Consider the following 55,124-nt stretch of genomic DNA (forward strand, 5'->3'; position numbering starts at 1 on the left):
GGCTCATCGTCGCATAAAATTGCACCATCCTACTCCACCCATAGGTAAACTGCAATTCCCAGCTGTTTAGACAAACCTAAAATTTCCCAGATGCCGGTCTTGCCTGACACCGGCCCACACTGCTGGCGCGTATGCACATTTATTGTGCTCAGACAACATTACAGCACCCGTACAGCGCAATTTTCTGTGAATGGGGTACATTGTTTCATTTGGTTTCATTAGAAACATTATTCGCAAGGGACGGAGCGTTCTTGAGCCGTGGGATTGCTGGCAGCATTGCGCATGGATGGCTAAGCGACAGGGGCTTGCCGCCACCCGCTCCTAGCCGTTAGACTTACGCTATCCCGCAAAAAAGGCGGGACACGGGTCGGAAGCCCGAGTTCACTTGGCGCAGCAGCCGCATCCTCTTCATGGGGTGGCGGCTTTTCAGTTTTCTCATGCTGCGCGCATGGCCCCTGTATGGTGGGCCGTGTGGGGACGCCTGTGAGGGCGTGCCGGTTCCAAGTGCCGGTCTTCCGACCTCACACGGTCTGCCACCCATTGCCGGAAGCGGTGGATGGCAGGTTTGCCTCGTTCACTTGGAGCCAATCATGGCTGACACCTTTTCCCCGAACACTGCGGCCCCGCCGCCGGGCATCTTTCCGCCCTTGACTGCACAGGTTTTACAGCAAACCCTGCACGCACTGCACACCTTGTTGGCAGAACCACCGCACAGCCGGGCTGGCTCTTGGTGCCAGCAGCGCCAGCGCGCTTTGCTATGGCGCAACCGCCAGCGCTTGCAACTGTTGGCCGGTTTCCGGGCCGATGGCAGCACCGATTTGCTGCATGAGGCGATGGGCCTAACCCAGCCCTAAGCGCAGCGCCCTTCTCGCGCTTTTTCTCTTTGCTTCCCGTTGTCTGACGGCTGCCCTGTGCAGCGGCCAGCGGGTGTGCGCTTGTGTGTTTTGTGTTTTCTCTGTTCGGAGAGGTCTTGCCATGACCGAGATGTTTTCTATCGCCCGTGCCAGCCTACGTATGGGCCGTGCCACTTGGCATATTGCGTTGCCCAGTGGGGCCAAGTTGGTGTTGCTGTGCATCATTAGCCACTTTAATGACGCCCAAGGTTTTGCTTTCCCGTCGCTGATGCGCTTGGCCCGTTTGTGTGGCTTGCACAAGCGCACGGTGCAAACGCATATCACGCTGCTCACGCAAAGGGGCGTGCTGCAAGTGGGCAAGGCCCCCGGCCTGTGCTGCCATGTGTACCGCATTAACGAGGCGGCTTTGGCAGCGCAGCCCAGCGCCACAGACGATGCCAGCGGTGCAGAAAATTTCCCCACCGAGGTGGTATTGGCTGCTCCCGCAGGTGGCGATTTTTCCGGCCCATGTGCAGAAATCACCACCCAGAACGGTAGCAACAGAATTCAACAGAAAAAGACAACGGAGCCACCGGCCCCACCTTGCCCTGCGCCACCACCACCACCTCCTCCTCCGAAGATGGAATCGGCTTCGCCTTTACCCTTGCCCTCTTCATCATCTTATTTATTTTTGCAATCCTTGCACAGCCCGCAAGACCAAGCCGCCTTGCAGGCTTGGCAACAGGTGCGCCGGGCCAAAGGCCGCCCCGCCTTGCCCAACGCGCTGCAATGCCAGCAATTGCTCAACCATGCGGCCACCGTGGGGCAGTCTGTCGGCTGGGTGGTGCAGGTGATGGCGCTCAACGATTGGGCCTCGTTTGATCCGGCGTGGCTGCATAACCAACGCCCTGCGCCACGGTTGCCCGCAGTAGCAACCCCGCCCCATGCAGTGGCACCACAGCAGCCCCCAACGCAACCTCAACCCCAGCGGCCAGAACCGCCCCCAGTCACCCCAGAAGAGGTAGCCCAAGCCAAAGCCCGCATGGCAGAGTTGTTAGCGCAATGGCGTGGCCCTGCTGCCACGGTGCCCGATACCGGCCCCATCGTCCCCTGCGGCATTGCGTGGGCCGACAACATCATTGCCAGCGCCGTGCGTGGTGAGACAGTGGGTTATGCGGCGCTGGACTTTGCCTGCTCGGTAGCCAAGGTGTCTAGGCATGCTGTGCGCGCCGCAGCGGCTGTGGCAGCGGCAAACCCTGACCAGCCATGATCTTTGACCCCTATTTTTCTGCTTCGGGCGCAGTGGTGGGCAGGGTAAAGGTAAATACCGTGCCACGGGGTTGGTTGTGGGCAAAAGCCAGCGCGCCGCCGTGCTGCTCCACCACGGTGCGGCACAGGCTCAGGCCCAAGCCCATGCCTTCGGGCCGAGTGGTGAAAAACGGCGTAAATAGGCGCTGGGCTGCTTCGTCACTCAGGCCCACGCCGATATCGGCCACGGCAAACGCTAACCAACGGCTGCCAGCGCGGTCAGGAGCGCGCTGTACCTGCACCAGCAGCACGCGGGCATCGATGTCAGGGGCGTCCATCGCCTGCATGGCGTTGCGCGTCAGGTTGAGCAGCACCTGCTCGACCATCGTGCAGTCACACCACAGGGGGGGCAGTTGGGGTTCTACCTCCACCTGTACCCGCACGCCCAATTTGCGCGCTTGCAACTGCATCAGCGGCAGTACGGCGTCGATCAGTGTTTTAGCAGCTACGCTTTCACGCGATTGGTCGCGGCGGCGCACAAAATCATGAACACTTTTGATGATGCGCCCGGCACGCTCGGCTTGTTGGGCAATGCGCTGCATGGCAACGCGAACGTCTTGCAGGTCGGTATTGGCTTGCGGCGGCAAGACTGCGCTCGCTTCGGTCTGGATGGCTTGTAGCAGGTTAAGTGAGCCATTAGCGTAGCTGGCAATGGCGGCCAGTGGCTGGTTGAGCTCGTGGCTCAGTAGCGAGGCCATCTCGCCCACGGTAGCCAGCCGGGCCGTGGCTTGCAGGCGCTCTTGCGAGGTGCGGGAGATTTCTTCTACGCGCTTTTGCTCACTGATGTCCAAAAAGGCACTCATCCAGCCGGTGTGCTTGCCCACGGCATTGATGAGGGGGGCCTCGATGATGAGCACCGGAAAGCGCCGGCCATCTTTGTGCATAAATACCGATTCCACGCCTTCGCGCGGCGGTATTTGGCCTGCCAAATGCTTGGCATAGCGCTGGCGGTATTCTTCCACCAGCTCCGGCGGCCAGTAGGGGGCAGACACACTTTGGCCCAGTAGCTCGTGGGCCTCAAAGCCGACCATCTGGCAAAAGGCCGGATTCACATAGGTGATGCGCCCTTGCAAGTCGCGGGCGCGCAAGCCGGTAATGAGCGAGTCTTCCATCGCCTTGCGAAAGGCCAGTGCATCGGCCAAATTGCTCTCGGCGCGCAAGCGGCGGCGGTTGTCGCGCACCAGCACCACCAGCACCGTGATCAGCGCAATCGACATGGCCGTGACCAGCGCTGTGAGCACGTTGGGAAAGACACTGGGCGGCGTGTGCCAACGATCCATACGTAGCACCAAGGTGTTGCCGGGCAAATCGAGCAACTGTTGTGCCGTAAAGGCGCGGCCACCCCGGCGTGCGGTGCCCACCATCGCCAACCGGGTGCCATCGGCCTCAGTAAAAGAGACCTCTTGGCGTCGGGCCAAAGAGTGGCCCATCAGTTCAGCCAGCACCGACTGCAAATGGTAGCTAGCCACCAGATAGCCCGCATCCTTGCCTCCAGCAACCAAGGGCAGGCACAACTCAATCACCTCGGCGCCTAGGCCCTGACCATACGGTAAAAAATAGCTGCTGGAGTAGACTGGCCCGTTTAAGCGCCGGGTCTTGGCACAGGCTAGGGCGGTATCGGAGTGGCTGTCTGCACGCTGGCTTGGCATAGCTTGCTGCGACAAAAAAGGTGATTCGACTTGACTGCGCAGCATCAGGTTGGGCGCACGCCACTCAATACGCACCAGCTCGCGGTGTTCGCGCAGCAACTGTTGCGCCTGCGCTTGCCATTGTCCAGTGGCAGCCACGCCAATTTGCAGCGCTTGCAGATTTTGCAAGTTACGCGCTAGGCCAGCGCGAATGTCGGTCACGGCATCGGCGGTATCGCGCTCTAGCTGGTTTTGCACCATGCTGGCCTCATAGCGTCCGGCCAGCCACACCAGCGTCACCAGCACAGCAGCCACCAAGGCCACCAGCAGGCTCCACAGCGACCAGCGCCGCCACGCACGCCGCCAGTACTGACGCCACCAAGCCCAGCTCAGGCGCTCTAAAGGTAAAGGGATGATACTCATGGCCCAGCCTCAGCAGCAGGTTTACTCTGGCGCGGTATGCGGCTGACCTGAGGGTCGGCCCAAGAGCCATCGATGCGAAACTCTTGCGTAGCCGCTGCCATCAAGGGGCCGCGCAAAAACACCTGCGCTAAAAAGCTGCCCAGCCCCACCACCGGGTTGATGGCCGTAGCCACCAATGAGGCGGTCATGGCGTTGATCTCAGGCACCACCACCACATGCAGGTTTTGGGTTTCGTGCTGGATGTTGGCGCTGCCCTCCATCAGCACGGCGGCATTGACGCCCTTCATTTGCAGGTTATTGCTGGTAGCCACTCCTTGCTCGATACGCACATCGCCCCGAACAAAATCAAAGGCAAAGCCATCGCTAAACACATCCCGAAAATCCAAATTCAAACGCCGGGGCAGCGATTGCAAACTGAGTACACTGAGCAGTTTGGCCAGCCCCGGCTCGGCTTTCAGGAACTGGCCGGTTTCTAGGTCTAGATGGATTTGCCCGGTCATGCTGGGGTAATCTGGCTGCGACGGTATGCCGCGCCAAGCCACTTGCCCAGCCATACGGCCTTGGCCCTGGCGCACCACATCGGCCATCCCTAAACGCGTGAGTAGTTGGCCTGCATCCCGAATATCCAACGTAAAGTTGAGCGCCGTGCGCCGCAATGGCCTAGGTATGTTGGGGGCTACCCCCAACAGCGCCCAGTTGCCGCTGGCGTTGAACGTGGCCTCTGGCATATCCAGTGCCAATTGTTGCAAGCGCCATTCGCTGGCGGCACCGTTGCCGCTGCGGTTGCTGGCCTGTACTTTTAAACGTCCAAGGTGGTGTTCGTGCAGCTCAAAGTTGTCCACCACGATGTCCAGTGCGGGCAGGTGGCCGGGTTGGGCATCCAACAATGATTCGACTTGGGCGGGGGTGCTTTGTGGCAGCTTGAGGCGCGCCAAGCGGGCAAACAAGCGGCCCTCGGCACCGGGACGGTATTGGGCATAGCCACTGAGCTGATCGGCCTCTAAATTGACTTGCCAAACCCCACCCTGCTGCGAGCCACCGGCCACCACGTTGTGCAGGGTGCGCCCCTGCACCGTCAGTTCGCGGGCGCGCAAGGCCAAGGTCTGGGGCAGGTAATCCAAGTCGGGGGCCACGCTGCTGGCACCCGCCGCCGCAGAGGCCCCCGGCATCGCGGCCCACGCCGCCTCCCACGCATCGGTATCGAGCTGGGGCAATTGCACATTAGCGGCCACGCCTTGAGCGGGCAGGGCGGGGGCTTCATCGGCGGGCAGACCCAAGGCAATGCTGCCACGCAACACCTTGGGCTGCGGCCCGCTGATGTCGCGCACATACTGCACCTGCCCCAGCGCCCCCCATTGCACGCTCAGTTGTTCATGCAGGGGGGCGTCAGGCACTGGAGGGGCGGCCAGCAGTTTGGTTTCTAGGCGCAAGGGCACGGTGCTCTCTGGTGGTTTGCCCAAGGGTGCGGGCAGGTGCAAAGCCATGCCTTGCAAGTTGCTTTCGATCAGAAACTGAGGAATATCTCGGTGCAGGGTCAGGGCCAAGGTGTAGGGGGCGGTGCCGCTGGCATGGTGGGCCAGTTGCGCCAGCAGCCCCAATTCTGGGGCCTGTTGCAGCCCAGCTGCCGAGACGCTGCCGTGGGCGTGCAGTTGTAGGGCCGATGGATCAACACTAGCGCCTGCCGGTGGCGGGCGCATGCCGCCTTCCAGCCGCACCTCGCCGCCCAGCGCTTGGGCCTGCACGTTGCGCAGGGCAAAGCTGTTTTCGGTAAATTCGACCGCACCACGGGCACGCGACAACAGGGGCGTACTGGGGGTGATGCGTACCTCGTTGCCCGCCAATACCACCCGGCCCTGCACCTTGGCTTGGTGCAGGGCGTCGATAGGTAGCCCCAGCTTGAGGTGCAGATTGGCAATGCCGCTACCACTGGCTTGGGCCAAGGCGTTGCCCATCAGCCCTTGTACTGGAGAGTCCCGCAAAAACCCCAGCAGCTCCGGCAACGGCCCTTTGGCTTGGGCGCTGACGGCCACCACGGTATGGCTCAGGTCGGGGATATGCGCCTGCACTTGGCTCAGGCGGGTTTGTTGCAAGCCCGCAAAACCACCGCTGGCCCCTTGCACCCGCATAGATGAGCGCTCAAACACCAGCTCACCGGCCAGCCCAGTCAGGGCGGGCCAAGGCAATTCACCCGCAGTTTGCAAATGGGCAGGCACATAGGCATAGGTCACGCCCTGCACCTGCGCTGCAATGCGAAACTCGCCCTGCCGGGGATCGTTAAAGGGCATGTCGTGCAAATCGCCCCGCACCCGAAAATCCACATGGTTGGACGATCCGGCCACCACGGCATCGCGCACATAGTGGCGCGCCTCTGCTGGAATCGCCAAGGGCAGGTAGCGGTGTACCCGCGTGCCATCGGCTCGGCTCAGATTGCCACTGAGATCGAGCACCCCCGGAAAGCGCGAACGGCTGCCAGAGCGGGCGGGATCGCTGGTGCGCCAACTAGCGCGCAATGTGCCTTGGGCATCGGCATTGGCAAAACGGGTGTTGTCCACCTGCACCGCCAGTTGCTCTTGGGCCACTTGCCAGCGCACCGTGCTACTGAGTTGCTGCAAGGGCAGCCAAGGGTCTTCAAACACACCGGGCAACACCAAAGCCCCATCGCTGATGAGCACGCTGGCCTTGCCCCCGGCTTGGGTCATTTCTACCTCGACGTTGGCCCCACGCAGGCCCAGTGGGGCGTCGGGTGCCAACCCTTGGCCGGGCAGCGCTGGCGCAGCCGCCAGCGCCAGCCCGCGCACTTGGCTACGCAAGTGGTAACTGTGCAAATCGTCGGGACTACCCTGCCAGCGCGCTTGCAGCACATCTACCAGCCCCTCAGGAGCATAGGTTTGCAACGCACTATGGGCAGAAGCAGGCAAGGGCAGGCGCGTGGCAATGCGTGCCAATGCGGCCAAGTCGAGCCGGTCGGCTTGCAACTCACCTTCAGCCAAACGGCCTTGGCCCGCATCGGTATAGCGCAGGCGCACATTGCCACCGGGCCAGTGCAAGCCATCGTCGGTAACGAACTGCAAATTTTGCGTGTGCAACTCTAGCTTACCGTTGAGTTGGCGGCCCCCCAAGCGCCCTTGCAACATGGGCAGCACCAAGGGCATTAACCCCGGCGCAGTGGTAGCTTGCACATCTGCCAGCGCTACATCGGCCACACCGCCCATGAGCTGGCCGCGCTCTATATCGAACCAAGCGCGCAAGGCTCCTTGGCCTTGGGTGACATCCATCCCTAAGTCAAGGTGATGGCGCAGGTGCGAGACGTCTACCCGCGCAAAATTGGCAAACAACTGGCCGCTCCACTGCCGCCAGCCTGCGCTGCGGCCCAGCAAAAAAGGCTGACGAAAGCGCCCAACGATGCTAAAGCGCTGGCCCCATTCTGGCGGGGGCGTGGCGTCTAGGCGCAGTTGGTGCCGCCAAGCACCATTGCGCAGCACCACGCTCACATCTTGCAAGGCCAGTGGCGGTGCGCCGCGCACTTCATCTGTCCAGTGCAGGCTGCCGCCCTGCACCACCACCTCGGGCTGAGAGAACAGCCAATCGGCCCCAGCGCTATCGGTGGTGCTGGTGTCGGGCAGGGCCAAGCCTGCCACCCACAGACGCCCATCGGCAGTCCGGCGTACCTGTAGCTGCGGCTGCTCGATATACAGTTGTTCAAACCCCAGCCGCCACAATGAGCGCGGCGACAGCGCCAGCACCACGCGTGGCAAGCGCAGCGCTGGGCGCTGCTGGGCGTCTAACACCACCACCTCGCGCAACTCAATGGATGGCACCAGCCAGCCCCGGCGGTCAGCGGCTACGGCACCAATCTGCACCGTGGTGCCCAGCATCTGGCTGGCCTGTTCTTGCAGCGGCACACGGTAATCACTAATTCGCGGCACAATCCAACCGTGCAGCACGGCCCAAGCCAGCACCAGCAGCAGCACTGCCAGCAGACACAAACGCAGCACCCACCGCGCCCATCCGGCCATCCAGCGGATCAGGCGTGTAGAGGGCAAAGCGGGGTCATTCATGGTGGGTGGGGCAGAGGTGGCGGAATTATGGCCCGCAGCTACCGCCGGGCTGCACCGTAAGCCCATCCAACCCTGTGTCGTTTTACCTGCGGCGCTTGCCCGCTACCCTTTGCCATGCCACTGCACCTGACCGACAACGCCGACGCCAGCCCCGCCCAACACTCGCGTTTTTTCCAGCGCTTGCACCGCCGTTATGGTGCTCAACTAGCCACGTTGCCAGCGGGTGCCCCCGTGCGTGCCAGCATGGAGCAAACCTTGGCCGCCCTGCACGCCCAAGGCTGCGACACCGGCACCGCCTTGCGCACCCTGCGCCAGTTGGTCATGGAGCGCCTGATGCGCCTAGACTGCGAAGCCCAAGCGCCGTTACAGGTAGTGACCCAAGCCGTGACCGAGCTGGCCGAGGTGGCGCTAGACGCCGCCTGCCGCCAAGCGCGCCAAGAACTGGACGAGCGCCACGGTGCCCCCTGTGGCCCCGATGGGCAGCCGGTGCAGTTGTGGATTATTGGCATGGGCAAGCTAGGCGCACGCGAGCTCAACGTCTCCAGCGACATCGACCTGATCTACGTGTATGAGCACGATGGCGAGACCGCTGGCCGCCCCGATGGGCGCGGGCGCATCTCCAACCACGAATACTTTGGCCGCGCTGTCAAAATCATCTACAGCTTGGTAGGCGACACCACCGAGCACGGCATGGTGTTTCGCGTCGATTTGGCGCTGCGTCCGCATGGCAATTCTGGGCCACCGGCGGTATCGCTGGCAGCGCTGGAAGAATATTTGCAAATCCAAGGCCGCGAATGGGAGCGCTTTGCTTGGCTCAAAAGCCGGGTCGTAGCCCCGTTCGATTGCATTGGCACGCCGCAAGTGCAAGCCTTGCGCGCAGTGGTGCTGCCGTTTGTCTTTCGGCGCTACCTCGACTACAACGTGTTTGAGGCCCTGCGCAGCCTGCACCGCCAAATCCGTGACCATGCCGCCCGGCGCAGTGCGGGCCACCCTGGGCGCGCTAACGATGTCAAGCTTTCACGCGGGGGCATCCGCGAGATCGAATTTACCGTGCAACTGTTGCAAGTGGTGCGCGGGGGGCAGTTTCCAGAGCTGCGCCGCCGCCCCACACTCGACGCCTTGCAGCGCGTAGCGCAAGCGGGCCTGATGCCCCAAGAAACTGCCGATGCTTTGGCCCGCGCCTATATCTTCTTGCGCCGCGTCGAGCACCGCATCCAGTACCTCGACGACCAACAAACCCACATCCTGCCCACCCGTGACGACGATCTGGCCTGGATTGCCCAAACGATGGGTTACACCAGCTGCGCCAGCTTTTTGCATGAACTCGATGCCCACCGCGAGTTGGTGGCACAAGAGTTTGACACTTTGCTTGGCGGTGATACCAACAAAGCCTGCAACGGCAACTGCGCTGGCCCCCATGCGGGCACCACCGCACCAGAGCTAGAAACCCTGCTCGCAGAGCTGCCCCCGGCCTTGCGCGAGCGGGTAGCCGAGTGGCGCACCCATCCACGTATTGGGGCCCTGCGCGAAGAAGCCCGCGCCCGGCTGTTTCGCCTGGTGCAGCGCACAGCGCAATGGCTGCGCGATGGCCGTGCCAGCGACGAAGCCGCCGTGCGCCTCATCAACTGGTTTGAATCCCTGCTACGCCGCGAAAGCTATTTGGCACTGCTGCTAGAGCGCCCCTCCGTGCATGAGCAATTGCTGCACCTGCTAGGCGCAGCGCGCTGGCCCGCCCGCTACCTGTTGCAACACCCCGGCGTGATCGACGAGCTGGCCGGTAGTGCGCTGCTGCAAGAGCGCTTTGTGGCCGCCGACTTTGAGCGCGATTTGGCCCGGCGCTTGGCATCGCTGCGCTCGACCAAAGAAGACGACGACGAAACCCTGCTCAACCTGCTGCGCCGCGCCCACCATGCCGAAACCTTCCGCACGCTGGCCCGCGATGTAGGCGAACGCCTGACGGTAGAGCAAGTGGCCGACGACCTGAGCGCCTTGGCCGACAGCGTGCTGCGCGTGACAGCGCAATGGTGCTGGGAGCGCCTCAAAAACCGCCACCGCGAAGAACCCCAATTTGCCATCATTGGGTATGGCAAGCTCGGCGGCAAAGAGCTGGGCTACGGCAGCGACCTCGACATCGTTTTTGTCTTTGACGACGATGACGACCGCGCCTCCGAGGTCTATACCGCCTTGGTGCGCAAACTCATCAACTGGCTCACCGTCAAAACTGGCGAGGGCGACCTGTTCGAGATCGACACCGCGCTGCGCCCCAATGGCAACTCTGGCCTGCTGGTGACGAGCTTTCAGTCTTACGCCAACTACCAGCAGCAGCGCGGCAGCAACACCGCTTGGACTTGGGAGCACCAAGCCATGACCCGCGCCCGCTTTGTGCTGGGCAGCCAAGACCTGCACACCCGCTTTGATGCCGTGCGCGCCTCGGTGATTAGCGCGCCGCGCGATGCCACCGCACTGGCACAAGAAATCACCGCCATGCGCGACCGCGTGCTCGGTGCCCACCGGCCCCCGCCAGACCAGTTTGACATCAAATACAGCCCCGGCGGCATGGTAGATGCCGAGTTTGCCATGCAGTATTTGGTGCTGCTGCACTCTGGCGCGCACCCCCAACTGCTAGACAACGTGGGCAACATCGCCCTACTGCAACGGGCAGAAGACGCGGGCTTGCTGCCCGCTGGCGTCGGTCAAGCAGCCGCCAGCGCCTACCGCGAGTTGCGCCGGGTGCAGCACCGGGCGCGCTTGGATGAGGTGCCCACCCAAGTGACCTCACCCGCGCTGCACACCGAGCGCAGCGCCATTGAGGCACTGTGGCAAGCCGTGTTTGGGCACAGCGTAGGCTGCGCATAATGCACAAGCCATGAACCTGCTTACCCTGAACATCGACACCATCCCACTGGGCCAGCCCCTGAGCTTTGTTTTGCGCAGCGTCAGTGGGGCGGTGCTGGCGCAAAGGGGCTATGTCATCCGCAACCGCGCTGACCTAGAACTGCTGGTGCAGCGCGGCGTTAGTTTGTGCATAGACACAGCAGAGTCTGATGACAGCCACCGCGCCTACATGGGCCAGTTGCAGCGCATGTTGCTGTCAGAAAAGCCCCTGAGCGAAATCGCCAAAGCCCGCATGGAGATGGTGGCCCAAGAGGGCTCCCAAAACAACACCAACAACGGCCCCCCTAACTGGCCCGACCTGCAACACCGCGCCACGCAACTGCTGCGCTCGCCGCCCGCACACGAGTTTGGCGTGCGCTTTATGGACTTGCAGGCCGACCTATCACGCTACTGTGTCCTGAACCCAGACGCCACTTTGCTGGCGCTCATTCGCATCTCAGGGCAAGAAACGCGCATGTACAGCGCCACGCACAGCATGTTGGTAGCCTGCGTGTGCATGGTGGTGGCACGGGCCACGCTGCGCTGGGACGAAGAGCAAATTTTGCGCATCGGCTGCGCTGCCTTGAGCATGAATTGCGCCATGACCGAGCTGCAAGACCATCTGGCCTTGCAAAACACCCCCCTGAGTGCCGAACAAATCAGCGCCATCGAGAACCACCCGGAACGTAGCGAGATCCTGCTGCGCAGCTTGGGCATCCTCGACCCGATCTGGCTCGAAGCCGTGCGCCAGCACCACCACCGTACCCCAGGGCGCTTGGTGGACAAAAGCGAAGCGCAGCAAATGGCACGCCTGATCCAACGTGCCGATATTTTCTCGGCCCGTTTATCGCCGCGCGCCAATCGCGTCCCCATGCCAGTCACGGCGGCCATGCAGTCGTGCTACTACGACGAGGAGCATCAGGTCGATGAGGCAGGCGCAGCCATCGTTAAAACGCTGGGCCTGTATCCACCAGGCACTTTTGTGCATCTGGCTAGCAAAGAAGTGGGTATGGTGGTGCGCCGGGGCCTAACCGCTACCACGCCGCGCGTGGCCGTGGTGCTCAACCGCCAAGGCATGCCCACCGGCGAGCTGATCCCCCGCGATACCGCTGCGGCCAACTCCAAAATCACCGGCGTAGTGGCGCACAAAGATGTGCTGCGCATCCAAGTACCCCTAGAGCGGCTACTGGCCTTGGTGTAAGGGTGTGACGGGCAGCCCCGGCTAGAAAATTTTTTGGCAAGGCGCTGGAACTTTTCGGGGCCGCCCCCAATCTATGGAGCAACTCGTACTTTTACGGTTGCGAAGCCTTTCAGGCCCCGTCGGCTTGGCTGCAATCCCGGAGCGCACCTCCTCCCTCCCTCTCTTCTTCGTTCGGGGGCGCTTCGCAACCTTTTTCTTTTTCTTTTGCACTGGTAGCACGCGCCTTGGCGGCTGCACGCACGGCCCGCGCTGACACCTTGGCTACTGCGCAAGCGTAGTCCAGCGCCGCATAACTGACCACCGCACCACGCAAGGCATCGGCAATGATGGTGTCGGCCCACGCAATGCCGCAGGGAGCGATGGGGCCGGTATCGGGCACCGTGGCAGCCACAGGGCCACGCCATTGCACCAGCAGCTCTGCCATGCGGGCTTTGGCTTGGGCTACCTCCTCTGGGGTGACTGGGGGCGGTTCTGGCCGCTGGGGTGGCTGTAGGGACTGCGGCGGTGCAACAGCACTAGGTGGCGGCACTGCTACTGCGGGCAACCGTGGCGCGGGGCGTTGGTTATGGAGCCACACCGGATCAAACGAGGCCCAATCGTTGAGCGCCATCACCTGCACCACCCAGCCGACAGACTGCCCCACGGTGGCCGCATGGTTGAGCAATTGTTGGCATTGCAGCGCATTGGGCAAGGCGGGGCGGCCTTTGGCTCGGCGCACCTGCTGCCAAGCCTGCAAGGCAGCTTGGTCTTGTGGGCTGGGCAAGGATTGCAAAAATAAAGAAGATGATGAAGAGGGTAAGGCCGAGGGTGAAGCCGATTCCACCTTCGGAGGAGGAGGTGGTGGTGGCGCAGGGCAAGGTGGGGCCGGTGGCTCCGTTGTCTTTTCCTGTTGAATTCTGTTGCTACCGTTCTGGGTGGTGATTTCTGCACATGGGCCGGAAAAATCGCCACCTGCGGGAGCAGCCAATACCACCTCAAGAGGTAAGTTTTCTGCACCGTCTGCGGCGCTGGGCGCGGGGGCCAAGGCGGCTTCATTGATGCGGTACACGTTGCAGCATAGGCCGGGGGCTTTGCTTACCTCCAGCACGCCCCTTTGCATGAGCAGCGTGATGTGCGTTTGCACCGTTCGTTTGTGCAAGCCACACAAGCGCGCCAGCCGCGCCAGCGACGGGAAAGCACACCCGCGTGCATCGTTGTAGTGGTGGATGATGCACAGCAACACCAGCTTGGCCCCACTGGGCAAAGAAAGCAACCAAGCGGCACGGCCCATGCGCAGGCTGGCGCGGGCAATAGAAAACACTTCGGTCATGGCAAGACCTCTCCGAACAGAGAAAACACAAACACACAGGCACACACCCGCTGGCCGCTGCGCAGGGCAGCCGTCAGACAACGGGAAGCGAAAGAGGAAGGAAGGCGCGGGCGCTTAGGGCTGGGTCAGGCCCATCGCCCCATGCAGCAAATCAGCGCTGCCATCGGCGCGGAAACCGGCCAGCAATTGCAAGCGCTGGCGGTTGCGCCACAGCAGGGCGCGCTGGCGCTGCTGGCACCAAGAGCCAGCACGGCTGTGCGGAGGTTCAGCCAATAAGGTGTGCAATGCGTGCAGGGTGTGCTGCAAGACCTGTGCTGTCAAAGGCGAAGAGATACCCGGCGGCGGGGCCACAGTGTTCGGGGAAAAGGTGTCAGCCATGATTGGCTCCGTTTGGACAAGTGATGCAACCTGCCGCCCTTCCCCTGTCAAAAGGTTGGGTGGCAGACCATGTAGGGTTGACAGACCGGCAAACGGAACCGGCACGCCCTTGCAGGCGTCCCCACACGGCCCACCATGAAGGAGCCATGCACGCAGCATGAGAAAACTGAAAAGCCGCAATCCCATGAAAAGAGTGCGGCTGCTGCGCCGTTTGAAACCGAGCTGTCAAACCCGTGCCCCGCCTTTTTCGCGGGATGGCGTGAGTCTAACGGCTAGGAGCGGGTGGCGGCAAGCCCCCCGCTTTTCATCTATCCATCCATCCATGCGCAATGGTGCCAGCGGCCCCATCACTCAAGAACGCACTCCACCGCTGGTGCATGCTGTTTTTTATGCAACCAAATGAAACAATTTAGCCCATTGCGTTGTACGGGTGCTGTAATGCTACCTAAGCAGATAAAAATATCTACGCTATAGCCTGTTTGGACGGGCATTGAATATCTGTGTTGGGTAAGACTGCATCCGTAAAATTTAGTTTTTTCTAAACGGCTGACTATTGGCGTTTCCCTGTGGGTGGGATAGGATGGTGCAATTTTATCCAAATGCTAGCCTGCGTGGGGCCGTGATCTAATCCTAGTTAGGCTTCTCTGAAATGTCGCCCAGCAGAAGTCTATAAAAATCAATGGCGACAAAAAATGAAAAGGAGATTTTTATGCCTTACAAAAAGAGTGCATTATATGGCGGACAAGGAGGCTCGGATTTTTCCGATGACCTGACCCAGACAGCTAGGATTGTTTCGATTTCGATCAGACATGGCTCAAGGGTTGATTCGATTCAAACTACATGGCTTCTAACGGATGGAAGTCAATTAATAGGAAAACTCCATGGCGGAAGTGGAGGCAAAGAAGATGTAATTCAATTTGCAGCCGACGAGCATGTAGTCACGATACAGGGACGCAGTGGTAGCCGAGTCGATTCACTGACTATCACTACCAATAAAAAGTCTTATGGCCCATATGGAGGCGACGGAGGAGAGTCCTTTGGCCCCATTCCCGCCGAGAGGGCAGGCGGATTTTTTGGTCGATCCGGGTCGGAATTAGACGCAATTGGCGTTTTTATTCCAGCCGAGTAATTCGGGCAACGACTTTATCGTTTCCCGACATTTCACACAACATACTAGTCTAACTAGCTATTCGAGCGGACGCGGGCGACAAATCCACCCGCGCTGCTCGACGTTGGCGTTAGCACTTAGCCACTATAGTCTCAAAGTTATCAAAATATTGAAGCACTCATCACTTGGGGCGTAAAATTAATTTCTCTCTTCTTTTTAGATAAAAATATTTCGCTCTCAATAGAAGGCAATTAATGAAATATACGACAAGCAAAATATTGAGATTCTTGATTGCTTTTTTATCTATAATTATTTTACATAATCCGGTTTTTGCCAGAGGTGGTGGCGGTCATTCGGGCGGGAGCCACTCTGGCATTAATCAAACCGGCTCTAGAGGCGGCATATATCACTATTCTAGCACTGGCAGCGGAAATAAAGTATACGAAAGCCATAATTCAAGTTATGGATCAGGATATTCATATTCTGGATACGGAAAGCATAAGAATCAAAATTCTTATAATGGAAATTTGGCGCACGAAGCCGGTCATTTGGCCTACAAGACAGAGCGATCAAATGATATCAACATCAAATCAATGGATTCAACCAAAAATACAACCTGCGAATATAAATCAGTCATGACGGACGATGATTATCGTGCATGCGGATCAAATCCACCATCATATAAATGAAATTAAGTTTCATTAAAAAATCAATTACATCAAATATTTTGATATATAAAATCGGTCTACAAAATACATGGAAAATTAGATCATAGCGAAATTAATATAGGCATTGGCGCTAAATTTTCGCTCAAGCGGATAACTTGGATTTAGCGATTACCTTAATCCGTTAGGCCCCAGTGGGCAGTCATGCATCTCTCGCATCAATCTGCGATCCGGATCACTTTGTCTGAGAGAAAATTTTCGGACAATAACTATGTTCTTGAATGGACACCCGATGATCTCTCACCTTCGATTCTTAATCCCCGTTATGCTTGCCGGACTACTTGCCGCATGTGGCGGTTCAAGTACCTTCGAGCCAGTTGAATTGAGCACGAGTCGCATAGCAGCATTCTGGCCAACGACCAATATGCAAGAAACATATGTCATTCGAAGCGATGGCGAGTGGCTGGTTGCTTGGCAGAAGCATGAGCCGCCGACCTATCCAAAGACAGATCGTCCTCAGATTGATTTTTCCAAAAATATGGTGGTCGGTCTATCGTTAGGATCTGGCTCTAATGGCTGCTACAGACTTTCAATTCAGAGGGTCGTCGAGGAAGAGGAAGAAGTCCGAGTTGAGTACATTCATTCTATGGCACAGGCTGGCTCAATCTGTACTCAAGCGATTGTCGCGCTCACGGATTTTGTGGTTGTCAACAAGAGTGAAAAGAGGGTGACGTTTTCACAAATTGGGAGCTAATACTTCGAGCTAGAGAGAGAACACAATGAAGACGTTAGAAAACTTGGTGTGTGCGTATTTCACTGAGAACAGCCATAAGGACGTGGCGAAGTCTATAATTTAATTTTGGAGGTATGTAGATGAGCTTTCAACTTCTCCCCCTAAAGCCTGAGGACATTCAATCATTCAAGCAAGATATGCAGGAAGCATTTCAGAAGGGTGCTGCATCCGAGTTTGAAAATTTAGCAGTGCAGATATTGCCAGAGCATGATATTGATTCATCACTTAATGCAAAAGGTTCTGCTGCCTATAAAGCCACTGATGATGGAAAGATCGTCGGAGGTGTCATTGTTGTTATAAATGAGTCCACACAGCACAATCACTTAGATTTTCTTTACGTGAAGCACGGTATTCAATCTCGTGGCATCGGCAAAAAAATCTGGGAACACGTGGAGAAGCTGCACTCAGATACAAAGGTGTGGGAAACAGTGACACCATATTTTGAGAAGAGGAATCTTCACTTCTACATCAATCGCTGTGGTTTCGCCGCTGTAGAATTTTACAACCCCCACCACAAAGATCCAGAAATTCCTGAAGACATGATTGGCGGTGACTACTTCTTTCGCTTTACAAAAGTAATGAAGTGATAAAGCGGTAAAGAGGCCAGGGTCGAATTATTTTTTGCGTTAGCACTGAAAATTTTGGTGAAAATTTGGATCAGCTTCCAATTATTTACAAGAGAGGCTCTACGATAAATATATGCAGCGCCCCTTTAATTTAACGCTACGCTGTAAAAAACTACACAACTTGATGCGATCAACAAAAAAGCCCTGTAAACCAAACGCTTACAGGGCTTGCTTGCACATCAACAGAAGTAGTCTTTAGAACGGAATATCGTCGTCGCCAAAGTTATCGTTAAAGCCAGAACTGGGGCGCGCTGGTGGGGCCATAGGTGCTGGGGCCGGTGCAGGGCGAGCGGCAGGGGGGGCCATACGGGGGGCTGCTGCCGGTGCTGCACGGCGGGGGCTGTTGTCGTAAGCATCAGCGCCATAGCCATCATCAGCGGGCATACCAGCCCCGCCCATGCCTTGGCGGCTACCGAGCATTTGCATTTGGTCGGCGCGGATTTCGGTGCTGTACTTTTCTACACCCGACTGGTCTGTCCATTTGCGCGTGCGCAAAGAGCCTTCTACATACACTTGCGAACCCTTGCGCAGGTACTGGCCCACAATTTCAGCCAAACGGCCATTGAACACCACGCGGTGCCATTCGGTGTGCTCTTTGGCCTCGCCGGTTTGTTTGTCTTTCCACTTGTCGGTGGTGGCAATGGTCACGTTGGCCACTTGGTCGCCACTGGGAAAGGTACGCATTTCTGGGTCTTTGCCCAAGTTGCCGACGATGATGACTTTGTTGATGGATGCCATGCTACTTTGCCTTGAAAAAAGAGGATGCGCGGTGCGCTAAACGGTCAATTGTGCAGCATAAGAGCCAGCACCAAACCCGGTTTTACCCCCGCGCCACCGGACGCAAAGGCCAGCTCCACAGCAGCCAAAGTAGCGTCAAGACCGCCGTAGCCGCAAACAACCACACCGCGCCGCCCCCCTTGAGCAAAGCCCCGCCCAATGCGCCCCCAGCAAACAACCCTAGCGATTGCAGCGTGTTGTAAACCCCCAGCGCCGCACCACGCGTTTGCGCCGGTGCCATGCGCGACACCAAACTGGGCTGGCTGGCCTCCAGCGCATTAAAGCCACAAAAGAACACCAGTAGCAAAGCCCCCAGCGCCCACAACGAGGGCATTGGGGCACTGGCAGCAACCCACCCCAACCCTAGCTGCACCAGCAATATCAAGGCAATGGCCCCCAGCAGGGCGGCGCGCAAGTGCCCGCGCCGCTCCAGCGCAAACAAGCCACCCAAAAACAAAAAGGACACCAACACCGCAGGCAGATAGACCTGCCAATGCAGCGCCTTGTCCAACCCGGCCTGTACCAGCAAAGCGGGCACCGCTACCCACATCGCCATCTGCACGGTATGCAGGGCAAACACCCCCAAATTCAGCCGCAACAGATCAGGATGGCGCAACACATCGGCCAAACGGCCACGCGGCGCTTCTGTGTGCAATGCAGGCTCAGGCGGCACCCACCACAACACCACCGCCACACCCGCCAGCGCCAAAGCGCCCGTCAAGGCAAACAAACCGCCCAAACCTATCTGCGCCGCCAGCAAGGGGGCAGCCACCAGCGCCAGCGCAAACATCAGGGCGATACTGCCGCCAATCAGCGCCATGGCTTTGGTACGCACCACATCGCGGGTCTGGTCGGCGAGCAAAGCGGTGACGGCGGCAGATACCGCCCCCGCCCCTTGAAACGCCCGGCCGCACAACAAGCCCATCAGGCTATCGGCCCACGCCGCCAAAAAGCTACCCACGGCAAACACCAGCAGCCCCAGCACAATGATGCGCTTGCGGCCAAAACGATCCGATGCCATGCCCAGCGGCAATTGCAAGCAGGCTTGGGTCAAGCCGTACATGCCCATCGCCAGCCCAACCAGCGCCGGGTCATCGCCACCGGGGTAATGGCGCGCCTCAATGGCAAACACCGGCAGCACCAAAAACAGGCCCAACATGCGCAGGGCAAAAATCAGTGCCAGCGACACGCTGGAGCGCCGCTCCAACGCCGTCATTGGGGTAGGCACCGGCTTGCCCGAAGCCGGTGCAGAAGAAAAAGAAGAGGAAGGAGAAGAAGACACAATCGGTTCTCAGACGCGGGCAGCATACCCGGCACGACAGACAACAGCCGCCAAAGCAGCGATTGTGCGCGAAGCGCCGATAAAGCGCCGATAAAGCGCCACTGGCCTGTGGGCTATCCCTATCATGACTGCATTCCTTCTGCCTGCCGCCTCTACCGTGAATGCACCTTCCTCCCCCCCCTCCAACAGCCCTGCCCACTCCACCCAGCCCCCTGAAGAAGGCCGCCCACTGGCGGCAACTTTGGCCCGACACCACTGCATCAGCATTCGGGGGGCGCGCACGCACAACCTGAAAAATATCAACCTCGACATCCCACGCGAGCAACTGGTGGTGATTACCGGGCTGTCAGGTTCGGGCAAATCGAGTTTGGCCTTTGACACTCTCTACGCCGAAGGCCAGCGCCGTTATGTCGAAAGCCTGTCCACCTATGCGCGCCAGTTTTTGGGGCGGCTGGACAAACCCGATGTCGATTGGATTGAGGGCCTGTCCCCCGCCATCGCCATCGAGCAAAAAGCCACCAGCCACAACCCACGCTCCACGGTGGGCACAGTGACGGAAATCCACGACTACCTGCGCCTGCTCTATGCACGGGCAGGCACCCCCTACTGCCCCGAACATGGTCAGGCGCTGGCGGCACAAACCATCAGCCAGATGGTCGATGCCGTGCTTGCGTTGCCCGCAGACACCCGCTTGATGGTGCTGGCCCCAGTGGCCCGCCAGCGCAAAGGCGAGTTCACCGAACTGTTCAAAGAAATGCAGGCTCGTGGCTATGTCCGCTTTCGGGTGGATGGGCAGATTTACGCACACGAGCAACTGCCCCCCCTGAAAAAAACCGAGAAGCACGATGTCGATGTGGTGATCGACCGGCTCAAGGTGCGCCCGGAGGTGCAGCAGCGGCTGGCCGAGAGCTTGGAGGCTGCGCTGCGTGTGGCAGGGCCAGACGCAGGCGGGCGGGTGCTGGCACTGGAGATAGATACCGGCACCGAGCACCTGTTTAGCAGCCAGTTTGCCTGTCCGGTGTGCAGCTACGCCCTGCCCGCACTGGAGCCTCGGCTGTTCTCCTTCAATGCGCCGCTGGGGGCCTGCCCCAGTTGCGATGGCATCGGCCACCGTGATGTGTTTGATGTCGCACGGGTGGTGGCCTTTCCATCGCTCAGTTTAGCTAGCGGGGCTATCCATGGTTGGGATCGGCGCAACAGCACCGGCTTTGCCCTGCTAGAGAGTCTGGCCCAACATTACGGCTTTGATCTGGAAACACCGTTTACAGCCTTGCCAGACAAAGTTCAGCAAGTCATCCTGCATGGCTCCGGCCATGAAGCCATTGCCTTCCAATACTTTCTGGGCAGTGGAGCCAACAAAGGGCAAGCCATCATCAAACAACACCCGTTTGAAGGCATCCTGCCCAACATGGCCCGGCGCTGGCGCGATACCGACTCTGCCGCTGTGCGCGAAGAGCTGGCCCGCTGGCGCAGCACCCAACCCTGCCCTGATTGTTTGGGTGCCCGCCTACGCCGCGAGGCCCGGCACGTCAAAATAGGCCAAGGCCCCCAAGCCAGAGCCATCCAAGACATCAGCCACAGCACGCTGGCCGAAGCCCATGCGTGGTTCTCTGGCCTGCAACTGTCAGGCACCAAAGCTGAAATTGCCGCCCCGGTGGTGCGCGAGATTGTCACGCGGCTGCAATTTCTCAACGATGTCGGCCTGAACTACCTTAGCTTGGGCCGCAGTGCCGACAGCCTCAGCGGTGGCGAGGCCCAGCGCATCCGGCTGGCCTCGCAAATTGGCTCGGGCCTGACCGGCGTGATGTATGTGCTTGATGAACCCAGCATCGGCCTGCACCAGCGCGACAACGACCGCCTGATTGCCACCTTGCAGCACCTGCGCGACATCGGCAACAGCGTGATCGTGGTGGAACACGACCAAGACATGATGCGCGCCGCCGACCAGATCATCGACATGGGGCCGGGGGCCGGGGTGCATGGCGGCCAAGTCATGGCACAGGGCAGCTACGACCAAGTGCGCGCCAACCCCCAATCGCCCACTGGGCGCTATCTGGCCGGTACGCTATCCATCGCGGTGCCCGTGCGGCGCACACCGCCCAAGGCCACGCAGCAGTTGCGCCTGATCGGTGCCCAAGGCAACAACCTGCAACACGTCAGCGTGGATTTTCCGGTGGGCTTGTTCACTTGCGTCACGGGGGTTTCTGGCTCTGGCAAAAGCACCCTCGTCAATGACACCCTGCACAAAGCCATTGCTCGGCAGTTGTACCGCTCCCATGATGAGCCTGCCCCTTACGAGGCCATTGAAGGCATGGACTCCTTCGACAAGGTCATCAATGTCGATCAATCCCCCATAGGCCGCACACCGCGCAGCAACCCAGCCACCTATACCGGCCTATTCACCCCCATCCGCGAACTGATGGCCGAAACCCACACCGCCAAAGAGCGTGGCTATGGCCCCGGGCGCTTCTCCTTCAATGTGGCCGGAGGCCGCTGCGAAGCCTGTCAGGGCGATGGCGTGGTGAAGGTAGAAATGCACTTTCTGCCCGATGTCTATGTGCCCTGCGATGTCTGCCACGGCCAACGCTACAACCGCGAAACCCTAGAGGTGCAATGGAAGGGCCGCCATATTGCAGAAATTTTGGCCCTTACGGTAGAAGATGCACACGCCTTTTTTAAGGATGTGCCCAGCATTGCCCGCAAGCTGCAAACCTTGCTTGATGTAGGTTTGAGCTACATCCGCTTGGGCCAAAGCGCCACCACGCTCTCCGGCGGTGAAGCCCAGCGCGTCAAGCTGGCGCAAGAACTGAGCAAGCGCGACACGGGCCGCACCCTTTACATCCTAGATGAGCCGACCACCGGCCTGCACTTTGCCGACATCGCGCTACTGCTCAAGGTGTTGCACCAGTTGCGCGATGCGGGCAACACCATCGTGGTGATCGAGCACAACTTAGATGTCATCAAAACTGCCGACTGGCTGATCGACATGGGGCCAGAGGGCGGCGCGGGCGGCGGTACGGTGGTTGCTACTGGCACCCCTGAAGCCCTTGCGGCCCATCCTGACAGCCATACCGGACGCTACTTACGCCACTATTTGTAACTAAATGTAACATTTAGCCTGTGGATAACCCTGTGGAAAGTTTTTGAATAACTAGGTACTTATCCACAGGGCAAGGCACTTTTCAAAAGTTGTTCATTTTTCGTACACAACAAAACAGGGGTACTGTGCACAGGGTTATCCACTGGCTAAGTTGTTGATTTTTAACAAAAAAACCTAGTTATCCACAGAAAACAGCTTCCTTCTACTACTACTACTAAGTAAATATATAAAAAAGAAAGTAATAACAGGGGATAACTTTTGTCCGCAATGCAAGGGGTACAACCACTGCGCTGGTACGTTGTCAGCCTGTCGAAACAGCAAGCTTTTGTTATAGTTGCAGCCATGCGCCGATTTGCTACAGCTTGCGGGCGCTTTATAAATCCAGCTAAAGACAGACCGACACCCCCGCCCGGCCCCGTTTTTAGCTTTGGCCTTGTCGGGTTTTCTTATGTCGTTCATCGCCACCCCTGAATTTCTGCACTTCCCGCAGGCACTGCCACTGCAAAGTGGTGCCTCTATCCGTGACTACACGCTGGCCTACGAAACCTATGGCAGCTTAAATGCCGAGCGCTCTAACGCGGTGCTGGTCTGCCATGCCTTGAATGCCTCACACCATGTGGCAGGCGTCTATGCAGGGCAAGACAAAAGCGAAGGTTGGTGGGACAACATGATCGGGCCAGGCAAGCCAGTCGATACCAATCGCTTCTTCGTCATTGGTATCAACAATTTGGGTTCTTGCTTTGGCTCTACCGGCCCCATGCACACCAACCCCGATACAGGGCAGGTCTATGGCGCAGATTTCCCTGTGGTCACGGTAGAAGACTGGGTTAACGCCCAAGCGCGTTTGCTTGATCGTTTGGGGGTGCAGCAGTTGGCCGCAGTGCTGGGAGGCAGCTTAGGCGGTATGCAAGCCTTGAGCTGGACGCTGCAATACCCTGATCGCGTGCGCCATGCGGTAGTGGTAGCCAGCGCCCCTAACCTCAATGCCGAGAACATTGCTTTCAATGAAGTAGCGCGCCGCGCCATCGTCACTGACCCAGATTTTCACGGCGGCCATTTTTACCAGCATGGCGTCGTGCCCAAACGGGGGCTGCGCATTGCCCGCATGATCGGCCACATCACCTACCTGAGCGACGATGTGATGAACGCCAAGTTTGGCCGCCAACTGCGCGAGGGGCTGAACCTCAAATACAGCACCCAAGACATCGAATTTCAGATCGAGAGCTACCTGCGCTACCAAGGCGACAAGTTCAGTGAATACTTTGATGCCAACACCTATTTGCTCATCACCCGTGCCTTGGATTACTTTGACCCAGCGCGCGCCTTTGGTGGTGATTTGAGCCAAGCGCTGGCACGGGCTACGGCGCAGTTTTTGCTGGTCAGTTTTAGCACCGACTGGCGTTTTTCGCCCCAGCGCAGCCGCGAGATCGTTAAAGCCTTGCTCGACAACCGGCGCGATGTCAGTTATGCCGAGATTGACGCCCCGCACGGCCATGACGCCTTTTTGCTCGATGATGCACGTTACATGGGCCTCATCAGCGCCTATTTCGACCGCATTGCCAAGGAGTTTGCATGACCGAGAAAACCATCATGCAAGCCATTGCCGCCTTGGTGCCTGTCGGTTCGCGGGTGCTCGATTTGGGTTGCGGCGATGGAGCCTTGCTCGACTACCTGCAACGCGAACGCGGTTGCAGTGGTTATGGCATTGAGATTGATGATGCCAATGTGCTGGCCTGTGCGCGCCGGGGTGTGAATGTCATCCAGCTCAACCTAGAAGAGGGGCTGGCGATATTTGCCGACCACTCCTTTGATGTCGTGTTGCAGATTGACACCCTACAGCACCTGCGCAATGCCGAAACCATGCTGCGTGAGACCGCCCGCGTTGGGCGCTCTGGCATTGTGGCCTTTCCCAACTTTGCCCACTGGCCCAACCGGCTGTCGGTGCTGCTGGGGCGTATGCCGGTCACGCGGCGCTTGCCTTACCAGTGGTATGACACGCCCAACATCCGTGTAGGCACCTATGCCGATTTTGCCGTGCTGGCACAAAAAAACCAGTTGCGTATCTTGGATGCCTTTGGTTTACAAGGTGGGCAGACGGTACGTTTTTTGCCCAACATCCGTGCCAGTACAGCGGTATTTCATTTTCAGCGTGATGCAGGCTACTAAACCTTAAAATTGCACCATGACCTTCCTTGATATGTTGCGCGCAGCGGCCACGCAGAACAACTCTATGCTGTGTGTGGGCCTAGACCCTGAACCCAGCCGTTTTCCTGCGGCTATGCAGGGCGATCCGCGCAAAATTTACGATTTTTGTGCTGCTATTGTGGATGCCACGGCAGACTTGGTTTGTGCCTTTAAGCCGCAGATTGCCTACTTTGCCGCCCACGGCGCAGAAGATCAACTCGAACGCCTGATGCAGCACATGCGCAGCCATGCGCCGCAAGTGCCCATCATTTTGGATGCCAAACGTGGTGATATTGGCTCCACTGCCGAGCAATACGCCAAAGAAGCATTTGAGCGCTACGGTGCCGATGCCGTCACGCTCTCGCCCTTTATGGGCTTTGATTCGGTCGAGCCTTACCTGCGCTATCAAGGCAAGGGGGCTTTTTTGCTCTGTCGCACGTCTAACCCCGGTGGCGACGATTTTCAGAACCAGCGCTTGGCAGGGGTTGCCGGAGAGCCGTTGCTCTACGAGCACATTGCCCGTTTGGCCCAAGGGCCTTGGAACCGCAATGGCCAGTTGGGGCTGGTGGTGGGCGCTACCTATCCGGCAGAGATTGAGCGGGTGCGCGCCTTGGCCCCCACCGTGCCTTTGTTGATTCCGGGGGTGGGTGCTCAAGGGGGAGATGCTTTGGCTACGGTGCGCGCGGGCTGGCGTCAAGATGGCCCGATTGTGGTCAACTCCTCGCGGGCCATCCTTTATGCCAGCAACGGGGCTGATTTTGCTGCGGCGGCCCGCCGTGAGGCACAACGTACACGCGATCTACTCCACGCGGCACGTCCCTAAGCTAAGCGCAGGGCATCGAGCGCCGTGGGCAGCGGCGTGATAGCGAAAAGAAATCGGTTTGCTTGCACTTGGCAAGAAATTCTAGTATCGGGCAAGGTGCTGTCGTTGGTAGTCTTGTCTACCTGCAATTGGTGCTACGTTTTGCAGCTCCATAGGGCGGCGGTGGGCCCTGTCGCTGCCTTGCCTTTCTAGGCCTCCGTTTTTTCTACCGATAGATGTCCATGTCACTGCTGCACCGTTGGAGCTTGCTCCAAAAATTCATGATCCTTGGCACCATCGGCCTGATGATGAGTGCCATGCCCACCTTTTTGTATGTGGAGCATGCGCTGCATGCCATTGGCGAGGCACGCACCGAAGTAGCAGGAGCGCCCCCGCTGATTGCTTTGAACAAGACGGTGCAACTGATGCAAATACACCGTGGTTTGTCGGCCAGTATGCTCAGTGGCGATGAAGGTCTGGGCGCTCGCCGTCCGGCAGTGCGCGATGGCGTGGGCAAAGCTTTGACCCAAGTGGATGAGCATTTTGCTACGGCAGCGGTGCCTGCGGCCCAAATGGCTGTCTGGGCCAAGGTTAAACAGACGTGGCAGGCACTAGAGCCTCAGGTGGCTGCACGCAGCTTGACGCCACCGCAGAGCACTGCGCAGCACACCCAACTCATTGCCAGCATCATGTTGCTGAGTGAAGAGTTGCGCTACACCTACAAACTGCAGATGGACCCTGACCCTGATACCCATGCCTTGATCCAAGCCACCTTGGTGGATGCACCGATGTTGAGCGAAAAGCTCGGCATCATGCGCGCCCAAGGCTCCAGTGCCTTGGTGCAGGGCGTCTTGCCGCCGGCCAGCAAAAGTACCTTACAGGCCCTGCAGCAACGTGCGGGCGAGTTAGTGGGTGAAACTTTCCGCAACTTTGATCGGGCGATGGTGACTAATCCGCAATTTCGTCAGCAGCTCGAAGCCCCAACCCGTGACCTCAAGGCCCGTATCGAGGCTACGCGCCAGATGGCCGATCAGAACCTGATCCAAGCAGCCAGTCTACAGATGCCGGCCAAAGACTATTTTGACGACTTCACCCGTACCATCGATGCCTTGTTCAGTGTCAATGATCGGGCCATGCACGCGCTCGATGCCAAGCTGCAAGAACGTGTAGAGCACCTGTGGCAGACGTTGATTGAGGTGCTGGTTGCCTTGTTGGTCACCCTGTCGATGACCACTGCGTTGGCGCTGGTCTTTGTGCGCTCCATGACCAAGCCCTTGGCACAAGCGCAAGATTTGGCACGGGCAGTGGCCGATGGTGATCTCAGTGGGGCCGATGTGGCCCATGGCAGCAACGAAGTGGGCCAGTTGATTGCTGCACAACAGCGTATGCGGGCTAAATTGCGCCCGGTGGTTGCCCAAGTGCGCCAAAGTGCCGAGGGATTGGCCAGCGCCAGTGCTGAAATTGCCCAAGGCAATAATGATCTGTCGGCCCGGACTGAAAGCCAAGCTGCGGCGCTAGAAAAAACTGCGGCGTCGATGGAGCAGCTCAACACCACGGTTCACCAAAATGCAGAAAGCGCACGCCAAGCCAACCAAGTGGCTGAAAATGCCAGCCAAGTAGCTGCCAAGGGTGGGCAGGTCGTAGCCCAAGTGGTACACACGATGGAGGCAATTAACGGCTCCTCACACAAAATTGCCGACATCATTAGTGTTATTGATGGCATCGCTTTTCAGACCAATATTCTTGCCCTTAATGCGGCAGTAGAAGCGGCCCGTGCTGGTGAGCAGGGCCGGGGTTTTGCCGTAGTAGCTTCTGAGGTGCGTGCTTTGGCTGGGCGCAGCGCCGCTGCTGCCAAAGAAATCAAGGGCTTGATTGAGGCCTCCGTGGGCAACGTTCATGCGGGTTGCACTCTGGTAGAGCAGGCAGGCAGCACGATGGATGAAATCTTAGTCAGTGTGCGCCGGGTGGCCGACATCATGGCTGAGATCAATATTGCCAGCCAAGCACAGTCGGCAGGCGTCTCTGAGGTCAGTACGGCCATCATGCATATGGATCAGGTGACGCAGCAAAATGCAGCCTTGGTCGAAGAGATGGCTGCTGCTGCTGATGGTTTGCGGGGGCAGGCGGAAGGCTTGGTAGGCACGGTGTCTTTGTTTCGGCTCAATACTGCCTGAAGCGTCTGCGAATCTGCTGGCTGGCAAGGCCAAAAATAAATATCTGCACACTGAAAAATTTGGCACATAATGACTGCACTTTTCTGCACTGATAGAAAAGTGGTTAAGTCAGCGGTGATTGGTCAGTTTCGCGTCTTTGAAGTCGTCACAGGTTTGTTGATTGCGTCGGGCTCCATCGCGTTTTATGTTTTTTCGGGAGTCCTTCATGGGCAACAAACTTTACGTGGGCAACCTGCCCTACTCTTTCCGCGATCAAGATCTGGAACAAACCTTTGGCCAATACGGTGCTGTTTCTAGCGCCAAGGTCATGATGGAGCGCGACACTGGCCGCTCCAAAGGTTTCGGCTTTGTCGAAATGGGCAGCGATGCCGAAGCCCAAGCCGCTATCCAAGGCGTGCACGGTCAAAACTTTGGTGGCCGTGATTTGGTCGTCAATGAAGCCCGTCCCATGGAACCCCGTCCCCCCCGCAGCGGTGGCGGCGGCTACGGTGGTGGCAATGGCGGCGGCTACGGCGGCGGCAATGGTGGTGGTGGCTACGGCGGTGGCAATGGCGGCGGCTACGGCGGTGGCCGCAGCGGTGGCGGCGGCGGTGGTGGTTACGGCGGTGGCCGTGGCGGCTACTAAGCCCTCCAGCCCCTGAGCTAAGCTTCGGCCCCGCGCCGAAACTGCACATTGAAAAGAGCCTTCGGGCTCTTTTTGCATTTTGTAGCTAAAAAAATACACATTTACTTGCAAAAGTCCTTGCGTTTTGCCCAATTCTCCGAGACATAATGTGCCTGCGGGCTGCGCCCGTATTGGTTTTGCGGTGATCCTGTAGTAGCGGGTGCGGCACATCCTCAGGGGGGGTGTCAGCTGAGTTTTCCGGGGCTCTATCGCGGTGTCAAAAGTGTTTTTTAGGAGTCCCTTGATGGGCAATAAACTGTACGTGGGCAACCTGCCCTATGGTGTGCGTGACGATGATTTGGCCCAAGCATTTGGCGAGTTTGGTAATGTGACCAGCGCCAAGGTGATGATGGAGCGCGATACCGGTCGTTCCAAAGGCTTTGGTTTTGTCGAGATGGGCAGCGATCCTGAAGCCCAAGCGGCCATCAACGGCATGAACGGTCAGCCTATGGGCGGCCGCAACATTGTGGTCAACGAGGCACGCCCCATGGAGTCGCGTCCCCCCCGCAGCGGTGGTGGCGGCGGTTATGGTGGTGGCTACGGCGGTGGCCGCAGCGGCGGCGGCTATGGTGGTGGCGGCGGTGGTTATGGCGGCGGCTACGGCGGTGGCCGCGAAGGCGGCGGTGGTGGTTATGGCGGTGGCCGTGAAGGTGGCTACGGCGGTGGCCGTGAAAGCAGCGGTGGCGGTTACGGTGGCGGCGGTTATGCTGCTCCACGCGGTGGTGCCGAGGGCGGTGGCCGTGGTGAAGGCGGTGGCTTTCGTAGCCCCTACGGCAACGGCCCCCGTGGCCGGGGTGGCCGTGAAGGCGGCGGCGGTGGTTACGGCGGCCAAGGCGGCTACTGATCTGTATCGCTTAGGTACCTAAAACAAAAGGCATGTGGACACCACATGCCTTTTTTTGCCATCCATTGGGCAACCATGGATAGGTTTTTAGCGCTTGGGTGGCATCAGGGTGCCACGCACCCGGCCCCGCAGTTCTAGCACCTGTTCTAGGTGGTTGTATTCCATCGTATCGGCGGTAAATTGGTCTTGGCCGCGTGTCAGGCGCACTGGTTGGTGTGAGCGCACGCGCTCTACTTGTGGCCAGAGGTGCAAAAACTCGCCACGGAACTCCATCCGGGGCTGTGCCCTTCCTGCGCGCTGCGCTTCGCGGGTAATTAGGGCATTGCCAAAGAGTTGCACTTCAGAGCCATCGGCGTTGCTCAGGCCCCGGTTGGCGCTGGCCAGCGTTTGTTGCCCCTGAACGGTGCGCGCTTGTATACGCACTTGGTCAATTTCTAGGGTGTCGGTGCTGGGGTAGTGTCTGGCCATCTGGCCCTGCACTTCGCTTTCTAGCCGCCCAGTGGGGTCAAAGCGTTGCACCGAAAACTGGCGCATAAAGTAGTCTGGCCCGGCGGTGGCGGGTGCAGTGGCTGCTGCACTGGGTGCTTGCGGTGCATTGCGCACCAGCCACCAAGTGCCCAGCGCCAGCAGGCCCATCAGCAGCACCGGCAGGTACATGGAGACGCTGTCCCAGCGCCGGTGCAGGGCGTTACTCATGCTTGGTAGGCGGCCAGCAGGCGGCTGTAGCTGCCACTGGCTACCAGCAGCAGGTCGCACCACTCACGCACGGCACCTTCACCACCTCTGGCGGTGGTGGTGTAGTGGGCTTGGGCGCACACTTCGGTGTGGGCTTGGGCTGGAGCGCAGGCGATGGCGCAGCGGCGCATCACTGGCAGGTCGGGCCAGTCATCGCCCATGGCGGCGGCTTGTTGCCATGTCAGGCCCAAGGTAGCGAGGATGCTTTCAGCGGCGGGGCGTTTGTCTTCAGTGCCAAAAATGGCGTGTTCAATGCCCAGTGCCTTCAGGCGCAGCCGCAGGGGGGCCGAATCGCGGCCTGTGATGACGGCGGGGGTAATGCCTGCCTGCTGTAGCAGCTTGAGGCCGTGGCCGTCTAGGGTGTGAAAGCGCTTGATGGTTTCGCCCTGTTCGGTGATGTACAGGCCACCATCGGTGAGCACTCCATCGACATCAAAGAAAGCCACCCGCACCTCTTGGGCGCGCAGCAACAATTCAGGGGCAAAAATCAGGGTGGGGGCAGACATGGTGGGCACCTTTCAGATGACTTTGGCGCGCATCAAATCGCCAATATGGACAACGCCCGTCAGGCAGCCCTGCTCGTCTAACACCAGTACGCTGGTAATGCCGTGCGTTTCCATCAATACAGCGGCATCTACCGCCAAGGCATGGGCGGCTATGGTGCGTGGCTGGGGGTGCATCAGCTCGGCGGCGCTGGCGTGGCGCAGATCAGCACCTGCTTCGAGGCGGCGGCGCAAATCGCCATCGGTAAAGATGCCCAGCACGCGGCCATCCGTATCAACGATGGCGGCAGCGCCCAGCCGCTTGGCGCTCATTTCGCGCATCAGGGTGCTAAAGCTGGCCTCAGGGGCTACGCGGGGCACTTCGTCACCGCTGCGCATAACGTCACTGACATGGGTGAGGAGCTTGCGCCCCAAGGCTCCACCGGGGTGTGAGCGGGCAAAATCTTCGGCCCGAAAGCCGCGTGCATCGAGCAAGGCCACCGCCAAGGCGTCGCCCAGTGCCAGTTGCGCCGTGGTGCTGGCGGTGGGGGCTAAGTTGAGCGGACAGGCTTCGCGCTCGACGTGGGTATCGAGCACCAGCGTGGCATGGCGTGCCAGTGTGGATTGTGCTTGGCCGGTCAGGGCCACGATGGGCACCCCCAAGCGCTTGAGCACCGGCAAAATGGCATTGAATTCGGCGCTCTCGCCGCTGTTGGAGATCGCCAGCAGCACATCGTTTGCAGTCACCATGCCCAAATCGCCGTGGCTGGCCTCACCGGGGTGAACAAACAACGCTGGGGTGCCGGTGGAGGCCAAGGTGGCGGCAATTTTGCGCCCAATATGGCCGCTCTTGCCCATGCCCATGACCACGATGCGCCCACGGGTGTGCAGCATCTGCTGTACCGCTTGGGCAAAACGGGCGTCTAGGCGTTGGCCCACAGCGCGCAGTGCTGCGGTCTCGATGTCAAAGGTTTCTTGGCCCAAGCGCAGGGCTTGGTCGGCGTCAAAAGGGCGCGGAGCGCCAGCGGCAGATTGCATGTGCCGATTTTATCGGCCATGCCCTGACATCGTGGCCTAGTAGCATGTGCGTATGTCCTCACTTGCTTTGACTTTGCTTTATCTACTGGCCGCCGTGCTCGGGGTGGTTGCCTGCCGTAGCCTGAAACTGCCGCCCATGCTCGGTTATCTGACCGCCGGTATCTTGATTGGCCCCCATGCGCTGGCTTTGGCGCAAAACTCCGAAAGTGTGCGCCATTTGGGCGAGTTTGGTGTCGTGTTTCTGATGTTCTCCATTGGGCTGGAGTTCAGCTTGCCCAAGCTGCGTGCCATGCAGCGCGACGTATTTGGCCTCGGATTGCTACAGGTGGTGCTGACGATGGCGGCGGTGTGTGGCGGCACACTGCTACTGGCACAGACGCTGGGAGGCGTGTGGGATGTGGGCTGGCAAACGGCGCTGGCGCTGGGGGGCACGCTGGCTATGAGCAGCACGGCCATTGTGGTCAAGTTGATGGCCGAGCGCGCCGAGATTGAAAGCGAGCATGGTCGGCGCATCATGGGCATTTTGCTGTTCCAAGATTTGGCGGTGGTGCCGCTGCTGGTGTTGATTCCGGCCTTGGCTGCCGCGCCAGAGGATTTACTCCCAGCCTTGGGTTGGGCGTCGCTCAAGGCGGTGGTGTTGGTCACGGTGCTGCTCACGGGGGGGCAGGGGCTGATGCGCTGGTGGTTGACACTGGTAGCACGGCGCAAAAGCGATGAGCTGTTCATGCTCAATCTGTTGCTCATTACCTTGGGGCTGGCGTGGCTAACCGAATTGGCTGGCTTGAGCTTGGCTTTGGGAGCTTTTATTGCCGGAGTCTTGGTGTCTGAGACCGAATACCGCCATCAGGTGGGCACCGATATCCGGCCTTTCCATGATGTGCTGCTGGGGTTGTTCTTCATCACCATTGGCATGATGCTTGATTGGCATATCCTGCTAGAGCAATGGGCGTTGGTGCTGGGCCTGCTGGCGGTGCCGTTGCTGCTCAAGCTGGGGCTGATTTTGCTGTTGGCACGGGGTATGGGGGCCACCACGGGGGTGGGTTTGCGCGCCGGGCTGTATCTGGCGCAGGCTGGGGAGTTTGGCTTTGTGCTGTTGGCTTTGATGCAGACGCATGGCCTGTTGCGCCCTGCATTGATGAACCCGATTTTGGCGGCGATGGTGTTGTCGATGCTGGCGACGCCCTTTCTCATCATGTACAGCAACCAAATTGTCATGAAGCTGGTAGCCAGCGATTGGTTGCAGCAATCCATCCAGATGACGCACATTGCCCGCAAGGCCATTGATACCAGCAAGCATGTGATTATTTGCGGCTATGGCCGTTGCGGCCAAAACTTGGCCCGAATGCTGGAGCAAGAGGGCATCCCCTATATGGCGCTGGACTTAGACCCCGACCGGGTGCGCCAAGCGGCAGCAGCGGGCCATTCGGTGGTTTATGGCGATGCCACGCGCTTGCAGGCATTGGTGGCTGCCGGGCTGGTGCGCGCCAGTGCGGTGGCTATCACCTATTTGGATGTGCCTTCGGCGCTGAAGGTGCTGGCTAATACCCGCAGCCATGCGCCACAGGTGCCTGTGGTGGTGCGAACGCAAGATGATTTGCACCTAGACCGCTTGCAAGCGGCGGGCGCAACCGAAATTGTGCCCGAAGCTATTGAAGGCTCGCTGATGCTGGCCAGCCATGCGCTGGCCTTGGTGGGGGTGCCGATGCGCCGTGTGATCCGCTTGGTGCAAGACCAGCGCGAAGCGCGCTACAACCTGCTGCGGGGCTATTTTCATGGGGCCGATGATGACAGGGTGCAAGAGCGCGACCAAGAGCGCTTGTCTACCATCACCTTGCCCCCCGGTGCCAAGACGCTGGGCCAACCCTTAGAGCATCTGGCCTTGCACGCAATGGGAGTGCGGGTGGTTAGTCTGCGCCACAGCAACGGGCGCACTGCTGCGCTGGCTGATGTGTTGGTGCTGGCGGCGGGCGACACGCTAGTGCTGTCGGGCCACCCTTCTGCTTTGCTGGGGGCGCAAGACAAATTGCTGCGTGGTTAAGGGCCAACGCAGGGTTTTAGATGGCGAACAGGCCCTTAGCGCAGCTCGCCGTATTGGGTGCTGCCCAAGTCGGGGCCACGGGCCTCGGTGGGCAGTTCGGTGTCGGCAAAGCCGGTGTCACTGACCGGCTGGCGCAGCGGGCCAGAATGCACAGACACCCCTAGCGGCGCACTACTGGGGGGGCGAGCGGCAGCGGCACTGGCCAAGGCCCGCTTGAACGCGGCCACCTCATCGGCCTCAATCGGGTCAAAGCGCGAACCGTGTGTATGGGCGGGTGCTTGGGCCACAGGCACCACCACAGGTGGCGGCGCTACGGGTACGGGTGCTGGCGCAGGCTGCTCTGGCGCTGCGGCCCCTACAGGCACAGGACGGGGGCGATGGGATACGGGGCGCTCTGTGCCGCTGGCTGATGCGGCTGGGCGGCTGTGTGGTGCTGGCGTCTGCACCGGGCCCGCTGGCGTCACCTTTTGCGGTAGGCCCACGGCCACATGGTCATTGATGCGCCAATAAACGGCGGTGACGGCGATGTCGTAGCGGGTCTTGGCGGTTTGCGCGATCAGAGCTTCAATCTCGCTCAGCCGGGCGGTCTCACCGCCATATTCGCGCGCCAAGTCCATCATGATTAAAAACTGGCGGCCCTTTTGGTCTAGCGACAACACCTTGAATTTGTAACTGGCCGAGAGCACGCCTGCGCGCACCATGGCATCACGCACCACGATATACAGCAGCTCGCGCCGCTCTAGGCGCTCGTTGACCCGGTTGGCAGCATGTTCTGTAGGGGCCGGTTTGAGCAGCGGCTGACCATCGGCTCCCGGTGCCAAGGGCACTGTGGCATCGGCATTGAGCAAGCCCGCCCCGCCGTCGCTTGTGCGCGGCTTTGCCGGGGTAGATTTGCGCGTAAACCAGCTCAACAAGGACATGACATTCTTTCTTCCGCTAGCACCTGTAAAAATTTGAAAGAGTGTACTTGGACTGTCTCAAGGTAATGGTTGTAGATTCTGCGTTATCTCAACACTTAAAGGCCCCACGGCTCCGTTGTGGGGGCACTAGGGCATTTCTTCAGGTGGCGGCCACACGGCGGCGGCGGTTGCTCAGTCGTTTGGATACCACGGCCCCTACAGCCATGCACAGGGCCAGCGCGATGGCTGGTTGGCGGTTAGACAGCTCGGTAAAGCGCAACGCTGGCAAGGCCCACAAGCGGCTAGGAGTGGCCGCTTGCACGGTGGCACTGCGTGGGCGGTGGGAGAAAAACCCTCCCTCCCCCACCACTGCACCCGGCCCCACCACGGCCATGCGCAGGCGCTGCTTTTCATCTTCGTAATGCACGCTGAGGTTGCCACTTTCGACCAAATACAGGGTGCGATCTAGCACCCCCTTGGCAAACAACACCTGACCAGCCTCTAGGGTGTGGGGCTGTAGGTAGGTTGATAAAGTCTCCCACTGCGCTGGCGTGAGGGGGTTGCTTAGGCTGTCGTCGGCATTCGATTCTGCAATGGCACGCACCAGCCCTTGGAGCGTTGGAGGGTTCTGTGGGAGGTAGGTGGCATTCATCGTCAGATTATGGTGTTACCCACCCACTGTAGCAATCACGCCGCCACCCAAACAAACCTCACCGTCGTAGAGCACCGCCGATTGCCCCGGTGTGACTGCCCATTGGGCATCGGTAAAGTCGAGCGCAAAATCTGGCGCACCTGCCAGTGCCAGCGAGCAGGCGGCATCTTGCTGGCGGTAGCGGGTTTTGGCAGCATAAGTACCGGCAGCGGGCGGCTGCCCTGCTGTCCAGCTGGCATCTTGTGCTGTCAGCTGGTGTGACAGTAGCCAAGGGTGGTCGTGGCCTTGCACCACGCGCAGCACGTTGCTATCGAGCTCCTTGCGCGCTACAAACCAAGGTTGGTGCTCGCCGCCGCCGCGCTGTGCTCCTTTTTCTTTGATGCCACCAATGCCCAAGCCTTGGCGCTGGCCCAGTGTGTAAAAGCTCAAGCCGACATGCTGGCCAATTTTGCGCCCGCGCTCGTCCAAAATCGGGCCGGGGGCATGGTGGATGTAGCGGTTTAAAAACTCACGGAATGGCCGTTCGCCAATAAAACAGATGCCCGTAGAGTCCTTCTTTTTGGCATTGGGCAGGCCGATCTCTTGGGCAATGCGGCGCACTTCGGTTTTGTGCAACTCGCCCACCGGAAACAACGTCTTTGCTAACTGCGCTTGGTTGAGCCGGTGCAAAAAGTAACTCTGGTCTTTGCTGGGGTCTAGCCCCTTGAGCAGCTCAAACAAACCCGTGCTGGGGTTTTGGCGTACGCGGGCATAGTGGCCGGTGGCAATTTTTTCTGCGCCCAGCCGCATGGCGTGGTCTAAAAAAGACTTGAACTTGATTTCGGCGTTGCACAGGATGTCTGGATTGGGTGTGCGCCCAGCTTGGTATTCACGCAGAAAATCGGCAAAAACCCGGTCTTTGTACTCCGCTGCAAAATTGACGTGCTCAATCTCAATGCCAATCACATCGGCCACCGCAGCGGCATCGACGAAATCAATGTTTGATGAGCAGTATTCGCTGTCGTCGTCATCTTCCCAATTTTTCATGAAGATTCCGACCACCTCGTGGCCTTGCTGTTTGAGAAGGTAGGCCGTGACGGCAGAGTCCACTCCGCCCGAGAGGCCTACGACAACGCGCTGTTTGGTATGGGCAGTCATTGGCCCGATTGTATTTTTGATACTGCTTGGGTACTGCGCGGGCGCGCAGAACGCGTAGCCATCAGCAGGTCATACAGCTGCTGTGCGGCGGGCGACAGGGTTTTTCCCCGGCGTTTGATGAGTCCCATCTGCCGCGTGACAATGGGCTCTACCAGCGCAATGCTGACCAGCGTCGGGTGGTCTTTGCCTGGCATGGCCAGGCTGGGTACGGCCGCCACACCCAGGCCCGCCTCCACCAGGCCCAGTAGCGTGGTCACGTGTTTGGCCTCGTACAGGCACTGTGGGCGGTCAGGCACGTTGGCCAGCGCCAGATCCATCAGCAGGCGGTTGCCCGACGTTTTGCCCACCGACATGAAGTCGTGCTGGCCCAGCTCGGCCCAGCTCACTTTCTTGCGCCGTGCCAGTACATGGTCGCGTCGGCAGGCTGCCACGAAGCGCTCGGCCAGCACAGGCTTGAACTCGATCTCTGCCTCTTGGCTGCCGATGAAATTGAGACCAAAGTCCGCATCGCCCTGCGCTACAGCGACCAGCACCTCGTTGGCGCTGGTGTCATGCACCTTGACGCGGATCTTGGGAAAACGCTCGTGGTAGCGTTTGACCACCTGCGGCAAGAAGTAATACACGGCTGAGGGCACGCAGGCAATCGTGACTTCGCCCATGCGGCGTGCGGCCACGTCGCCCAGGCCCATCAGCATGCCGTCGAGGTCGTCGAGCCACACGCGGGTCTTGCGCGCAAAGTCGCGGCCCACAGCCGTGAGCGTGACGCGGCGCGTGGTGCGATCGAGCAGGCGCACGCCGAGCGCCTCTTCGAGCTTGTCGATGCGGCGGCTGAAGGCGGGCTGCGACAGATGGATGGACTCGGCTGCCGCACGAAAGCTGTGCAACTCAGCCACAGCGGCAAATGCTTGGATGTCCGAGAGATCAAATTTTTTGTTCATGGGGCATAGGCTTTCAAGATATCCTGCCGTTGCGCAGAACGCATCAAACGATCAGAACATTGCAATTAACGGATGTGATTTCAGCATATAAAAGGCTTTTCGAATATTGCGCAGAATGCATCAATCATTGCCAACAATGCAATTCACAGAATAGACGAAGGGTCGCACCATGCTGACCTATGAGCTACAACCTTCCTTGCGTTCTGATGCGTGGCGGCACCTCCCGGGGGCCGTTCTTTCTGGCCGACTGGCTGCCACAAGACCCTGCGGCACGTGACCGCACCCTGATCGCGGCGCTGGGCTCGCCGCATGAACTACAGATTGACGGCCTGGGAGGTGGAAACTCGCTGACCAGCAAGGTAGCGATCGTTTCCAGGTCGGTGCATGCCGATTGCGACGTGGACTACCTTTTCGCCCAGGTCAGCGTGGAAGAAGCCCGCGTGGACACGCGGCCCAACTGCGGCAATATGCTGGCAGGTGTGGGGCCGTTTGCCATCGAGCAGGGGCTGGTGCCTGCATCGGCCCATGGCAACACCACCACGGTGCGGGTCTACAACGTTAACACCCATTCACGCATTGATGTGCAGGTGTGCACCGCCGGAGGCAGTGTGCACTATGACGGCGATATGCACATCGACGGAGTGCAGGGCACTGCAGCACCGGTGCTGATGAATTTCCTGGATGCCTGGGGTGCAGTCACGGGCCAGATCTTCCCTACGGGGCAACGCATCGACACCATCTACGGCCTACAGGTCACCTGCATTGATGCCGCCCAGGTGATGGTGCTCGTGCGGGCCGAAGACCTTGGCCTGCGCGGCAACGAGAGCCCTGCGGAGCTGGATGCCAACGCCGACCTACTGTCCAGGCTGGAAGCACTGCGGTGCGAAGCCGGTCTGCGCATGGGCATGGGCGATGTGTCCAACAGCGTGCTGCCCAAGCCCGTGATCGTGTCGGTGGGCGATCAACCGGGCAGCGTCGTCTCACGCTATTTCACCCCTCTGCGGTGCCACCGTTCACACGCCGTGACGGGCGCCATTGGCGTGGCTGCCGCCCATGTGCTGCCGGGCACGGTCATTTCCGACGCCATTCAATGCGCGACGGCGGGCACGCACCGCGTGGAGGTGTTGCACCCGGCTGGCCGCATTCATGTGGATGTGCAACTTACCCAAGTGGACGGCCAATTTGAGCTGGTGCAGGCCGCGCTGGTTCGGACGGCGCGAAAGATTCTGGAGGGCACGTTGTTTGTGTCAGAAAACGCATTCACCCACTGATTTCAAGCCCAATACTTTCAATGACAGGAGACAAAAAAATGATGTTCCAACACCTTGTGCCATCGCGCACACGCTGCACACTGCTGGCGGCCGCCGCCCTCGCTGTCGCTGCACAGCTGCTCCCCACATCAGCACACGCGGCGTACCCTGACAAGCCCATTACCCTTGTGGTGCCCACAGCTGCAGGTGGTGGCAACGACGGCATGGCCCGCGTGGTGGCGTTCAAGCTTTCCGCCCTGTTGGGGCAGCAGGTCATCGTGGAGAACAAGGCGGGCGCCAACGGTGCCATTGCGGCGGAGTTCGTTGCCCGCGCAGCGCCTGACGGCTACACGATTCTTTTTGGGTATATCGGCACGCACGGCATGAGCCCGGCGCTGCAAAAGCTGCGCTATGACCCTATCGCGCAGTTCGAGCCCATCGGCATGGTGAGTTACTCGCCCACACTGATGGTGGTGAACCCCAAGGTGCCGGCCAAGACGGTGAGCGAGCTGGTGGCGCTGACCAAGGCCAAGCCCCAAGACTTCAATTACGCCTCAGCTGGCAACGGCACAGCGCCGCACTTCTCTGCCGAAATCTTCAAGCTCGAGAGCGGCGCGCAGATAGCCCATGTGCCCTATCGCGGCGCAGCCCCCGCCATAAACGACACGATGGCCGGGCAGACCCAGATCATGTTCCCCAGCCTGTTCTCGGCCTACCCGCACATCAAGAACGGCAAGCTGCGCGCCTTGGCGCTGGCAGGCCCCAAGCGTTCATCGCTGTTGCCCGATGTGCCCACGCTTGAAGAGGCCGGCGTGAAAGGCGTCGAGATCACGCAGTGGTACGCCCTGTTTGCGACCGGCAAAACGCCTAAGCCCGTGGTCGATCAGCTCAACAAAGTGCTCAACACCGCCCTGGCTGACAAGGAAGTGGCACGGCGCATTGAAGAACAAGGTGCCGTGGTGGATACCAGCACACCTGAGCAATTGGCCCTGACTGTGCGCAAGGAGATCGCCAAGTGGAAGGGCGTGGTGCAGAAGGCCCAGCTCACATCTGATTGAGGCACTGGAAAGCCCTTGCACCCACTTTCAGAAATCAACAAAACACGAGACATCCATGAAAAGAAGAATAGGAGCGCTTTGCGTCACGTTAGCCAGCACCTGCGTGGCAGCGCAAACCAGTAGCGTCACGCTGTACGGCACTGTGGACCTGGGACTGCGGTATGGCAGCGGTCTTACGGCCTCTAATGCACCCGCATCCAAGTCGACAAACAGCATGGACAGTGGCATCCACACGACCAGCCGCTGGGGGCTTCGCGGAAGCGAAGACCTGGGAGGGGCCAAGGTGCTGTTCCAGTTTGAGAGCGGACTGAACGCCAAAACTGGCGCGTCTGTCAGTGCCAGCAAATACTTTGACCGTGCATCTTGGTTGGGTCTGCAAGGCGGCTGGGGCACACTGGCCCTGGGGCGCCAGACCACCACACTGGCCGATGCCATCTCGCCCGTAGACCCGCTGGGCATGCGCTTTGCCAGCTTCAACCCCAGCATCGGCGTGGCCGCGCTCAGCCGACATGGCTTGGGCATCGAATTCGGTAACTCGGGGGCCACGTCGGGCTCGTATCGGCTGGACAACGCGATCAAGTACACGGGGCAATTTGGCGGCTTCACCGCACGAGCCATGTGGGGCATTGGTGAAGTGGATAAACAAACATCGGCACTGTCCTCGCGAGGGGTGGGCCTGGCTTATGCCGCCGGTGGTTTTACGGTCTCTGGCGCGTTCCAGCGCTTCAAGGACGTCAATCAGCGCACGCTGGACGGAACTACTCTGGGCGCTGCCTACCAGTGGGACAAGGTGCGCCTTGCAGCCAATGCTGCGCGCAGCGAGGCCGAAACAGCCGTGGGCAAGCACACGGTGCAGCGCGTGCTCTCGGCAGGTACCACCTGGTCCGTCACGCCCCTGTTCGATCTGACAGCGGCCTACTACAAGATAGACCGCTCCCGCACGGGGGCCACCAACGACGGCTATGGCCGGCTGGTAGCTTTTGCCGAATACAAGCTTTCGCGCCGCACCAAGGTCTATGCCGAGCTAGACAACACCCACTGGCGCAATGGTTTCCAAGGCGCTGCCAACAAGGCCCACGCCACAGGCATATCGGCCGGAGTGGTGCACTCGTTCTGACGAGCTGGCTCTCTGGCAAAGGCGTAGTGGGCAATCGCACAGGCACTGGTGGGACTGTGCGACCATCGCCCTATGGAACTGCGCCAGCTTCGCTACTTCGTCCGCATCGTTGAACTCGGCTCCATGGGCCGTGCGGCGCTGGACTTGAACATGGTGCAGTCGGCCCTGAGCCAGCAGATCAGCCGATTGGAAGGTGAACTGAGCACGCGGCTGCTACAGCGCACCAGCAAGGGCACCGTGCCCACCGAAGCGGGGCTGGCGTTCTTTCGAGAAGCCCAGCTCACCCTGCGCCATGCCGAGCAGGCGGCCCGCGCGGCGCAGCAGGCGCGTCTGTCGGGCACTGTGAGCGTGGGCTTGGCGCCCACCACGGCATCGGTGCTGGGTGTACCACTGATGCGGGCCATGCGCGAACGTTATCCCGACGTGCGGCTGCACATGGTTGAGAGCCTGTCGGGCCACCTCTCTAACATGCTCAACGCGCGTCAGCTGGACCTGGCCGTGCTGTTCGACACCCAGCCCGCGCGCCGCTGGAGTGTGCTGCCCCTGCTGGACGAGCGGCTGTTCCTCATCCGCAGCGCCCATGGCGGTGCCAGCACCTTGCCAGCCACGCTACCCAGGCGGCTGCGTCTGGTGCAACTCCAGGCTGAGCCACTGATCCTGCCCACCGGCCCCCACGGATTGCGCAGCCGCATCGACGCCGCCTTTGCCGCAGCGAAGTTGCTGCCGCATGTCGCGATGGAAATCGATTCACTGGCCATGCTGATGGACGCAGTGAACGCAGGCCTGGGCAGCACCCTGCAACCCTGGGCCGCCGTGGGGCGCTATCCCGACGCCAACGAGCGTTTTGGTCTGGTCGAGCTGTCTGATGCCCCGGCCAGCCGCCCTGCGGCACTGTGCAGCGTGTCGGACGATGAGCTCTCACCCGCTGCCCTGGCCGCGCGCGTGGTGCTGGCGGACTGCGCGCGGACGCTGGTGCAATCGGGCGCCTGGGTGGGCGCTACGCTAGCGTAGGCCCAAACGGCGTCAAGCCATCACGATAAGTGATGGCCCCTTGCACTTTCGGGCCTGCCCACACTGGGGTGAAACTCCTACAGTGTCATCACACCCACTAATGGAAACCACTGTGCCAAATCATCCAACCACCGCAGAACACCCGGCAGTCGATGTGCTCGTCATCGGCGGCGGCAACGCCGCACTGTGCGCAGCGCTGATGGCGCACGAGGCGGGCGCCAGCGTACTGCTGCTGGAATCGGCCCCGCGCGCCTGGCGCGGCGGCAACTCGGCCCACACGCGCAACCTGCGCTGCATGCACGATGCGCCGCAGGACGTGCTGGTCGATACCTACCCTGAGGAAGAGTTTTGGCAGGATCTGCTCAAGGTGACTGGCGGGTTGACCAACGAACACTTGGCGCGCCTAGTGATCCGCGAATCCGCCACCTGCCGACCGTGGATGCGCCGCCACGGCGTGCACTTTCAACCTGCACTGGCGGGCACCTTGCACGTGGCGCGCACCAACGCTTTTTTCATGGGTGGGGGCAAGGCGCTGGTCAACGCCTATTACCGCAGCGCAGAACGCTTGGGCGTGCAGATCCGCTACGAATCGCCAGTGGAGCGCATCGAGATTGAGCAGGGCCGTTTTGTGGCCGCGCACTGCAACGGCCAGCGTATCACCGCCAAAGCCTGTGTGCTGGCGGCGGGCGGCTTTGAATCCAACCGCGAGTGGCTGCGCGAGGCTTGGGGCCAGAACGAGCGCGGTGAGTGGCCGTCTGATAACTTCCTGATCCGTGGCACGGCCTACAACAAGGGCGTGCTGCTCAAACACCTGCTCGATGACCACGGTGCCGACCGTATCGGTGACCCGACGCAGGCACACATGGTGGCCATCGACGCGCGTGCGCCTTTGTTTGACGGCGGTATCTGCACGCGCATCGACTGCGTCTCATTGGGGGTGGTGGTCAACCGTGAGGCCGAGCGCTTTTACGACGAGGGCGAAGACTTTTGGCCCAAGCGCTACGCGATTTGGGGTCGCTTGGTGGCGCAGCAACCGGGGCAGATTGGGTACTCGATCATCGACAGCAAGGCTATTGGCCGCTTCATGCCGCCGGTGTTTCCGGGCGTGAAAGCCGACAGCCTGCCCGAGCTGGCGCAAAAACTCGGCCTGCCGGTGGACACCTTCATGCGCACGCTCAATGCTTACAACGCCGCCTGCCGCATGGGCACCTTTAACCACACAGCGCTGGACAACTGCCATACCGAAGGCGTCACGCCCGCCAAAACGCATTGGGCGCGGCCTATCGATACGGGGCCGTTCTACGGCTATGCGCTCAAGCCCGGCGTCACCTTCACCTACCTGGGCCTGCACACCGACGACACAGCGGCCGTGCGCTTCAACAACGTGCCCAGCCGCAACCTGTTTGTGGCGGGCGAAATGATGGCTGGCAATGTGTTGGGCAAAGGCTACACGGCGGGCGTGGGCATGAGCATTGGCACGGCGTTTGGCCGCATTGCGGGCACCCAAGCCGCTTTGGCATCAAAACAGCCTCAAGATTTTGCAAAGCAATCGCCATTGGCTTTTGAAAAAGAAGCAACCACACCAGGAGTCCAAAATGCAAACGCTTGAAGCCCTGACGCGCGACGCCCAGGCACTAGCCAACGGCGAGATCGTGCTGTCCGCCCCCGAAACCGAGGTGGCCCGCCAGATGCAAATCTGCAACGCTTGTCGCTATTGCGAGGGCTTTTGCGCCGTATTTCCGGCCATGACGCGGCGGCTAGAATTTGGCAAGGCCGACATCCACTTTCTGGCCAATCTGTGCCACAACTGCGGTGCCTGCTTGCACGCCTGCCAGTATGCGCCGCCGCACGAGTTTGCCGTCAACGTGCCCCAGGCCATGGCCCAGGTGCGTGGCCAAACCTATGCCGACTACGCCTGGCCGCCCGCGCTGGGCCAGCTCTACCAGCGCCAGGGGCTTACGCTGTCGCTGGCCTTGGTGGCTGCATTGACGCTGTTTCTGGTGCTGGGCGCTGTGCTGCAAGGCGGCGGCTTGGGTGCGCTGTGGGGCGCTGACCTGGGTGGCAACTTCTACCACCTCTTCCCGCACAACCTGCTAGTGGGCCTGTTTGCGCCGGTGTTTTTGTTTGTGGTGCTGGCGCTGGGCATGGGAGTGCGCCGGTTCTGGAAGAACATTAAGCCCGTGACCAGCGGTGTGGACGTGAGCGCACCTGCCACTGCGGAGGCTGCCGATGCGGTGCTGCGCCTCAAATACCTAGATGGCGGCCACGGCGATGGCTGTCACAACGAAGATGACGCCTACACCCTGTCGCGTCGGCGCTTTCACCACTTCACGTTCTATGGCTTTTTGTTGTGCTTTGCAGCCACCAGCGTGGCCACGCTCTACCACTATCTGTTCGACCAGCCTGCGCCTTACGAACTGCCAAGCCTGCCCAAACTGCTGGGCGTGGCGGGCGGCATGAGCCTGCTGGTGGGCACAGTCGGCCTGTGGTACCTGAGCCTGCGCCGCCACCCACTGCACGGTGATGCCGCGCAAAAGCCCATGGATCGGGGCTTCATTGCCCTGCTGTTTCTTACCAGTGCCAGCGGCTTGGCGTTGTGGCTAGGTCGTGGTACGCCCGCTCTGGCGTTGCTGTTGTGTCTGCATCTGGGTGCGGTGATGGCGTTGTTTGCCACGCTGCCCTACGGCAAGTTTGCCCACGGTATTTTCCGTACCGCCTCACTGTTGCGCTATGCTGTAGAAAAGCGCCAGCCCAACCCTATCGGGCTTAGTGCTGATTGAGTGCTTGCATAATGTACGTTTTTTTTCTTACCACAACATGACAACGAGGAGACTTTTTCCATGAACAAACGCCTGTTGCTTGCCAGCGCGCTGGTCGGATCTAGCTTGCTACTGACTGGTATGGCTAGCGCCCAAGACTTTCCGCCCAAAAAACCAGTCACGCTGGTCGTTGGTTTTCCCGCTGGGGGAGCTTCTGATGCTGCCGCGCGTCTGATCGCGAAGAAGCTGGGTGAGAACATTGGTCAGTCGGTGATAGTAGAGAACAAGGGCGGCGCTGGCGGCAACATTGCCCACCAGTTCGTGGCCAATGCGGCGGCTGACGGTTCGGTGCTACTGTTCGGCTCAGTGGGCCCGCTGACTATTGCTCCACACCTGATGAAACTGCCCTACGATCCATTCAAGGATTTGGCGGCCATCTCGGGTGCGGTGAACTTCCCCAATGTACTGGTGGTACACAAGGGTGCTGGGGTGAAAAACCTGGCTGAATTTATCGCTTTGTCCAAAAATAAGCCTGGCAGCGTGGACTTTGCTTCCACCGGCGCAGGCTCTGCTTCGCACCTAGCGGGTGAACTGTTCAACCAGCGCGCGGGCGTTGACATGACCCATGTGCCCTACAAGGGCGGCGCGCCGGCGCTGCAAGACCTGCTGGGCGGACGCATCACTTCCTATTTTGCTGCGCCGCCCACGGCTATGACGCATATCGATACAGGCAATTTGATTCCGCTGGCCACCACGGGCCTGACACGCCCAGCCTACATGCCCAATATTCCCACGGTGGCTGAATCCGGCTTCCCAGGCTTTGAGGCACTGAACTGGTTCGCCTTCGTGGCTCCAAGCAAAACGCCTGTACCCTTGCTCGAACGCTGGAACAAAGAGATCGTGCAGGTACTCAATGATCCCCGCGTGAAAGAGGCACTGAACAAGCACGGCTTGACACCCCAACCTACCACACGTGCCGAGCTCGTTGCCTTTATGAAAAAGGAGTCGAACAACTGGGCAGCGATCATCAAAGAGCGCAAGATCACAGCAAATTAATAGCGTAGCCAACGCTTTGGGTGCAGGCACGCAATGTTGCCTGCACCCACCCAGTGAAGTTACCTTGCCGCTTGCGCTACGCTGGCATCGGTGTGGATTAGCTCTATAGGGTGGCGCTGGCCTGCCAAGTAGTCTTCAATACACCGCAGCACCAGCGGGCTGCGGTGGCGTTCTGTGCTAGCGCGCAGTTCTTCGAGTGTTAGCCAAACCGGGCCGATGATGCCGTCGTCTAACGGGCGCTCAGGATAGTGTTCTCCTAGAGTGCCACAAAAGGCAAAGCGCAGGTAAGTAATGTCATGCCCGGTACGGGTGCGGGTAAAACGGTTGAGATACACCCCCACCAGCCCGGTTGGCGTGAAGTCGTAGGCCGTCTCTTCCAGCACCTCGCGAGCGCAGGCTGCCACAGGTGATTCTCCGGGGTCTAAATGCCCAGCAGGGTTGTTCAGGCGCAGACCATCGGCGGTGTTTTCCTCGATCAGCATGAATTTCCCGTCGCGCTCAATGATGGCGGCCACGGTGACATTGGGTTTCCAGCGGTTTGGCATGGGCCACATTATCGCTACCGGCTGTGATGCGTTCTTGCGCGGCCTAGCGGAACTGCTACCGAGACCCCGTACTCTGAGCAGACATTCAGAAACCACGCATGGAGCGTCTGCTGCCATGATGTTCACCCTACCCGTTCCACCGCTACAGGAGTTTTGCCATGAATCTCGAACAACAGCGTGCCTTGCTCACCATTGCCCTGTACGCTGCCTTTGCCGATGGGCACAAGGCCGAAACTGAGCGCGAAACCATTCGCCAGATGGCCGAATCTCTCTGTGATGCCCAAGGTGGCTACCCACTCACCTCCTTGTACCAAGATGTGCTATTGCGCCGGGTGTCGGTGGCGGGTGCTGTGCAAGCGTTAAGCGATCCGGCCCATCGCCAGCTAGCCTACGAGATGGCGGTGTGCGTTTGTGATGCCGATGGCAGCCAAAGTGAGCCAGAGCGCCTGTTTTTGGCCGATTTGCGCCGCCAATGTGGTCTGTCTACTGAGGCGGTGCAGGTGTTTGAAGCACAAGCCAATACGGTAGCGGCTTGGGCTGCGTCGGTGCCCGCAGTAGCCCCTGCACCTGCCAGCACCCCTTTGCCCGGAGCAGGCTTGTTTGCACAGTGGGGCGCACCGGCAGCCGCTGCTACCGCTGTGGCTACCACGGCAGCTATGGTTGCAGCCCCCGCACCTGTGCCCGCTACCGCCCAGCCGCCACTAGAGGCCGAGCTGGATAAGAGCATCCTCAACTACGCCATCCTTAATGGCGCGCTAGAGCTATTGCCCCAGTCTTGGGCCTCGATGGCTATTATCCCGTTGCAGATAAAAATGGTTTACGCCATCGGCAAGGCGCATGGCGTGGAGTTAGATACCGGCCATATCAAAGAATTCATTGCCGCCGCTGGGGTCGGCCTCACGTCGCAGTATCTGGAGCAGTTTGGCCGCAAGCTCATTGGTGGCATGTTGGGCAAAGCTCTGGGAAAAACAGCGGGCAAACTCGGTGGCACCGCCACCGGCATGGCCTTCTCGTTTGCCACTACTTACGCCTTGGGGCAACTGGCCAAGCGTTACTACGCCGGTGGGCGCAGCATGAGCACCAGTGTGCTGCGTTCAAGTTACCAAGACCTGCTGGCCCCCGCCAAACAACTGCAAACTCAGTATCTGCCGCAGATGCAGCAAAAAGCCACCACGCTCGATGTTGCCCAAATCATGGCATTGGTCAAGGGCCGGGGGCTTTAAATCGGCAACCTTTGTGCGCTGGATCAGATTTGCTGTGGGTAGAGATCGGGGCAATCTCGTCTGGTAATGCAAAAATGCGAGCTCTCTGTGTCTTTCAATTTTCTGTTTGACCTTTTTGAAGGAAGCTTGTATGTTACCTATGTCCCCGCCACCAAGGCGCAGCCTCTTGATTGGCACCCGTCTGGCGCTCGGATTTGGTCTACTCATTGCCATGATGCTGTGCATGGTGCTGGTCAGTTTGCATTGTCTTACCGATGTGGCTGATGCCAACAGCCAACTGATCGAAGTCGATTGGGTTAAGGCCGATGCAGCCAACACCCTGAGCACTATCGCTTTGGCAAATACCCGGCGCACCATCGAGATCGTGACTGCTCCTGATGCCACCCACCGCGCCAAGATGCGCGCCGAGATTGTGGCCGCCCGCAATACGTTTGTAGAGGCTTTCAAAACCCTGCAAACCTTGGTCGAGTTGCCCGAAGCCAAGGCCCTGCTAGCCGAGGCCGAGCAGGCGCGGAGCCGCTACGTGACCTCGCAGGCCAAGCTCAATGCGCTGGTCGATGCTGGACAGCTAGAAGAAGCCGCGCTAGAGATGAATACTCACACACTGCCTGAGCTCAATACCGTGCAGCAGCGTGTTGATGCACTGGCCAAACTAGAGCAGCGCCAAGTGGTCAAAAGCGGTGCCATTGCCCGTGAGCAAGCTCATGCCGGGCGTGTGTTACTGCTCATAATCGGTGGCTGTGGGTTGTTCAGTGCCATCGTGCTGGCCCTGTGGATTACGCGCTCCATCACCACCCCCCTGCGCAGCGCAGTGGAAGTGGCACGGGCCGTGGCAGCCGGTGATTTAACCAGCCATATTCACGTCCATTCCACCGACGAAACCGGCCAATTGCTGCAAGCCCTGCAAGATATGAACGCCGGTTTGGCCCGTATCGTCACGCAGGTGCGCAGCGGCAGCGACACCATAGCCACCGCCACTGGGCAGATTGCGGCTGGTAACCAAGACCTGTCCTCACGCACCGAAGAGCAAGCCAGCGCTTTGCAGCAAACCGCAGCCTCCATGCAAGAGTTGGCCAACACCGTTAAACAAAACTTTGATAGCGGTAAACATGCCAACGCCCTAGCCGAATCGGCAGCGCAAGTGGCGGTCAGGGGGGGCCATGTGGTGTCTGAAGTGGTACACACCATGGAAGCGATCAATACCTCCTCGCGCAAAATTGCCGACATCATCAGTGTCATTGATGGCATCGCGTTTCAAACCAACATTTTGGCGCTCAACGCAGCGGTAGAAGCGGCGCGTGCTGGTGAGCAGGGGCGCGGTTTTGCGGTAGTCGCCTCTGAGGTGCGCGCCTTGGCTGGGCGCAGTGCCGCCGCAGCCAAAGAAATCAAGGACCTGATTGATGCGTCGGTGGGCAACGTCAGTGCCGGTTGTTCGCTCGTAGAGCAAGCAGGCAGCACGATGGATGAAATTGTCGTCAGCGTGCGTCGAGTGGCTGACATCATGGGGGAAATCGGTACCGCCAGCCAAGACCAGACCGAAGGCATTGAGCAAATCAACCAAGCCATGTTGCAGATGGACCAAGTCACGCAGCAAAATGCAGCTTTGGTTGAAGAGGCTGCCGCTGCTGCCCAAGCACTGGAGCAACAGGCGCACACCCTGGTGCAAACGGCCAGCGTTTTTCGCCTAGGAGATGCACATGGTGCTTCCTCCAGAGCGCTGGTGCTACAAGGCAGCTGAACTTGGTGCTTTTGATTTTTTTGCGTAAATTTGTACCATGAAGCGCTGTTTTTCCTTCACCGCTCTGTGTTTAGCGGGGGTTTTTGCCCTGCACAGCCAAGCTGCCGACGAACCCAGCCGTTTGCAGCGCATTCAGGCCAGCCAAACGTTGCGGGTGTGCATTTGGCCTGACTACTACGGCATCTCATTTCGCAACCCCAAAACGCAACTGCTCTCCGGCATAGATATCGACAATGCGCACGATTTGGCCAAGGCACTGGGTGCCAAGGCCGAGTTTGTTGACAGCTCGTTTGCCACTTTAGTCGAAGATGTGACCCAAGACCGTTGCGACATCGCCATGTTTGCCATCGGCATCACGCCAGCCCGCCAAGAAAAACTGCACTTTACCCAGCCGCACTTGGCCAGCGACATCTACGCCATCACCACCAAAACCAACCGACGCATCCAAGCGTGGGCTGATATTGACAAGCCTGGCACGGTGGTAGTGGTAGCCAAGGGCACACTGCACGAGCCGATCATGAAAGAGCGGCTGCAATGGGCCCAGTTGCGCGTGGTCGATACCCCGGCGGCGCGCGAGCAAGAGGTGCAATCGGGCCGGGCTGACGTGTTTATGACCGACTACCCCTTCAGCCGCCGTATGCTCGACCGCAGCGATTGGGCACGGCTGGTATCACCCAACAGCACTTTTCACATCACACCCTATGCATGGGCCATGCACCCCCACGACAGTCGTTTGCATGTGCGCGTTGAGCAGGTGCTGGCTGATATGAAACGTGATGGTCGTTTGCGCGCCAATGCCCAACGCCACGGACTCGAGCCTATTGTGGTTGCCAAATAAGTAGCAAGCACAGAGTGCCTGCTGTGTTGTTTCCTCAATTTATCTTTTTATGCTGTCTTCTGAGGTCAAACGACGCCATGTTTTGTGGGTGCTCTCAGCGGTAGTTCTTGCAATTGGTTGGTTATCAGCGCTGGGCTTTACGCTTTGGCGCTTGCGTGAAGATGCACTGAGCAACGGCTTGGCGCAAGCTGTCATCCATGCCCGTCACTTTGAAGAGCATCTGACACAAACTATGCAGCTGATTGATTTTGCTGCCGAAAATATCAATCCGCTGTACAAGAACGGCATTGGGCCCAAAGATTTAGGCCCGCGCTTGCGTGAGCTGCTGCGGCCTATGCCCTATCTGCGCTCTATCGCTGTGCTGGATGAGCATGGGCAGGTGCTCGACAGCTCCAACCCGGCCAATATCGGCATGGTGATTGATTTGCAGGGTTTTTACCCGTCGCACAACCCTGAGGCCCCCATTTTGCGCATTGGCAACCCTTGGCAGGGTCGCGATTTTGTGTCGGCCTCCATCGCCACCCAAGCGGCAGCCCTATCGCCCACCGAGCCTCACTTGGTGCCGGTACTGCGCAGGCTGTCGGGCACAGAAAAAACGCAGTGGCTGCTCACGGCCATCAACCCCGATTACTTCATTAACTACGCCAGCAACTTAATGGAGTCTGAGCACGGCTATGTGCAGTGGCTGCGTTACGACGATGTGCTGCTGATGTCGGCCTCTCCCCACGAACGTGCCGGAACCGCAGGTGCTGCTGGTCATTTTGCCCAAGGCATTGCCCGTCACGAACAAGGGGTGCTAGAGCAACAACTGCCCACTGGGCAACAAGTGTTGACCGCTTACCGGGTCTCCAGCCGTTTTCCGATTGTGGTGGCTGCACAGATAGATCGCGATGCCGTTTTAGCCCAATGGGCCACTGAGGCGCGGCGTTTGGCCGGTATTTTTGTGCCTAGTTTGTTGGCATTGGCCGTGGTCGGCTTTGCTGCGTTACGTCGGCAACAACGTCTGGCCCAACAGCAGGCGCAACTAGACGAAGAACGCAGTTTGGCCGCCAGTGTGTTCGAGAGCAGTTCCGATGCCATCATCATCACGACTCCCGACGCCCATATCCTGTCGGTCAATCCCGCCTTTGAGCGCGTGACGGGCTATAGCACTGCCGAAGCATTAAACCTCAATCCACGTTTTATGGCGTCGGGAGTCCAAGACAGCACGTTTTATGCCCAGATGTGGGCCACCTTGCTGCGTTATGGTCATTGGGAAGGAGAGATTTTTAATCGACACAAACAGGGTCACCTTTACACTGTTTTGCTGCGCATCAACGCCGTGAAAGACGCCGCCCACCAGTTGCGCCACTACGTTGGCACCATCACCGACGTTACCCAGAAAAACGCTGCCCAAGAGCAGCTCAAATTGGCGGCCAGCGTCTTTAGCCATGCCCGCGAGGGCATCATGATTACCTCACCGCAAGGCGACATGATTGAGGTCAATGCGGCTTTTTCACGCATTACGGGCTACCGCCGCGATGAAGTGATTGGTAAGAACTCCAACATGCTCAGTTCTGGGCGGCAAGGTGCTGATTTTTATGCCAACATGTGGGCCGAGCTGTCAGACAAAGGGCGCTGGACAGGTGAAATCTGGAACCGGCGCAAAAGTGGTGAGGTCTATGCCGAAATGCTCACCATCAGCGCAGTGTGTGATGTTCACGCCAAGGTGCTGCGCTATGTGGCGCTGTTTTCAGATATCTCACAGCAAAAAGAAAACGAAAAACGTCTAGAGCACATCGCCCACTACGACGCCTTGACAGGCCTGCCCAACCGTGTGCTACTGGCCGACCGCTTGCGCCAAGCGATAGTGCAGGCCGGGCGTTATGCTAAAAAACTAGCAGTGGTGTTTTTGGATTTGGATGGGTTTAAAGCTATCAATGACACCTATGGTCACGCAATGGGCGATAAGCTGCTGATCGAGTTGGCGGTACGTATGCAGCACGCCCTGCGTGATGGTGACACCATTGCCCGTATTGGCGGTGACGAGTTTGTGGCGGTGTTGGCTGGTTTGTCACAGCACGAGGCCGCTGGCGTGGTGCTCGATCGCTTGCTGATCGCCGCAGCCCAGCCCGTGTTGACCGATGGTGTCGCACTACAAGTGTCTGCCAGCGTGGGTGTGGCGTTCTTTCCGCAGTCTGAAGAGGTCGATGCCGATCAACTTTTGCGCCAAGCTGACCAAGCCATGTACCAAGCCAAGGTGACGGGCAAAAACCGCTACCATGTCTTTGATGCCGAGCAAGATCGCCACCTGCGTGGACACCATGAGGGCCTAGAAAACATCCGTCAAGCCCTGCAAAAAGACGAGTTTGCGCTGTATTACCAACCCAAGGTAAACATGCGTACCGGCGAGGTGGTGGGGGCCGAGGCCCTGATTCGCTGGCTGCACCCTGAGCGTGGCGTGCTGGCACCAGCAGCCTTTTTGCCCGCCTTAGAGAGCGATGAGCTTGCGGTGCAAATGGGCGAATGGGTGCTAGAGACAGCCATGGCCCAAATTGAGACATGGAAGGCACAGGGATTAAGCCTTCCGGTCAGTGTCAATATGGACGCACGCCAATTGCAGCAGCCCGATTTTGTCACCCGGCTGCGCCACTTGTTGGCCCTGCATCCCCATATCGGTGCCGGTGACTTAGAGTTAGAGGTGCTAGAAACCAATGCGCTGGACGATATTCCGGGCATCTCGCGCTTGATGGACGCCTGCCACGAGATGGGAGTAGGCTTTGCTTTGGACGACTTTGGCACCGGCTACTCATCCTTGACCTATCTGCGCCGCCTACCGGCCAAACTGCTCAAAATTGACCAAAGTTTCGTTCGTGACATGCTCGATGATCCCGATGACATGGCGATTCTCGAAGGCGTGTTGGGGTTGGCACGGGTATTTCGGCGCCAAGTGATTGCCGAAGGGGTTGAGACCGTGGCGCACGGGGTGATGTTGCTGCGCTTGGGTTGTGAGTGGGGCCAAGGCTACGCCATTGCCAGGCCTATGCCTGCAACCGAGATGCCAAACTGGCTAGCTACATGGCGCCCTGAGCCTTCTTGGCTTCATCTGCCGCACGCCCAGCGCGACGATTTACCACTGTTGTTTGCGATGGTTGAGCACCGCGCATGGGTGACAGGCATCACTAGCTACCTGCGCGGTGAGCGTTCTACCGCGCCCGTGTTAGATTTGCAAAACTGCCGCTTTAGCCACTGGTTGCAACACGAGGGCGGGCGCAAGCGTCATGCGGACAACGCTATGTTGGAAAAAATTGAGCAGTTGCACCAAAAAATCCACGCTCAGGCCGAAGCTTTGGTAGCGCTCAAACACCAAGGCCAGGAAGAAATAGTGCTAGAGCGTCTCCCTGACATTTATGTGCTGCGTGATGCGTTGTTAGAAAAACTCCCCATGCTGCTAGAAGTGTAATGGGTCATGGCGTGCCGTGCCATACCAACCGAATGGCACTTTCGTAGGCCATTCGACACAGATACCCAAGGAGAAAAAAATGGCTTATTTTGTTTGGGCTGATGACATGGTCATCGACAATGGAACCATTGACCAAGACCATCGAAAATTGGTCGATCAAGTCAATGCACTGCACACCGCCACTATCGACGGTCGAGGCAACGAGATTGTGGGGCAGCTGCTAGAGCGGGTCATTGCCGATACCGAAGAGCACCTGCGCCATGAAGAGCACGAAATGGCCTTGGCCCAGTTTCCCGACCTAGAACGGCACAAACACACCCACGTACTGTTTGTGGCCCAACTGCACGAGCTGCAGCGCAAACACCGCGAAGGCAGCATGACAGTAGCCTCTCAGTTATCTACCACCCTGCGCGACTGGCTGTCCTTGCACATTCGTCGCAACGACAGAGAGCTGCGCGTCTTTTTACAAAAAAAGAATCGCGCCACCGCACCTGCAGTGGTGCGCGCACTCAAGTAATGCCGTGGGCTTGCAAAAAAGGCACGTAGGTCTTGTCGGTGCGCATGATGTGTTCCAGCAGCCAGTGCTTTAAAAACTCCATCAGCTCATAAGGCAGGTGCTGCCCGTCCTCAAAATCGGTCAGGGCGCTCATGATGGTGCTGGTAAAGTGGTTGTGCATCGCCTCGTGTTCTAAGAGATCGGGGTAGTTGTGGCGCTCAAACCACTCTTCTTCCATGATGAAGTGGTTCATGGTGTAGTCCATCAGCCCCTCCAGCACATGGCCAATCGCCCCCCGGTCTAGCGTCTCTGCCGTCAGGGCATCGTGCAGCTCATTGATCAAATCCACCAGTACCCGGTGTTGCTCGTCCACCTCCTTGATACCCACAGCAATTGCATCACTCCATGGCATGAATGTCATCTGGTCTCTCCTTTGGTAGGGGCGCGATTGTCAGTACCCAATGCTTAAGCATGGTAAACGCAGAAGCCACCACTCTATCGCGTGGATTAACACCTGTTTTTCATCTGTTGGTAGCTTTTACAGCGTTGTTGTTGGGGTTGGTTGCCCCTGTTACTTTTAGTTCCATTCAGTCTGTGGGCGGCAACTTCTCCCATTCAAGGTTAGCGTCACAACCCGTGCCAGCGGCAATCCAGCGCTGTGCCCGTTGGCTGCACCAGCGCAGCAGCCAAGGGTGATGCCATCCGGTGATTTGTTCTGGGTTTGCCAGCAAGCCGCACAGATAACGCTGTTGGCTATCGCTCCACAGCAGTGCCTTACAGGCACCAGTGCGCCGCCGCGACACCCACATGCCCAGTGGACACGGTGCAGTCAGACAACACAGTCCGCAGCCATTGCATGGTGCTCCCAAGGCTGGTTTGGTGGGAGCCTGCGGGTGCCAAGCCACCACCGCCAGCACCGACGGGCAAGCATGTTGCTTGTCTGAAATGGTCATACCTTCATTGCAAGGCGCTGCTGTTTAGCGCAAAGGTGGAGAGAGCCAATTTGGCATACTTTAATTGGGGAGTCCACATTCCATGATGATGTTCCCCGGTATTCGAGTCCCCGTCCTATTCGCAATAAAGCATCTGGCCGGAGCTTATTTGGTTGTGGTAGCGAGTGTACTGATGGTGCTAGGTCGGCTCTTGTACGAAAACTATCTGCTGCGCACAGGCTGCCAGTGGCGCGCCTTGCCCAGCGGGTTTCCCAGTGACGTGCTGTGCCGATGTGGCACACTCCAAACCAGTCCGTAACTAAGAAAGCATCTTTTTTGCACAACTTTTGCCATAGTGGCAAAAACCGGTGTAGAATTCAAGGCTTCGCTGCTCGGTGATGTTGCTTCTAAATAGAAGTTGTGTTGTTGGGTAGCGGTAAGAATTTCAGATTGTTGGTTGATGTTAAATCCCCCACAGTTTGACAGGAAATAAAAAGTCCTGTTATAATTCAAGGCTTCGCTGATCGTAGCGAGCTAGACAGAAAAAGACTTCGGTTTAATCTGTTGGAACTTTAAAAATATACAGCCGATAAGCGTGGGCGTTTGAATATGCGATTGCCAAGTTCTTTGGAACTAGTGCTTGCACTACAAACGCTCATGAAGAAGTGAAGTTCACTTCAATTTCTGAATGAGTAAAACTCGAAAGAGT

44 protein-coding genes are annotated in these 55,124 nt (G+C 59.1%); 28 read left to right on the forward strand and 16 right to left on the reverse strand.

What is annotated here, in order from left to right; translation table 11 throughout:
- The first annotated feature begins 590 nt into the window (after positions 1-590).
- Positions 591-854 carry a hypothetical protein gene (locus BMX55_RS12970; RefSeq protein WP_091458387.1) on the forward strand — a complete coding sequence of 88 codons (264 nt, stop codon included), beginning with the start codon at positions 591-593 and terminating at the stop codon, positions 852-854.
- A 121-nt stretch (positions 855-975) separates the two neighbouring features.
- Positions 976-2,103: a helix-turn-helix domain-containing protein gene (locus BMX55_RS12975; RefSeq protein ID WP_091458389.1), complete on the forward strand. Its 1,128-nt coding sequence runs from the start codon at positions 976-978 to the stop codon at positions 2,101-2,103.
- Positions 2,104-2,113: 10 nt separating this feature from the next.
- Here BMX55_RS12975 and BMX55_RS12980 read toward each other — a convergent pair whose 3' ends face one another.
- Both BMX55_RS12980 and BMX55_RS12985 read right to left on the reverse strand, forming a co-directional pair.
- Positions 2,114-4,192 (reverse strand): two-component system sensor histidine kinase NtrB, encoded by a 2,079-nt coding sequence (locus BMX55_RS12980; protein ID WP_091458391.1) that lies wholly within the window; start codon positions 4,190-4,192, stop codon positions 2,114-2,116.
- Positions 4,189-8,250, reverse strand: a complete 4,062-nt coding sequence (locus tag BMX55_RS12985) for a YhdP family protein (RefSeq protein ID WP_091458393.1) — start codon at positions 8,248-8,250, stop codon at positions 4,189-4,191. Before BMX55_RS12985 ends, BMX55_RS12980 begins: the two co-directional genes overlap by 4 nt.
- Before the next feature lie 114 nt (positions 8,251-8,364).
- Between BMX55_RS12985 and glnE the strand changes: the two genes are divergently transcribed.
- A complete protein-coding gene (glnE, locus tag BMX55_RS12990) occupies positions 8,365-11,106 on the forward strand; it encodes a bifunctional [glutamate--ammonia ligase]-adenylyl-L-tyrosine phosphorylase/[glutamate--ammonia-ligase] adenylyltransferase (protein WP_091458394.1) in 2,742 nt (913 codons plus the stop codon).
- A gap of 10 nt (positions 11,107-11,116) precedes the next feature.
- Positions 11,117-12,325, forward strand: a complete 1,209-nt coding sequence (locus BMX55_RS12995; protein ID WP_091458396.1) for an HD-GYP domain-containing protein — start codon at positions 11,117-11,119, stop codon at positions 12,323-12,325.
- 109 nt (positions 12,326-12,434) lie between these two features.
- On the opposite strand, the gene BMX55_RS13000 is transcribed toward BMX55_RS12995, so the two are convergent.
- Positions 12,435-13,634 (reverse strand): helix-turn-helix domain-containing protein, encoded by a 1,200-nt coding sequence (locus tag BMX55_RS13000; protein WP_091458398.1) that lies wholly within the window; start codon positions 13,632-13,634, stop codon positions 12,435-12,437.
- 114 nt (positions 13,635-13,748) lie between these two features.
- Positions 13,749-14,012: a hypothetical protein gene (locus BMX55_RS13005; protein WP_091458400.1), complete on the reverse strand. Its 264-nt coding sequence runs from the start codon at positions 14,010-14,012 to the stop codon at positions 13,749-13,751.
- A gap of 679 nt (positions 14,013-14,691) precedes the next feature.
- On the opposite strand from BMX55_RS13005, the gene BMX55_RS13010 reads away from it, so the two are divergent.
- From BMX55_RS13010 to BMX55_RS13025, 4 genes are all read left to right on the forward strand, one after another.
- Positions 14,692-15,141 carry a jacalin-like lectin gene (locus BMX55_RS13010; protein ID WP_218144501.1) on the forward strand — a complete coding sequence of 150 codons (450 nt, stop codon included), beginning with the start codon at positions 14,692-14,694 and terminating at the stop codon, positions 15,139-15,141.
- A gap of 233 nt (positions 15,142-15,374) precedes the next feature.
- Complete coding sequence (locus BMX55_RS13015; protein ID WP_143059678.1) at positions 15,375-15,809, forward strand: hypothetical protein; 435 nt, start codon at positions 15,375-15,377, stop codon at positions 15,807-15,809.
- A gap of 268 nt (positions 15,810-16,077) precedes the next feature.
- A complete protein-coding gene (locus BMX55_RS13020) occupies positions 16,078-16,539 on the forward strand; it encodes a hypothetical protein (protein WP_143059679.1) in 462 nt (153 codons plus the stop codon).
- A 119-nt stretch (positions 16,540-16,658) separates the two neighbouring features.
- On the forward strand, positions 16,659-17,165 hold the full coding sequence (locus tag BMX55_RS13025; RefSeq protein ID WP_091458407.1) for a GNAT family N-acetyltransferase: 507 nt from the start codon (positions 16,659-16,661) through the stop codon (positions 17,163-17,165).
- A 234-nt stretch (positions 17,166-17,399) separates the two neighbouring features.
- On the opposite strand, the gene ssb is transcribed toward BMX55_RS13025, so the two are convergent.
- On the reverse strand, positions 17,400-17,942 hold the full coding sequence (ssb, locus tag BMX55_RS13030; protein ID WP_091458409.1) for a single-stranded DNA-binding protein: 543 nt from the start codon (positions 17,940-17,942) through the stop codon (positions 17,400-17,402).
- An 82-nt stretch (positions 17,943-18,024) separates the two neighbouring features.
- Positions 18,025-19,197, reverse strand: coding sequence for an MFS transporter (locus tag BMX55_RS13035; RefSeq protein WP_091458411.1), 1,173 nt, complete (start codon positions 19,195-19,197; stop codon positions 18,025-18,027).
- 190 nt (positions 19,198-19,387) lie between these two features.
- Here BMX55_RS13035 and uvrA point away from each other — a divergent pair, with 190 nt between their 5' ends.
- The 7 genes from uvrA to BMX55_RS13070 all read left to right on the forward strand — a co-directional run bounded on the left by uvrA (position 19,388) and on the right by BMX55_RS13070 (position 29,031).
- Positions 19,388-22,363: an excinuclease ABC subunit UvrA gene (gene uvrA / locus BMX55_RS13040; RefSeq protein WP_091458412.1), complete on the forward strand. Its 2,976-nt coding sequence runs from the start codon at positions 19,388-19,390 to the stop codon at positions 22,361-22,363.
- A gap of 448 nt (positions 22,364-22,811) precedes the next feature.
- Positions 22,812-23,939 carry a homoserine O-succinyltransferase MetX gene (metX, locus tag BMX55_RS13045; protein WP_091458414.1) on the forward strand — a complete coding sequence of 376 codons (1,128 nt, stop codon included), beginning with the start codon at positions 22,812-22,814 and terminating at the stop codon, positions 23,937-23,939.
- Positions 23,936-24,529 (forward strand): methionine biosynthesis protein MetW, encoded by a 594-nt coding sequence (gene metW, locus BMX55_RS13050; RefSeq protein ID WP_091458416.1) that lies wholly within the window; start codon positions 23,936-23,938, stop codon positions 24,527-24,529. The genes metX and metW overlap by 4 nt, the downstream gene beginning before the upstream one ends.
- A 16-nt stretch (positions 24,530-24,545) precedes the next feature.
- The gene (gene pyrF / locus BMX55_RS13055; RefSeq protein WP_091458418.1) at positions 24,546-25,370 is read left to right on the forward strand and encodes an orotidine-5'-phosphate decarboxylase; all 825 of its coding nucleotides are present in this window, start codon (positions 24,546-24,548) and stop codon (positions 25,368-25,370) included.
- A gap of 221 nt (positions 25,371-25,591) precedes the next feature.
- On the forward strand, positions 25,592-27,523 hold the full coding sequence (locus tag BMX55_RS13060) for a methyl-accepting chemotaxis protein (protein WP_091458420.1): 1,932 nt from the start codon (positions 25,592-25,594) through the stop codon (positions 27,521-27,523).
- Between the two features lie 205 nt (positions 27,524-27,728).
- Positions 27,729-28,148: an RNA recognition motif domain-containing protein gene (locus BMX55_RS13065; RefSeq protein ID WP_091458422.1), complete on the forward strand. Its 420-nt coding sequence runs from the start codon at positions 27,729-27,731 to the stop codon at positions 28,146-28,148.
- 283 nt (positions 28,149-28,431) lie between these two features.
- Positions 28,432-29,031 (forward strand): RNA recognition motif domain-containing protein, encoded by a 600-nt coding sequence (locus BMX55_RS13070; RefSeq protein ID WP_091458424.1) that lies wholly within the window; start codon positions 28,432-28,434, stop codon positions 29,029-29,031.
- A gap of 87 nt (positions 29,032-29,118) precedes the next feature.
- Here the strand turns inward: BMX55_RS13070 and lptC are convergent, their stop codons facing one another.
- Genes lptC through BMX55_RS13085 form a run of 3 tightly spaced genes read right to left on the reverse strand, consistent with a single transcriptional unit; the run spans position 29,119 to position 31,286 of the window.
- Entirely contained in the window at positions 29,119-29,727 is a 609-nt protein-coding gene (lptC, locus tag BMX55_RS13075) for an LPS export ABC transporter periplasmic protein LptC (RefSeq protein ID WP_091458426.1), read from the reverse strand.
- Positions 29,724-30,272, reverse strand: coding sequence for a KdsC family phosphatase (locus BMX55_RS13080; RefSeq protein ID WP_091458428.1), 549 nt, complete (start codon positions 30,270-30,272; stop codon positions 29,724-29,726). The genes lptC and BMX55_RS13080 overlap by 4 nt, the downstream gene beginning before the upstream one ends.
- 12 nt (positions 30,273-30,284) lie before the next feature.
- A complete protein-coding gene (locus BMX55_RS13085; protein WP_091458430.1) occupies positions 30,285-31,286 on the reverse strand; it encodes a KpsF/GutQ family sugar-phosphate isomerase in 1,002 nt (333 codons plus the stop codon).
- A gap of 52 nt (positions 31,287-31,338) precedes the next feature.
- On the opposite strand from BMX55_RS13085, the gene BMX55_RS13090 reads away from it, so the two are divergent.
- The gene (locus BMX55_RS13090) at positions 31,339-33,324 is read left to right on the forward strand and encodes a monovalent cation:proton antiporter family protein (RefSeq protein ID WP_091458432.1); all 1,986 of its coding nucleotides are present in this window, start codon (positions 31,339-31,341) and stop codon (positions 33,322-33,324) included.
- A gap of 35 nt (positions 33,325-33,359) precedes the next feature.
- Here BMX55_RS13090 and BMX55_RS13095 read toward each other — a convergent pair whose 3' ends face one another.
- The 4 genes from BMX55_RS13095 to BMX55_RS13110 all read right to left on the reverse strand — a co-directional run bounded on the left by BMX55_RS13095 (position 33,360) and on the right by BMX55_RS13110 (position 36,950).
- Positions 33,360-34,244: a hypothetical protein gene (locus tag BMX55_RS13095; RefSeq protein WP_091458434.1), complete on the reverse strand. Its 885-nt coding sequence runs from the start codon at positions 34,242-34,244 to the stop codon at positions 33,360-33,362.
- Positions 34,245-34,383: 139 nt separating this feature from the next.
- Positions 34,384-34,875, reverse strand: a complete 492-nt coding sequence (locus tag BMX55_RS13100) for a Crp/Fnr family transcriptional regulator (protein ID WP_091458436.1) — start codon at positions 34,873-34,875, stop codon at positions 34,384-34,386.
- Positions 34,876-34,890: 15 nt separating this feature from the next.
- Entirely contained in the window at positions 34,891-36,012 is a 1,122-nt protein-coding gene (gene mnmA / locus BMX55_RS13105; protein WP_091458438.1) for a tRNA 2-thiouridine(34) synthase MnmA, read from the reverse strand.
- Complete coding sequence (locus BMX55_RS13110) at positions 36,009-36,950, reverse strand: LysR family transcriptional regulator (RefSeq protein WP_091458440.1); 942 nt, start codon at positions 36,948-36,950, stop codon at positions 36,009-36,011. Before BMX55_RS13110 ends, mnmA begins: the two co-directional genes overlap by 4 nt.
- Positions 36,951-37,129: 179 nt before the next feature.
- Between BMX55_RS13110 and BMX55_RS13115 the strand changes: the two genes are divergently transcribed.
- From BMX55_RS13115 to BMX55_RS13145, 7 genes are all read left to right on the forward strand, one after another.
- Positions 37,130-38,221, forward strand: coding sequence for a 4-oxalomesaconate tautomerase (locus tag BMX55_RS13115; protein ID WP_091458442.1), 1,092 nt, complete (start codon positions 37,130-37,132; stop codon positions 38,219-38,221).
- A 38-nt stretch (positions 38,222-38,259) separates the two neighbouring features.
- Complete coding sequence (locus BMX55_RS13120) at positions 38,260-39,258, forward strand: Bug family tripartite tricarboxylate transporter substrate binding protein (RefSeq protein ID WP_245751449.1); 999 nt, start codon at positions 38,260-38,262, stop codon at positions 39,256-39,258.
- Positions 39,259-39,313: 55 nt separating this feature from the next.
- Positions 39,314-40,375: a porin gene (locus tag BMX55_RS13125; RefSeq protein WP_091458444.1), complete on the forward strand. Its 1,062-nt coding sequence runs from the start codon at positions 39,314-39,316 to the stop codon at positions 40,373-40,375.
- A gap of 72 nt (positions 40,376-40,447) precedes the next feature.
- Positions 40,448-41,386, forward strand: a complete 939-nt coding sequence (locus BMX55_RS13130; RefSeq protein WP_091458446.1) for a LysR family transcriptional regulator — start codon at positions 40,448-40,450, stop codon at positions 41,384-41,386.
- Positions 41,387-41,486: 100 nt separating this feature from the next.
- The gene (tcuA, locus tag BMX55_RS13135) at positions 41,487-42,995 is read left to right on the forward strand and encodes an FAD-dependent tricarballylate dehydrogenase TcuA (protein WP_425432072.1); all 1,509 of its coding nucleotides are present in this window, start codon (positions 41,487-41,489) and stop codon (positions 42,993-42,995) included.
- Entirely contained in the window at positions 42,982-44,166 is a 1,185-nt protein-coding gene (gene tcuB, locus BMX55_RS13140) for a tricarballylate utilization 4Fe-4S protein TcuB (protein ID WP_091458448.1), read from the forward strand. Before tcuA ends, tcuB begins: the two co-directional genes overlap by 14 nt.
- Positions 44,167-44,226: 60 nt before the next feature.
- Positions 44,227-45,201: a Bug family tripartite tricarboxylate transporter substrate binding protein gene (locus BMX55_RS13145; protein WP_091458450.1), complete on the forward strand. Its 975-nt coding sequence runs from the start codon at positions 44,227-44,229 to the stop codon at positions 45,199-45,201.
- 59 nt (positions 45,202-45,260) lie between these two features.
- Here BMX55_RS13145 and BMX55_RS13150 read toward each other — a convergent pair whose 3' ends face one another.
- On the reverse strand, positions 45,261-45,746 hold the full coding sequence (locus tag BMX55_RS13150; RefSeq protein ID WP_091458484.1) for an NUDIX hydrolase: 486 nt from the start codon (positions 45,744-45,746) through the stop codon (positions 45,261-45,263).
- A gap of 158 nt (positions 45,747-45,904) precedes the next feature.
- On the opposite strand from BMX55_RS13150, the gene BMX55_RS13155 reads away from it, so the two are divergent.
- From BMX55_RS13155 to BMX55_RS13175, 5 genes are all read left to right on the forward strand, one after another.
- The gene (locus BMX55_RS13155) at positions 45,905-46,969 is read left to right on the forward strand and encodes a YcjF family protein (protein WP_091458452.1); all 1,065 of its coding nucleotides are present in this window, start codon (positions 45,905-45,907) and stop codon (positions 46,967-46,969) included.
- Positions 46,970-47,099: 130 nt separating this feature from the next.
- A complete protein-coding gene (locus BMX55_RS13160; RefSeq protein WP_218144502.1) occupies positions 47,100-48,707 on the forward strand; it encodes a methyl-accepting chemotaxis protein in 1,608 nt (535 codons plus the stop codon).
- A 37-nt stretch (positions 48,708-48,744) separates the two neighbouring features.
- Entirely contained in the window at positions 48,745-49,545 is an 801-nt protein-coding gene (locus tag BMX55_RS13165) for an ABC transporter substrate-binding protein (RefSeq protein ID WP_091458458.1), read from the forward strand.
- A 49-nt stretch (positions 49,546-49,594) separates the two neighbouring features.
- A complete protein-coding gene (locus BMX55_RS13170) occupies positions 49,595-52,987 on the forward strand; it encodes an EAL domain-containing protein (RefSeq protein ID WP_091458460.1) in 3,393 nt (1,130 codons plus the stop codon).
- Positions 52,988-53,066: 79 nt separating this feature from the next.
- On the forward strand, positions 53,067-53,504 hold the full coding sequence (locus BMX55_RS13175; RefSeq protein ID WP_143059680.1) for a bacteriohemerythrin: 438 nt from the start codon (positions 53,067-53,069) through the stop codon (positions 53,502-53,504).
- Here BMX55_RS13175 and BMX55_RS13180 read toward each other — a convergent pair.
- Positions 53,497-53,904, reverse strand: coding sequence for a bacteriohemerythrin (locus BMX55_RS13180; RefSeq protein ID WP_091458462.1), 408 nt, complete (start codon positions 53,902-53,904; stop codon positions 53,497-53,499). The genes BMX55_RS13175 and BMX55_RS13180 overlap by 8 nt on opposite strands.
- 166 nt (positions 53,905-54,070) lie before the next feature.
- The gene (locus tag BMX55_RS13185) at positions 54,071-54,436 is read right to left on the reverse strand and encodes a hypothetical protein (RefSeq protein WP_091458464.1); all 366 of its coding nucleotides are present in this window, start codon (positions 54,434-54,436) and stop codon (positions 54,071-54,073) included.
- Positions 54,437-55,124: the final 688 nt, after the last annotated feature.

This window comes from Giesbergeria anulus (assembly GCF_900111115.1).
Classification (GTDB): Bacteria; Pseudomonadota; Gammaproteobacteria; order Burkholderiales; family Burkholderiaceae_C; genus Simplicispira; species Simplicispira anulus.

Bases quoted from the DNA above. Each gene is read 5' to 3' on its own strand.
- BMX55_RS13180 (WP_091458462.1), bottom strand. From the start codon at position 53,904: ATGACATTCATGCCATGGAGTGATGCAATTGCTGTGGGTATCAAGGAG.
- BMX55_RS13125 (WP_091458444.1), top strand. From the start codon at position 39,314: ATGAAAAGAAGAATAGGAGCGCTTTGCGTCACGTTAGCCAGCACCTGC.
- BMX55_RS13060 (WP_091458420.1), top strand. From the start codon at position 25,592: ATGTCACTGCTGCACCGTTGGAGCTTGCTCCAAAAATTCATGATCCTT.
- BMX55_RS13115 (WP_091458442.1), top strand. From the start codon at position 37,130: ATGAGCTACAACCTTCCTTGCGTTCTGATGCGTGGCGGCACCTCCCGG.
- BMX55_RS12985 (WP_091458393.1), bottom strand. From the start codon at position 8,250: ATGAATGACCCCGCTTTGCCCTCTACACGCCTGATCCGCTGGATGGCC.
- BMX55_RS13000 (WP_091458398.1), bottom strand. From the start codon at position 13,634: ATGACCGAAGTGTTTTCTATTGCCCGCGCCAGCCTGCGCATGGGCCGT.
- BMX55_RS13035 (WP_091458411.1), bottom strand. From the start codon at position 19,197: ATGACGGCGTTGGAGCGGCGCTCCAGCGTGTCGCTGGCACTGATTTTT.
- BMX55_RS13145 (WP_091458450.1), top strand. From the start codon at position 44,227: ATGAACAAACGCCTGTTGCTTGCCAGCGCGCTGGTCGGATCTAGCTTG.
- BMX55_RS13065 (WP_091458422.1), top strand. From the start codon at position 27,729: ATGGGCAACAAACTTTACGTGGGCAACCTGCCCTACTCTTTCCGCGAT.
- BMX55_RS13010 (WP_218144501.1), top strand. From the start codon at position 14,692: ATGGCGACAAAAAATGAAAAGGAGATTTTTATGCCTTACAAAAAGAGT.
- BMX55_RS13020 (WP_143059679.1), top strand. From the start codon at position 16,078: ATGATCTCTCACCTTCGATTCTTAATCCCCGTTATGCTTGCCGGACTA.
- BMX55_RS13170 (WP_091458460.1), top strand. From the start codon at position 49,595: ATGCTGTCTTCTGAGGTCAAACGACGCCATGTTTTGTGGGTGCTCTCA.
- BMX55_RS13080 (WP_091458428.1), bottom strand. From the start codon at position 30,272: ATGTCTGCCCCCACCCTGATTTTTGCCCCTGAATTGTTGCTGCGCGCC.
- BMX55_RS13150 (WP_091458484.1), bottom strand. From the start codon at position 45,746: ATGCCAAACCGCTGGAAACCCAATGTCACCGTGGCCGCCATCATTGAG.
- lptC (WP_091458426.1), bottom strand. From the start codon at position 29,727: ATGAGTAACGCCCTGCACCGGCGCTGGGACAGCGTCTCCATGTACCTG.
- BMX55_RS13160 (WP_218144502.1), top strand. From the start codon at position 47,100: ATGTTACCTATGTCCCCGCCACCAAGGCGCAGCCTCTTGATTGGCACC.
- BMX55_RS12995 (WP_091458396.1), top strand. From the start codon at position 11,117: ATGAACCTGCTTACCCTGAACATCGACACCATCCCACTGGGCCAGCCC.
- tcuA (WP_425432072.1), top strand. From the start codon at position 41,487: ATGGAAACCACTGTGCCAAATCATCCAACCACCGCAGAACACCCGGCA.
- BMX55_RS13130 (WP_091458446.1), top strand. From the start codon at position 40,448: ATGGAACTGCGCCAGCTTCGCTACTTCGTCCGCATCGTTGAACTCGGC.
- mnmA (WP_091458438.1), bottom strand. From the start codon at position 36,012: ATGACTGCCCATACCAAACAGCGCGTTGTCGTAGGCCTCTCGGGCGGA.
- BMX55_RS13015 (WP_143059678.1), top strand. From the start codon at position 15,375: ATGAAATATACGACAAGCAAAATATTGAGATTCTTGATTGCTTTTTTA.
- BMX55_RS13005 (WP_091458400.1), bottom strand. From the start codon at position 14,012: ATGGCTGACACCTTTTCCCCGAACACTGTGGCCCCGCCGCCGGGTATC.
- BMX55_RS13025 (WP_091458407.1), top strand. From the start codon at position 16,659: ATGAGCTTTCAACTTCTCCCCCTAAAGCCTGAGGACATTCAATCATTC.
- BMX55_RS13095 (WP_091458434.1), bottom strand. From the start codon at position 34,244: ATGTCCTTGTTGAGCTGGTTTACGCGCAAATCTACCCCGGCAAAGCCG.
- uvrA (WP_091458412.1), top strand. From the start codon at position 19,388: ATGACTGCATTCCTTCTGCCTGCCGCCTCTACCGTGAATGCACCTTCC.
- BMX55_RS13085 (WP_091458430.1), bottom strand. From the start codon at position 31,286: ATGCAATCTGCCGCTGGCGCTCCGCGCCCTTTTGACGCCGACCAAGCC.
- ssb (WP_091458409.1), bottom strand. From the start codon at position 17,942: ATGGCATCCATCAACAAAGTCATCATCGTCGGCAACTTGGGCAAAGAC.
- pyrF (WP_091458418.1), top strand. From the start codon at position 24,546: ATGACCTTCCTTGATATGTTGCGCGCAGCGGCCACGCAGAACAACTCT.
- BMX55_RS13120 (WP_245751449.1), top strand. From the start codon at position 38,260: ATGATGTTCCAACACCTTGTGCCATCGCGCACACGCTGCACACTGCTG.
- BMX55_RS12980 (WP_091458391.1), bottom strand. From the start codon at position 4,192: ATGAGTATCATCCCTTTACCTTTAGAGCGCCTGAGCTGGGCTTGGTGG.
- metW (WP_091458416.1), top strand. From the start codon at position 23,936: ATGACCGAGAAAACCATCATGCAAGCCATTGCCGCCTTGGTGCCTGTC.
- tcuB (WP_091458448.1), top strand. From the start codon at position 42,982: ATGCAAACGCTTGAAGCCCTGACGCGCGACGCCCAGGCACTAGCCAAC.
- BMX55_RS13155 (WP_091458452.1), top strand. From the start codon at position 45,905: ATGAATCTCGAACAACAGCGTGCCTTGCTCACCATTGCCCTGTACGCT.
- BMX55_RS13165 (WP_091458458.1), top strand. From the start codon at position 48,745: ATGAAGCGCTGTTTTTCCTTCACCGCTCTGTGTTTAGCGGGGGTTTTT.
- BMX55_RS13090 (WP_091458432.1), top strand. From the start codon at position 31,339: ATGTCCTCACTTGCTTTGACTTTGCTTTATCTACTGGCCGCCGTGCTC.
- BMX55_RS12975 (WP_091458389.1), top strand. From the start codon at position 976: ATGACCGAGATGTTTTCTATCGCCCGTGCCAGCCTACGTATGGGCCGT.
- BMX55_RS13070 (WP_091458424.1), top strand. From the start codon at position 28,432: ATGGGCAATAAACTGTACGTGGGCAACCTGCCCTATGGTGTGCGTGAC.
- metX (WP_091458414.1), top strand. From the start codon at position 22,812: ATGTCGTTCATCGCCACCCCTGAATTTCTGCACTTCCCGCAGGCACTG.
- BMX55_RS13100 (WP_091458436.1), bottom strand. From the start codon at position 34,875: ATGAATGCCACCTACCTCCCACAGAACCCTCCAACGCTCCAAGGGCTG.
- BMX55_RS13175 (WP_143059680.1), top strand. From the start codon at position 53,067: ATGGCTTATTTTGTTTGGGCTGATGACATGGTCATCGACAATGGAACC.
- BMX55_RS13110 (WP_091458440.1), bottom strand. From the start codon at position 36,950: ATGAACAAAAAATTTGATCTCTCGGACATCCAAGCATTTGCCGCTGTG.
- BMX55_RS13185 (WP_091458464.1), bottom strand. From the start codon at position 54,436: ATGACCATTTCAGACAAGCAACATGCTTGCCCGTCGGTGCTGGCGGTG.
- BMX55_RS12970 (WP_091458387.1), top strand. From the start codon at position 591: ATGGCTGACACCTTTTCCCCGAACACTGCGGCCCCGCCGCCGGGCATC.
- glnE (WP_091458394.1), top strand. From the start codon at position 8,365: ATGCCACTGCACCTGACCGACAACGCCGACGCCAGCCCCGCCCAACAC.